This is a genomic window from Methyloceanibacter superfactus (genome assembly GCF_001723305.1).
Classification (GTDB): Bacteria; Pseudomonadota; Alphaproteobacteria; order Rhizobiales; family Methyloligellaceae; genus Methyloceanibacter; species Methyloceanibacter superfactus.
On record NZ_LPWF01000025.1, the window covers coordinates 114,171 to 169,704 of the forward strand.

54 protein-coding genes, 1 tRNA gene, 1 other RNA gene and 5 pseudogenes (1 of these 61 running past the window's edge) are annotated in these 55,534 nt (G+C 64.7%); 30 read left to right on the forward strand and 31 right to left on the reverse strand.

Annotation, left to right across the window (positions count from 1 at the left end; all coding sequences use genetic code 11):
• The first annotated feature begins 510 nt into the window (after positions 1–510).
• From AUC69_RS08455 to AUC69_RS08470, 4 genes are all read left to right on the forward strand, one after another.
• The gene (locus tag AUC69_RS08455) at positions 511–720 is read left to right on the forward strand and encodes a hypothetical protein (RefSeq protein ID WP_141700681.1); all 210 of its coding nucleotides are present in this window, start codon (positions 511–513) and stop codon (positions 718–720) included.
• A gap of 85 nt (positions 721–805) precedes the next feature.
• Positions 806–2,443 carry a patatin-like phospholipase family protein gene (locus tag AUC69_RS08460; RefSeq protein WP_069441767.1) on the forward strand — a complete coding sequence of 546 codons (1,638 nt, stop codon included), beginning with the start codon at positions 806–808 and terminating at the stop codon, positions 2,441–2,443.
• 58 nt (positions 2,444–2,501) lie between these two features.
• A complete protein-coding gene (locus AUC69_RS08465; protein ID WP_069441768.1) occupies positions 2,502–2,963 on the forward strand; it encodes a GNAT family protein in 462 nt (153 codons plus the stop codon).
• 17 nt (positions 2,964–2,980) lie between these two features.
• Positions 2,981–3,190 (forward strand): hypothetical protein, encoded by a 210-nt coding sequence (locus tag AUC69_RS08470; protein WP_141700682.1) that lies wholly within the window; start codon positions 2,981–2,983, stop codon positions 3,188–3,190.
• Positions 3,191–3,201: 11 nt separating this feature from the next.
• Here AUC69_RS08470 and AUC69_RS08475 read toward each other — a convergent pair whose 3' ends face one another.
• A complete protein-coding gene (locus tag AUC69_RS08475) occupies positions 3,202–4,692 on the reverse strand; it encodes a carboxypeptidase M32 (RefSeq protein WP_069441770.1) in 1,491 nt (496 codons plus the stop codon).
• 199 nt (positions 4,693–4,891) lie between these two features.
• Here AUC69_RS08475 and AUC69_RS08480 point away from each other — a divergent pair, with 199 nt between their 5' ends.
• Positions 4,892–6,130, forward strand: a complete 1,239-nt coding sequence (locus AUC69_RS08480) for an adenylate/guanylate cyclase domain-containing protein (RefSeq protein ID WP_069441771.1) — start codon at positions 4,892–4,894, stop codon at positions 6,128–6,130.
• Between the two features lie 127 nt (positions 6,131–6,257).
• Here AUC69_RS08480 and AUC69_RS08485 read toward each other — a convergent pair whose 3' ends face one another.
• The 3 genes from AUC69_RS08485 to AUC69_RS08495 all read right to left on the reverse strand — a co-directional run bounded on the left by AUC69_RS08485 (position 6,258) and on the right by AUC69_RS08495 (position 8,280).
• On the reverse strand, positions 6,258–6,521 hold the full coding sequence (locus AUC69_RS08485) for a hypothetical protein (RefSeq protein ID WP_141700683.1): 264 nt from the start codon (positions 6,519–6,521) through the stop codon (positions 6,258–6,260).
• Positions 6,522–6,716: 195 nt separating this feature from the next.
• On the reverse strand, positions 6,717–7,859 hold the full coding sequence (locus AUC69_RS08490; RefSeq protein ID WP_069441773.1) for an MBL fold metallo-hydrolase: 1,143 nt from the start codon (positions 7,857–7,859) through the stop codon (positions 6,717–6,719).
• A 169-nt stretch (positions 7,860–8,028) separates the two neighbouring features.
• On the reverse strand, positions 8,029–8,280 hold the full coding sequence (locus AUC69_RS08495) for a hypothetical protein (RefSeq protein ID WP_141700684.1): 252 nt from the start codon (positions 8,278–8,280) through the stop codon (positions 8,029–8,031).
• A 214-nt stretch (positions 8,281–8,494) separates the two neighbouring features.
• On the opposite strand from AUC69_RS08495, the gene AUC69_RS17425 reads away from it, so the two are divergent.
• Both AUC69_RS17425 and panD read left to right on the forward strand, forming a co-directional pair.
• Positions 8,495–8,671, forward strand: a complete 177-nt coding sequence (locus tag AUC69_RS17425; RefSeq protein ID WP_158008054.1) for a hypothetical protein — start codon at positions 8,495–8,497, stop codon at positions 8,669–8,671.
• Positions 8,672–8,761: 90 nt separating this feature from the next.
• Positions 8,762–9,118, forward strand: a complete 357-nt coding sequence (gene panD, locus AUC69_RS08500) for an aspartate 1-decarboxylase (protein ID WP_069441842.1) — start codon at positions 8,762–8,764, stop codon at positions 9,116–9,118.
• Between the two features lie 19 nt (positions 9,119–9,137).
• Here the strand turns inward: panD and AUC69_RS08505 are convergent, their stop codons facing one another.
• On the reverse strand, positions 9,138–11,207 hold the full coding sequence (locus AUC69_RS08505) for a protein-L-isoaspartate(D-aspartate) O-methyltransferase (protein WP_069441775.1): 2,070 nt from the start codon (positions 11,205–11,207) through the stop codon (positions 9,138–9,140).
• A 117-nt stretch (positions 11,208–11,324) separates the two neighbouring features.
• On the reverse strand, positions 11,325–12,059 hold the full coding sequence (locus tag AUC69_RS08510; RefSeq protein ID WP_069441776.1) for an SIMPL domain-containing protein: 735 nt from the start codon (positions 12,057–12,059) through the stop codon (positions 11,325–11,327).
• Positions 12,060–12,185: 126 nt separating this feature from the next.
• On the opposite strand from AUC69_RS08510, the gene AUC69_RS08515 reads away from it, so the two are divergent.
• A tRNA-Ile gene (locus AUC69_RS08515) sits at positions 12,186–12,262 on the forward strand.
• 373 nt (positions 12,263–12,635) lie between these two features.
• Here AUC69_RS08515 and AUC69_RS08520 read toward each other — a convergent pair.
• Genes AUC69_RS08520 through AUC69_RS08530 form a run of 3 tightly spaced genes read right to left on the reverse strand, consistent with a single transcriptional unit; the run spans position 12,636 to position 14,436 of the window.
• Positions 12,636–13,334, reverse strand: coding sequence for a sulfotransferase family 2 domain-containing protein (locus tag AUC69_RS08520; RefSeq protein WP_069441777.1), 699 nt, complete (start codon positions 13,332–13,334; stop codon positions 12,636–12,638).
• Positions 13,335–13,342: 8 nt separating this feature from the next.
• A complete protein-coding gene (locus AUC69_RS08525; RefSeq protein WP_069441778.1) occupies positions 13,343–14,035 on the reverse strand; it encodes a sulfotransferase family 2 domain-containing protein in 693 nt (230 codons plus the stop codon).
• 8 nt (positions 14,036–14,043) lie between these two features.
• Positions 14,044–14,436, reverse strand: a complete 393-nt coding sequence (locus AUC69_RS08530; protein ID WP_141700685.1) for a TerB family tellurite resistance protein — start codon at positions 14,434–14,436, stop codon at positions 14,044–14,046.
• Positions 14,437–14,657: 221 nt separating this feature from the next.
• On the opposite strand from AUC69_RS08530, the gene AUC69_RS08535 reads away from it, so the two are divergent.
• The 3 genes from AUC69_RS08535 to ettA all read left to right on the forward strand — a co-directional run bounded on the left by AUC69_RS08535 (position 14,658) and on the right by ettA (position 18,860).
• On the forward strand, positions 14,658–15,695 hold the full coding sequence (locus AUC69_RS08535) for a mitochondrial fission ELM1 family protein (protein ID WP_069441780.1): 1,038 nt from the start codon (positions 14,658–14,660) through the stop codon (positions 15,693–15,695).
• Between the two features lie 178 nt (positions 15,696–15,873).
• A complete protein-coding gene (locus AUC69_RS08540; RefSeq protein ID WP_141700686.1) occupies positions 15,874–17,052 on the forward strand; it encodes a hypothetical protein in 1,179 nt (392 codons plus the stop codon).
• 149 nt (positions 17,053–17,201) lie between these two features.
• A complete protein-coding gene (gene ettA, locus AUC69_RS08545; protein ID WP_069441782.1) occupies positions 17,202–18,860 on the forward strand; it encodes an energy-dependent translational throttle protein EttA in 1,659 nt (552 codons plus the stop codon).
• Here ettA and AUC69_RS08550 read toward each other — a convergent pair.
• Complete coding sequence (locus AUC69_RS08550) at positions 18,857–19,654, reverse strand: class I SAM-dependent methyltransferase (RefSeq protein WP_204377298.1); 798 nt, start codon at positions 19,652–19,654, stop codon at positions 18,857–18,859. The two genes, ettA and AUC69_RS08550, sit on opposite strands and share 4 nt — an antisense overlap.
• A 204-nt stretch (positions 19,655–19,858) precedes the next feature.
• Between AUC69_RS08550 and AUC69_RS08555 the strand changes: the two genes are divergently transcribed.
• The 5 genes and pseudogenes from AUC69_RS08555 to metH all read left to right on the forward strand — a co-directional run.
• Positions 19,859–20,893 (forward strand): ArsR/SmtB family transcription factor, encoded by a 1,035-nt coding sequence (locus AUC69_RS08555; protein ID WP_069441783.1) that lies wholly within the window; start codon positions 19,859–19,861, stop codon positions 20,891–20,893.
• Positions 20,893–21,823, forward strand: a pseudogene (metF, locus tag AUC69_RS16245) (methylenetetrahydrofolate reductase [NAD(P)H]). Before AUC69_RS08555 ends, metF begins: the two are co-directional and overlap by 1 nt.
• A gap of 62 nt (positions 21,824–21,885) precedes the next feature.
• Positions 21,886–22,878: pseudogene (locus AUC69_RS08560) on the forward strand (homocysteine S-methyltransferase family protein); the annotation flags it as partial.
• A 4-nt stretch (positions 22,879–22,882) separates the two neighbouring features.
• Positions 22,883–23,578 (forward strand): class I SAM-dependent methyltransferase, encoded by a 696-nt coding sequence (locus AUC69_RS08565; RefSeq protein ID WP_069441784.1) that lies wholly within the window; start codon positions 22,883–22,885, stop codon positions 23,576–23,578.
• A gap of 75 nt (positions 23,579–23,653) precedes the next feature.
• Positions 23,654–26,311, forward strand: a pseudogene (metH, locus tag AUC69_RS08570) (methionine synthase); the annotation flags it as partial.
• Positions 26,312–26,836: 525 nt separating this feature from the next.
• Here metH and AUC69_RS08575 read toward each other — a convergent pair.
• The 7 genes from AUC69_RS08575 to AUC69_RS08600 form a co-directional block, all read right to left on the reverse strand.
• Positions 26,837–27,370 (reverse strand): GNAT family N-acetyltransferase, encoded by a 534-nt coding sequence (locus tag AUC69_RS08575; protein ID WP_083239242.1) that lies wholly within the window; start codon positions 27,368–27,370, stop codon positions 26,837–26,839.
• A complete protein-coding gene (locus tag AUC69_RS08580) occupies positions 27,339–28,139 on the reverse strand; it encodes a polysaccharide deacetylase family protein (protein WP_069441786.1) in 801 nt (266 codons plus the stop codon). The genes AUC69_RS08575 and AUC69_RS08580 overlap by 32 nt, the downstream gene beginning before the upstream one ends.
• Before the next feature lie 301 nt (positions 28,140–28,440).
• Positions 28,441–28,722 (reverse strand): vWA domain-containing protein, encoded by a 282-nt coding sequence (locus tag AUC69_RS08585; protein WP_069441787.1) that lies wholly within the window; start codon positions 28,720–28,722, stop codon positions 28,441–28,443.
• The gene (locus AUC69_RS17020; RefSeq protein ID WP_141700688.1) at positions 28,713–28,907 is read right to left on the reverse strand and encodes a hypothetical protein; all 195 of its coding nucleotides are present in this window, start codon (positions 28,905–28,907) and stop codon (positions 28,713–28,715) included. Before AUC69_RS17020 ends, AUC69_RS08585 begins: the two co-directional genes overlap by 10 nt.
• The gene (locus AUC69_RS08590; protein ID WP_069441788.1) at positions 28,904–29,125 is read right to left on the reverse strand and encodes a vWA domain-containing protein; all 222 of its coding nucleotides are present in this window, start codon (positions 29,123–29,125) and stop codon (positions 28,904–28,906) included. The genes AUC69_RS17020 and AUC69_RS08590 overlap by 4 nt, the downstream gene beginning before the upstream one ends.
• Positions 29,126–29,271: 146 nt before the next feature.
• Positions 29,272–30,015, reverse strand: coding sequence for a ZIP family metal transporter (locus AUC69_RS08595; protein ID WP_204377299.1), 744 nt, complete (start codon positions 30,013–30,015; stop codon positions 29,272–29,274).
• A 39-nt stretch (positions 30,016–30,054) separates the two neighbouring features.
• A complete protein-coding gene (locus tag AUC69_RS08600; RefSeq protein WP_083239244.1) occupies positions 30,055–31,236 on the reverse strand; it encodes a calcium:cation antiporter in 1,182 nt (393 codons plus the stop codon).
• Positions 31,237–31,387: 151 nt separating this feature from the next.
• On the opposite strand from AUC69_RS08600, the gene AUC69_RS08605 reads away from it, so the two are divergent.
• Entirely contained in the window at positions 31,388–32,026 is a 639-nt protein-coding gene (locus tag AUC69_RS08605; RefSeq protein ID WP_069441790.1) for a TetR/AcrR family transcriptional regulator, read from the forward strand.
• 10 nt (positions 32,027–32,036) lie between these two features.
• Here AUC69_RS08605 and AUC69_RS08610 read toward each other — a convergent pair whose 3' ends face one another.
• Complete coding sequence (locus tag AUC69_RS08610) at positions 32,037–32,810, reverse strand: glycoside hydrolase family 25 protein (RefSeq protein WP_083239245.1); 774 nt, start codon at positions 32,808–32,810, stop codon at positions 32,037–32,039.
• Positions 32,811–33,015: 205 nt separating this feature from the next.
• Between AUC69_RS08610 and AUC69_RS08615 the strand changes: the two genes are divergently transcribed.
• From AUC69_RS08615 to AUC69_RS08625, 3 genes are all read left to right on the forward strand, one after another.
• Positions 33,016–33,402: a DUF2852 domain-containing protein gene (locus AUC69_RS08615; protein WP_069441792.1), complete on the forward strand. Its 387-nt coding sequence runs from the start codon at positions 33,016–33,018 to the stop codon at positions 33,400–33,402.
• A 172-nt stretch (positions 33,403–33,574) separates the two neighbouring features.
• On the forward strand, positions 33,575–33,979 hold the full coding sequence (locus tag AUC69_RS08620) for a hypothetical protein (RefSeq protein WP_141700690.1): 405 nt from the start codon (positions 33,575–33,577) through the stop codon (positions 33,977–33,979).
• 22 nt (positions 33,980–34,001) lie between these two features.
• Positions 34,002–34,388, forward strand: a complete 387-nt coding sequence (locus AUC69_RS08625) for a DUF4431 domain-containing protein (RefSeq protein ID WP_069441794.1) — start codon at positions 34,002–34,004, stop codon at positions 34,386–34,388.
• A 4-nt stretch (positions 34,389–34,392) separates the two neighbouring features.
• On the opposite strand, the gene AUC69_RS08630 is transcribed toward AUC69_RS08625, so the two are convergent.
• The 5 genes and pseudogenes from AUC69_RS08630 to AUC69_RS08650 all read right to left on the reverse strand — a co-directional run bounded on the left by AUC69_RS08630 (position 34,393) and on the right by AUC69_RS08650 (position 41,530).
• The gene (locus AUC69_RS08630) at positions 34,393–35,586 is read right to left on the reverse strand and encodes an FAD-dependent monooxygenase (RefSeq protein ID WP_069441795.1); all 1,194 of its coding nucleotides are present in this window, start codon (positions 35,584–35,586) and stop codon (positions 34,393–34,395) included.
• A gap of 14 nt (positions 35,587–35,600) precedes the next feature.
• A complete protein-coding gene (locus AUC69_RS08635; protein WP_069441796.1) occupies positions 35,601–39,254 on the reverse strand; it encodes a hydantoinase B/oxoprolinase family protein in 3,654 nt (1,217 codons plus the stop codon).
• A gap of 19 nt (positions 39,255–39,273) precedes the next feature.
• Positions 39,274–39,803 (reverse strand): annotated as a pseudogene (locus AUC69_RS08640) (gamma carbonic anhydrase family protein).
• An 82-nt stretch (positions 39,804–39,885) separates the two neighbouring features.
• Complete coding sequence (locus AUC69_RS08645; RefSeq protein ID WP_069441845.1) at positions 39,886–40,353, reverse strand: DUF421 domain-containing protein; 468 nt, start codon at positions 40,351–40,353, stop codon at positions 39,886–39,888.
• Between the two features lie 64 nt (positions 40,354–40,417).
• Positions 40,418–41,530 carry a DUF4142 domain-containing protein gene (locus AUC69_RS08650; RefSeq protein WP_141700691.1) on the reverse strand — a complete coding sequence of 371 codons (1,113 nt, stop codon included), beginning with the start codon at positions 41,528–41,530 and terminating at the stop codon, positions 40,418–40,420.
• Between the two features lie 217 nt (positions 41,531–41,747).
• On the opposite strand from AUC69_RS08650, the gene AUC69_RS08655 reads away from it, so the two are divergent.
• The 4 genes from AUC69_RS08655 (at position 41,748) to AUC69_RS08670 (ending at position 44,305) form a co-directional block, all read left to right on the forward strand.
• Positions 41,748–42,188 carry a hypothetical protein gene (locus tag AUC69_RS08655; protein WP_141700692.1) on the forward strand — a complete coding sequence of 147 codons (441 nt, stop codon included), beginning with the start codon at positions 41,748–41,750 and terminating at the stop codon, positions 42,186–42,188.
• A 91-nt stretch (positions 42,189–42,279) separates the two neighbouring features.
• The gene (locus AUC69_RS08660; RefSeq protein ID WP_069441799.1) at positions 42,280–42,597 is read left to right on the forward strand and encodes a hypothetical protein; all 318 of its coding nucleotides are present in this window, start codon (positions 42,280–42,282) and stop codon (positions 42,595–42,597) included.
• Positions 42,598–42,708: 111 nt separating this feature from the next.
• Complete coding sequence (locus AUC69_RS08665; protein WP_069441800.1) at positions 42,709–43,428, forward strand: TerB family tellurite resistance protein; 720 nt, start codon at positions 42,709–42,711, stop codon at positions 43,426–43,428.
• 106 nt (positions 43,429–43,534) lie between these two features.
• Positions 43,535–44,305, forward strand: coding sequence for an N-acetylmuramoyl-L-alanine amidase (locus AUC69_RS08670; protein ID WP_083239247.1), 771 nt, complete (start codon positions 43,535–43,537; stop codon positions 44,303–44,305).
• Between the two features lie 95 nt (positions 44,306–44,400).
• On the opposite strand, the gene AUC69_RS08675 is transcribed toward AUC69_RS08670, so the two are convergent.
• The 5 genes from AUC69_RS08675 to AUC69_RS08690 form a co-directional block, all read right to left on the reverse strand.
• Positions 44,401–44,667 (reverse strand): hypothetical protein, encoded by a 267-nt coding sequence (locus AUC69_RS08675; protein ID WP_069441802.1) that lies wholly within the window; start codon positions 44,665–44,667, stop codon positions 44,401–44,403.
• A gap of 295 nt (positions 44,668–44,962) precedes the next feature.
• Complete coding sequence (locus AUC69_RS08680; protein ID WP_069441803.1) at positions 44,963–45,226, reverse strand: hypothetical protein; 264 nt, start codon at positions 45,224–45,226, stop codon at positions 44,963–44,965.
• Positions 45,227–45,438: 212 nt separating this feature from the next.
• Complete coding sequence (locus AUC69_RS08685) at positions 45,439–46,518, reverse strand: hypothetical protein (protein ID WP_141700693.1); 1,080 nt, start codon at positions 46,516–46,518, stop codon at positions 45,439–45,441.
• A 99-nt stretch (positions 46,519–46,617) separates the two neighbouring features.
• Positions 46,618–46,767: a hypothetical protein gene (locus AUC69_RS19690; protein WP_425283519.1), complete on the reverse strand. Its 150-nt coding sequence runs from the start codon at positions 46,765–46,767 to the stop codon at positions 46,618–46,620.
• Positions 46,698–47,333, reverse strand: a complete 636-nt coding sequence (locus tag AUC69_RS08690; RefSeq protein WP_141700694.1) for a Crp/Fnr family transcriptional regulator — start codon at positions 47,331–47,333, stop codon at positions 46,698–46,700. Before AUC69_RS08690 ends, AUC69_RS19690 begins: the two co-directional genes overlap by 70 nt.
• Positions 47,334–47,578: 245 nt before the next feature.
• Between AUC69_RS08690 and rnpB the strand changes: the two genes are divergently transcribed.
• An RNA gene (gene rnpB, locus AUC69_RS08695) (RNase P RNA component class A) lies at positions 47,579–47,973 on the forward strand.
• 142 nt (positions 47,974–48,115) lie between these two features.
• Positions 48,116–48,280 carry a DUF1328 domain-containing protein gene (locus tag AUC69_RS08700; protein ID WP_069441804.1) on the forward strand — a complete coding sequence of 55 codons (165 nt, stop codon included), beginning with the start codon at positions 48,116–48,118 and terminating at the stop codon, positions 48,278–48,280.
• 107 nt (positions 48,281–48,387) lie between these two features.
• On the opposite strand, the gene katG is transcribed toward AUC69_RS08700, so the two are convergent.
• The 3 genes from katG to AUC69_RS08715 all read right to left on the reverse strand — a co-directional run bounded on the left by katG (position 48,388) and on the right by AUC69_RS08715 (position 51,683).
• Positions 48,388–50,601, reverse strand: a complete 2,214-nt coding sequence (gene katG, locus AUC69_RS08705; RefSeq protein WP_244500173.1) for a catalase/peroxidase HPI — start codon at positions 50,599–50,601, stop codon at positions 48,388–48,390.
• Between the two features lie 180 nt (positions 50,602–50,781).
• Entirely contained in the window at positions 50,782–51,276 is a 495-nt protein-coding gene (locus AUC69_RS08710; protein WP_141700695.1) for an alpha/beta fold hydrolase, read from the reverse strand.
• The gene (locus AUC69_RS08715; RefSeq protein WP_069441806.1) at positions 51,264–51,683 is read right to left on the reverse strand and encodes an alpha/beta fold hydrolase; all 420 of its coding nucleotides are present in this window, start codon (positions 51,681–51,683) and stop codon (positions 51,264–51,266) included. Before AUC69_RS08715 ends, AUC69_RS08710 begins: the two co-directional genes overlap by 13 nt.
• 444 nt (positions 51,684–52,127) lie before the next feature.
• Between AUC69_RS08715 and mraZ the strand changes: the two genes are divergently transcribed.
• The 4 genes and pseudogenes from mraZ to AUC69_RS08730 form a co-directional block, all read left to right on the forward strand.
• Positions 52,128–52,610, forward strand: coding sequence for a division/cell wall cluster transcriptional repressor MraZ (gene mraZ, locus AUC69_RS08720; protein ID WP_069441847.1), 483 nt, complete (start codon positions 52,128–52,130; stop codon positions 52,608–52,610).
• Positions 52,611–52,665: 55 nt separating this feature from the next.
• Positions 52,666–53,502, forward strand: a pseudogene (gene rsmH, locus AUC69_RS19695) (16S rRNA (cytosine(1402)-N(4))-methyltransferase RsmH); the annotation flags it as partial.
• A 209-nt stretch (positions 53,503–53,711) separates the two neighbouring features.
• The gene (ftsL, locus tag AUC69_RS19700; protein WP_425283517.1) at positions 53,712–54,059 is read left to right on the forward strand and encodes a cell division protein FtsL; all 348 of its coding nucleotides are present in this window, start codon (positions 53,712–53,714) and stop codon (positions 54,057–54,059) included.
• Between the two features lie 13 nt (positions 54,060–54,072).
• On the forward strand, positions 54,073–55,534 hold the 5' portion of the coding sequence (locus tag AUC69_RS08730; RefSeq protein WP_141700696.1) for a peptidoglycan D,D-transpeptidase FtsI family protein. The gene runs 233 nt beyond the window's last position; the window shows 1,462 of its 1,695 coding nt (coding positions 1–1,462); the start codon lies at positions 54,073–54,075; the stop codon falls past the right edge of the window.

The following is a 55,534-nucleotide window of genomic DNA, read 5'->3' on the forward strand; positions in this document are numbered from 1 at the left end:
GCTCTAAAACATCGCCGCGGCGCGGGGCGTGCTTGGGCCGCCCCCTCTTGTTGCGCAAAGCGACGCGGACCTCGTTGCCCCGCGCCGATCCCTCGGGGACTAGTCCCTCGGGGCTTAGCCCCTCATGCCTTCGTGCCCGCTGGGCAGCGAGACGCCTCGGCCTGCCCGCGCGCCGGCGCATTTGTGCGCTACCGGCCTTTGGCCTACTTGAGCGCGCATTTGTGCGCTACCGGCCTTCGGCCACCTTGAGCGCGCATTTGTGCGATACCGGCCTTCGGCCTATTTGAGCGCGCATGTGTCCCGCCCCTTGACGGGGCGGGGGTCGCGCGTCTTCGCTCAAAACGCGCTATCGCTCCGCGACCTGAGCGCCATGCGCGCGGCTTGTGGGGTGCGTTTCGGGCCCCGGCCCGGATTTGATCTCCATCAGAGCGGGCCCTGACACCCCTGATATAGATCAGTAAACTATGCCAAGCCGGCCCATTGGCCTGTGCCAATCTATGGAGGGCGCGCGTGTTAGAGGCCGATGATCGCATGGCGGAGAGCAAGCCGGCGGCGAAGCAGCAAACGGCGATGAAGATCGGTCTCGCGCTGTCGGGGGGCGGGTTCCGCGCAACGCTGTTTCATCTCGGCCTGATCGGCTTCCTGCGCGACGCCGGCCTGCTCGGCCGCATCACCCAGCTGGCGAGCGTGTCCGGCGCAGCGTCATGGCCGCCCATCTGATCTACCGCTGGAGCGAATATATCTCGAGCGACGACGCGGCCTCGAGAAGGCGGCCGCCGAGCTCATCGCCTTCACCCAGCAGGACGTGCGCGGCAAGATCGTGCGGCGGCTGCCCCTGCTGGTGCTCGCCGGCCTGATCCCCAAGGTCAAGCTCGGCCGCACGGATCTGCTGGAGCAGTTTTACGACAAGTTCTACGGCTACACGACCCTGCACGAGCTGCGCGAGCGCAATCCGGGCGCGCCGGCGCTGCATATCCTGACCACCAACCTGTCGAGCGGGCAGCTCTGCTCCTTCACCCCGGACGGGTTCTGCATCGACTCGCCGCAGGGCACCGAGCTTTACGAGACCTACGCCATCAGCACGGCGCTGGCCGTGGCCGCGTCCTCGTCCTACCCGCTGTTCTTTCCGCCCATCGAGCTGACCGCCGAGCGGCTGCAAGTCGACATGGCCGCGTTTCAGTCGCCCTTCTCCTACGTCACCGACGGCGGCATCTTCGACAATCTCGGCGCGCGCAAGCTGGCGCTGCTCGACCGCGACATCGACTTCGATCACGTCATCATCAGCGACGCCGGCGCGACCTTCGATCCGAATTACACCAAGCGGTTCCGCTCGCTGCTGAACGCCGCCTCCCGCTCCGCCGACATCCTCATGAAGCGGGTCGGCGAGCTGGAATATGAGCGCGTGCAAGAGCAGAACATCTTCTCCGAGGACCTGCTCAAGGACGAGCATCGGCTCAGCCGCTTCCGCTTCACCCAGCTCGCCACCGAGGTCCACCCGCACGAGGACCCCCATGCGCTGCATCTGAACGTGCAACGGGCGGCCAAGAGCATCCGCACCGATCTCGACAAATTCTCCGACGTGGAGGTGCGGACCCTGGTGGCGCACGGCTACTGCGTCGGCCGCTATGTGATGAAGGATCTCTGCGCGGAGAAGCCCGAGGTGCTCGACAAGCCGTTATGGATTCCGAAATGCGTCGCGGAGAGTCCCAGGGCGCTCGATAGGAAGATGAGCGCCGACCACAAGGCCGTGATCACGGCGCGGCGGCTCCTGCGGTCCGCGCGCGTCCGCCTTCACTTCTTCTCGCTGCGGGATCCCTGGGGCGTGGTCAATCTCACCCTCGCGCTCGCCACGCTCTATCTTCTCGGCAGCCTGTTCTTGAACACCTTCGACTATTTTCTCGCCTGGCCCGATTCCTACTCGATGCGCGTCACCTATCAGGACTATCTGCCCGAGTGGGAAGAGAACATGCTCGATCCCGAGCAGCGGGCGGCCATCGACCGCTTTCGGCAGACCGGCGAGATGCCGGTCGAGGCCGGCCTCCTCAAGGCGGTGCAGGATTTCAAGCGCCAGGAGAATGTCGTCGGCCGTGTCGGCAGGGGCAAGGCGTCCTTGCGCGTGCGCGACGATTTCGTGCATGGGACCGCGTTCTTCCGCTTCCCCGGCGAATTCCGGCGCGTCGTCTTCCTGTTGAGCGGCGAGGCTAGGTATGTCGCCAACGAGCAAAAGCTCGACGTCACCTTCAAGCAATTCGATCGGGGGGAGAACGGCAATCACAGGCGGCATCCCACCGCCCGCTTCGAGGTCGAGTTTCATCAGACCGAGGATGGCTACGCCGGCGACTTCTTCCACCCTCAATCCAAGAACGTCAAACTCGGCGAGATGACCCTGGAAAAAAGCTGGTCTCCGATCAACTGGCTTCTGAAAATATGGCTGTCACTGTAAATTTTTTCGACGACACCAGCGTGCCGGACTTTCGCGACTACCGCGAATCAAGCATGACGTGTTCGTGCTCGAGCAGGGCTGGCAGTTGCCGTTGGAGCCGGACGCCGCGCGCGTCGCCCCGGATCCGTTCGATCCCCATTCCATGTTCGTCATCGCGCGCGCCGACGGCAAGGCCATCGGCATCGCCCGGGCTACGATGATCTGCGACGCGTTCCCGCACGCGGAGTTTTTCACCGACCTCATGGCGCGGCCCGAGTTGCAGGCCGTGCGGGTGGCGATCGCCACGGTGAACGCCGTCGCCGTACTACCGGAATTCCGGGGCCGCGCCGTGCGGATTGACGGCCGCCCCCACAGCATGACCGCGGCCAAGGCGCTGATGGTCGAGCTGACCAGGCGTCTGCGCGAGGCCGAGGCGGAGGTGGTGCTGCTCACCACGTCACCGGGCCTCGCCGCGGTGTTCTTCGATCATCTCGCTACTACCTCATCGGGCCGCCCTTCGAGAGCGGTGGCCGCACCCTGATCAACATGGGGCTCTGCGTGCACGATGCCGATCACTTCCATGAGATCGGCAGCCCGCTCGCTCATCTCGACGATGGGGAAGGCGCCTCGGACGCCGAGCGCCGCTGCATCGCCTATTTCAGGGCGTGCAGCGAGAAGGCTCTGCAAGGCAAGTCCATGGAGGAGTTCTGCCGCGCGGAGCTCGCCCGCCTGGCCTCGCCGGCCGGCGCTTGCGCTCCCGCCAAATAGGCGCCCGCGCGTCAGCCGCCGAGGTAACGGCGCTCCAGATGCGCCTTGAAATAGCGCGGGTCGAGCGGCGCGCCGGTGACCTCGGTCAGAAGCGCCCGCGCGGTCTTGAGCTGCCCGCGCCCGTGGATCTCCCGCCGCAGCCACCCCACGAGCGGCGCGAAGTCGCCCGCCGCGATCTGCGCCTCGAGCCCCGGCATGGCGGCCGCCGCCGCGGCGTACCATTGCGCCGCCATCAGCGCGCCGAGCGTATAGGTGGGGAAATAGCCGAACAGCCCGGAGAACCAGTGGACGTCCTGCATACAGCCCGTCCTTGAAGTTGCCGGCGGTCGAAAGCCCGAGATAGCGCGTGCGCTCGTCCCAGGCTTGCGGGATGTCCACCACGCGAGCTCGCCCGATATAAGCGCCCGCTCCAGCTCGAAGCGCAGGATGACGTGGAGCGGATAGGTGAGTTCGTCGGCGTCGACGCGGATATAGCCGCGGCGCACCTGGATCGAATGCGCATGGAGATTGTCGGCCGTCCACGCCGCGTCGCCTTGCCGGCCGTCGAGATGCTGGCGGATATGCGGCGCGGCGAAGTCCATGAAGGCGCGCCCGCGCGAGACCTGCATCTCGATGAACAGCGACTGGCTCTCATGCACCGCCGCGCCGAGGCAGTCGCCGACCGGCTGCCACCGCCAGTCCGCCGGCAGGCCTTGCTGATAGAGGGCGTGCCCGGTCTCGTGCAGCACCGCCATCAGCGATTCCAGGAAATCGTCCTCGCTGTAGCGGGTGGTGATGCGGGTATCGTCGGGCACGCCGCCGCAGAACGGATGATGGCTGACGTCGAGGCGCCCATGGGTGAAGTCGAAGCCGAGCGCGCGCATCATCTCCTCGCCGAGCTTGCGTTGGTTCTCGCGGGGGAAGGGGCCTTCGAGCGGCAAGGGCGCGCTCTGCCGGCGGAGAACCTTCTCGGTGAAGTCCGGCAGAAAGTCCTTCAAGTCCTCGAACAGAAGCGCCACGTCGTCCGCGCGCGTGCCTTCCTCATAGGCGTCGAGCAGCGCATCGTAAGGGTCGAGCTTCAGCGTATCGCCGAGGGCGGCGGCTTCCTCGCGCGCCAGCGCCACCACCTCGGCGAGCGGCTTTGCGACCGCATCCCAGTCATTGGCCGCGCGCGCCACGCGCCAGGTCTGCTGGCAAGCGGTGGTGGCGATCTGCATGGCGTGCACCAGGGCCTCGGGCACGGCGCTCGCGCGTATATGCAGGCGCCGCATGGCGCGCAAATTCGCTCGCTGCCAGTCATTCAAACGTTTCGGTGTCGCTCTCCGCGCGTCGAGCAGCGCGCCGGCCTCGGGCGCGGTCAGCGTCCGGTGGGCGAGCGCGGCCAGAGCGGCCAAGGCCTCGCCGCGCGCTTGCCCGCCGCCGGGCGGCATCATCACCGCCTCGTCCCAGTAGAGCATCGCTTGCGCATGCCCGAGCTGGTGAAGCTCCGCGAACCTGGCCTCCAATTGCGCGTAAGGCGTCATCAAGTCCCCTTTTTCGTTTCGATGGGAGGGGTGGCGTCAGTGTCCAGACGGTATCACAGGGCAATGGGGAGGGGCCTGCGGCAAACGAGGCCGCGCTCGGGCGATTATGGAGGCGGATCGCGCAAAGCATGACAACGCTCGCGCATTGTTGATTCCTGCCGTCGTCTCGCCACGCGAGTCTCTGCTATATACTGCGGCCATGGATCAGCACGCGCCAGACACCGTTCAAGACCGGGCCCCGGAGGCTCCGGCCGCAGCCATCGATTTCACCACGGCGATCATCGCCTCGGGGATCGCCGATACGCCCGTGGCCAATCTGATGGAGATCGCCATGGAGCGGCTGGTGGCGGCCGGCGTGCCGCTCCATCGCATGCATGTGGGCTTCCGCATCCTGCATCCGCTGTTCGACGGCATGTCGATCAACTGGACGGAGGAAGAGGGCGTCGGGGTCAAATATTTCGAGCATCTCGACGAGGACAACTCGATCTACCGCCTGAGCCCATTCTATTTCATGCTTTCCAACGGGCGCACCGAGTTCCGCGCGCGGCTCGACCGCGATGCTTGCGTCGACAATTTCCCGCTGCTTGTCGAGCTGCGCGACAAGGGCATGACCGACTATCTGGCGCTGATCGTCTCCTTCGGCGGCGCGGCCTTGCACCCGGAGACCCATGACGGTCTCGGCACCTCCTGGTCGACCAAGGATCCGGACGGCTTCACGCCCGAACATGTCGCCGCCATGCGTCAGGTCTTGGCGCCGCTGTCGCTCGCCCTGCGCGTCGTCATCAAGGACCAGATCACCAAGAATACGCTCAACACCTTTCACGGGCCGCTGGTCGGCGGGCGCATCCTGTCGGGCACCATCAAGCGCGGCGACGGCGAACGGCTGGCCGCGGCCCTGTGGTACAGCGATCTGCGCAACTCCACGGGCCTCGCCGATGCGCTTCCCGTGGAAGCTTTCCTCGACCTGCTCAATGTCTATTTCGATTGCGCCGCCGGCGCGGTGATCGCCGAGGGCGGGCAGGTTCTGGACATCGTGGGCGACGCCATCCTGGCGTTCTTCCCTGCCGAGGAGAACGAGGCGGAAGCCTGCGCCGCGGCGCTCCGCGCGGCCAAGGGCGCGCAGACCCGGCTTGCCGCGATGAAGGCGAAAGGCTGCGTGCGGGCGCTCGAAATCGAATTCGGGGTCGGCGTGCATTTCGGCGACGTGGTGTTCGGCAATGCCGGCACGGCGGAGCGGCTGAAATTCGGGGTCATCGGCCGCGCGGTGAACGAGGTGGCGCGCACGCAAGACATGTCGAAACAGCTCGGGCAGCCGATCGTGGTGTCCGACGCGGTGGTGTCGCGGGCCGAGCCGGGGCAGGGCTTGCGCCTGCATGATCTCGGCGCCCACGATTTGCGCGGCATCCCCACCGCGCGCCGCCTCTGGGCGCTGGGGTAGCGCAACCCGCGCTTGAATAACCCAGGCAGCGAGCACCAAAAAAATCGCCCCCAGGAGGGGGGACACCCCGGGGGCGATCTTCAGATCGGCCGCGCGTGCTGCGCAGCCGGCAATTCATCGAGAAGGACTAGTCGTTCTTCTCTTCTTCGAGCTGGTTGGCCTCGAAGTTGTTGCTGCCACCGGAGTTCGGCTCGGCGCCCATGGCGGCGGACGGCTCGTTGCCACCCGGCAGGGTGTTCTCTTCGAGCTCGATGGCGTCGTTCTCGCTGGTGGCGTCATCGACGATCTTGATCACGACGCTCGTGTCGTGGGCAGGCGTCATCACCGGCGCGGCCTGGGCGGCGCCGGCGAGAAGGACGATGGCGATAGCAGCAGTGGTCGTGCGAAGCATGTTGCTCTCCTTTGCCGCCCGCTTCCGGCCACGATGGCTACGGATCGTCGCGGGACGGTGAAGCGCGTTCATGGCACGCCGCATCTCAAAGTTGGCTTAGGAGAGGCCGCGCAACTTGCCGCGAATTTTCCGGGGTTTGCGGGCACGGAAGTAGCGAAGCGGTAAACCGGGTTAACGCGCGTTCATGCCTCGCTGTCAGAGGAGAGGCTGGGTCTTGATCGCGTCCGAGCCTTTGGGCAGCGTGATGAGCAGCCCGTCGCGGCCGAGGATGGTGTCGCCTTTCCCGCGCTGCGCCTTCACCCCGCGTAAGAACATGCGCCGCATCAGCGCGTTCCTAAGCGGCGGCACCATATGGGTGAACACAAGCAGCTTCACGCCCGCCTCGCCGGCGATGGCCGCCGCGTCGGTGGGGGCGGTGTGGTAGTCCATGATCTTCCGCGCGATCTTCGCCTGGTCCGCCCGGCCGTTCTGTTCGAGCGCCGTGGCCAGAATCTCGTCGAGATTGTGGTTGAGTCCTTCGTGGATCAGCACGTCGGCGCCCTTCGAAAAGCGCACCATATTCGGCACCTTCACCGTATCGCCGCTGATTACGGCGACCCGGCCGCCATAGGAGACGCGGTAGCCGTAGGCCGGCTCGACCGGATCGTGATTAACGAGGAACGCCTCGATGGTGAGCCCGCCGCGGTCGTAGACGGTGACCGCCTCGTCCGGCCCTGGCTTCGCGATGTCGTGGCCGATCAGCCGGCCGCCCTCGGGCGAAACGATGTCCGGGCCTTGGTGGAGGATGCGGAATGCGGCGTCGGCGTTGTAGGCGGCGGCGAAGCCGGCCGTCACGTCCTCGGTGCCGAAAGCGCCGAAGGGCTGGCCCGTGCCCGTCGTCCGCCAGGCCGCTGCGTCCGGCTTGGGCGGGCCGTAGACCTCGAGCGGAACTTTCCGGCCGCCCATCCAGGTCTGGTTCGCAAGCTCGCCGAGATCGCCGATATGGTCGGAATGAAGATGGGTGAGAAGCACGGTGTCGATCTTGGCAGGCGGTACGCCCGTGGCGGCGATCTTCTCCCAGGAGCCGGGCCCGCTATCGATCACCACCACCTGACCGCCGGCGATCACCGCGACGCAGGCGCTCGCCCGCGTGAGATCCGGCATGGGCGAACCGGTGCCGCAGAGGAGAATATGAAGAGCGTCGTCCTCCATGAAGGGGAGGTGGTTCGCCTTGGCGATCCCGCGCGTCGTGGCGGTTTTGATCAGCCAGTCCTGCACCGAAGGCACGAACCACACGACGGCGAAGGCCATCGCGCCCAGCGCGATCAGCACTCCCAGGATTTTGACGACCAGCCGCATGACGCGCCTCGAGGCTTTCGATATCGGTGCGCACCCTGCCACATTCCGATGCGCCGAACATCACAGTCCTGCGGCGGACAAAAAAAGCCCTCCCGTTACGGGGAGGGCTTGTCGCAAAGCCGATTGTGAGATCCGCGCTCAAGCGCCAGAGGCCGGTAGGCGCCAATCGCTAGTCCTGATTGCCGGACCCGTTGGAGCCAGAAGGGTGCTCGTCGAAGGTGCCGGGCGCGGTATCCGGCGGCGCGTAGCGCTTCACATAGGGCAAGGCGTAGCGGTCGTAATAATAGCCGCCTTCGCCTTCGCCGCGGTCGCGGTCGCCCGCCAGGGCGTGACCGAACGTGGCGAGCAGCGCGCCGGTGAGCAATGCCGCGGTGAGCGGAAAGGCGAAATACGCAGGCATGGTGCGTGCCCGGTGGGACATTGTCGGCCTCCTGTTTGGTGCCATCCGGTGGCCCACATGCCCCGGATGCTTGCCCCGAGACATGCCATGGGCGGCTGAAAGAAATGGTCAGCGGCCGGGCGCCAATTTTCCGACAAATCGAGATACCGGATTCAAGACCGGCAAGAGGACAGGGCAAGGCGTGAACCAAACCCCGTCGTCGCGGGTTGTCGATCGAACCCAAGGAGAACGCGAGATGTCGTCGACGTCAGACAGAAAGAAGTCCGGCCCCGCCAAGGGTGCCGCGGGTGCCGTGCGCGAATGGCAGAAGGATGGGGACCGCGAGGACCAGGATTATTACCACGTGCCCGGCAGCGACAAGCGCGACCGCGAGGAGGTCGAATCCGCGACCCGCAAGCGCAAGAAGACCTAATGTTGCATTGCAACAAAGCGTTGCTTGCCTTATATCCCGGAAGACAACAACGCGTCCCGCGCGGGACCCTGGGACCTTAAGGGCAATCAAGTGTTCCTAACCATGTTGAAGGCCAAATTGCACCGGGCCACGGTGACCGGCGCCGATATGCATTACGAGGGATCGATCGGCATCGACCGCGATCTTCTCGACGCCTCCGGCATCCTGCCCCACGAGCAGGTGGACGTGCTGAACATCAACACCGGCGCGCGGTTCACCACTTACGCCATCGAGGCCAAGCGCGGCTCGGCCGATATTGCCGTCAACGGTGCCGCGGCCCGGCTCGTTCAGCCGGGCGATAAGGTCATCATCGTCGCCTATTGCCAGATCCCCGCCGAGGAGGCGCGCAACTACCGGCCGACCGTGGTGGTGCTGGGCGAAGGCAACGAGGTCGTGGCGCTGCCGTAAGCAGCAGACCGGCAATCCGTTACAATCCGAATGGATAGGTCTCGTCGGGCCCATGGGGATGGGCTTGTGGGCGCGCCGCCACGGCTTGCGTCTCCGTGAACCAGATCCACGCATCGAACTGCCGCGACAGCTCCGCCTGGAAGTAGTGCGACAAGAGCTCCGTCTCCGGGCGGTAGATGACGCCGATGGCCCGCTCCAATAGCGGCTCGGCCAGCGCGGCGCGCACGCTGTCCTTTTGCCCGGCGCCTGTCTCGAGGAAGAAGGCGTCGATGCCGGCGTCCCGCGAGCGTCCTTCGTAGGAATCGTCGCGGGCGGTGCGCACGCGTTTGATCTCCATGGGCTCGTCCCAGTTGGAGGCGGCCGCGACCGTACCCCGGTCGGTGCCGAAGCCGATCAAGGCGGTATCGTCGCCGAAGCGGGCGCGCGCCAGCTGGCCGATATTGAACTCACCGCGCACCTGGCCCATCTCGGTGAACGCCGCATCGCCGATATGGGAGTTGTGTGCCCAGACCACCGCTTTTGAGTCCGGGCCGCGATGCTCGAGCACACGCTCCAGCGTGTCGAACATGTGCTGGTCGCGCAAATTCCACGACTGCGCGCTGCCGTAATACATGACGCGGTAATATTGCTCGGCCGCCGCCACGATGCGCGCGTTCTGTTCAGCATCGAAGAAGGCGTCGCCGTCCTTGGCGAGATAGCCGAGCCGGTTGTGCAGGAGATCGAGCAGCGCGTCGGTGACCGGCTTCTCGCACAGTGCGTAGCCGCTCGACAGCGCCATATGACCGTAGCGCGCGGGCTCGGCCCGCCACGGCGCGAGACACCCATAGCGTTGCCGCGCGATGCGGGCCGCTTCCGGATCGACCCGGTCGAGGTAGGTGAGCACCGCCTCGATGGAGGCGCCGAGACTGTAGACGTCGAGGCCGTAGAAGCCGGCGCGTTTGTCGGGATCGGCGATGGTCTCGTTGACCGCCTTCAGCCTCTGAAGCAACGCGGCCACTTGGCCGTTGCGCCACATCCAGGTGGGAAAGCGCGAGAAGGGCGCCTTCGGCACGCCGGGACGCGGCAGGCCGCGGACGAGGGCGTCATAGGTGGCGGCGTCGGGCCAATCGGCCTCCACCGCCACGATATTGAAGCCATGCTTTTTGACCAGCAACTCGGTGATGCGGGCGCGGGCGTCGTAGAATTCCGCCGTGCCATGGGTCGCCTCGCCGAGCAGCACCACGCGCCGGTCCGCGAAGCGCTCGGCCATGGCGGCGAGCTCGTCGAGATCGCCGAAGGGCTCGGCCGCGTCGGCGATCACATGGCTCAGTGTCGTGCGCGTCGTCTTGGCGCGCTGCGAGGGGATCAGCAGGCCGTTGGCGAAGCCGGACGTCTCCGCGTCGATGCTGGTCTCCGCCTTGGCCGTCTCCGGCGCCTCCCAGCCTTCCTCGCCGATCAGCGGCACGAAGGTGACCCCGCCGTGATCCTCCTGCTCGAAGCTGTCCTCGCCGATGCGCCGCACGAGCAGCAAGGTCTGATGCACGTCGCGGCCGACCGGGATGACGAGCCGCCCGCCGATCGCCAATTGGCGCTTCAGCGCTTCCGGCACTTTCGGGCCGCCGGCGGAGACGATGATGGCGTCGAACGGCGCATGCTCGGGTAGCCCCTTGGTGCCGTCGGCGCAGATGATCTCGACATTGTCGTAGCCGAGGGTGCGCTCGCGGCCGCGGGCCTGATCCGCCAGCTCCTTGTGGCGCTCGATGGCGTAGACGCGGGAGGCGATGCGCCCCATCACGGCGGCGGCATAGCCCGAGCCGGCGCCCACCTCGAGCACCGTGTCGCCGGGCTTGAGCTCGGCCAGCTCGACCATGCGGGCGACGATATAGGGCTGCGAGATCGTCTGGCCCGCTTCGATGGGCAGCGCGGAGTCCTCGTAGGCGAACTCGGTCAGCGGGCCCGACACGAACATCTCGCGCGGCACCTGGCCCATGGCAGTGAGCACGCGCGGATCGGCGATGCCGCGGGCTTCGAGATGCCGCGCCACCATGAAAGCGCGGTCGCGGGCGAGGGCGTCGCGCCCGCCGGTCTGCGTCCCATTGAAGGCTGTCATGGCCCCCAAGCTATTCCGTGAAGGCGCTCCTCGCCTTGATTTGAATCAGGCGGCGGTCGGCGAAAAAACAGGGGCTTTCCCTGGGGTTGCCTTGGCGCGGCGACCGCACTGCCCGGACTACCTCAATTCCCAAGTGACCCTGATCCGGGTCTGCACCGTGGCCGTGCGGCCTCGATGGGCGCGGCCTTGCCCATGGCCATGGGGGCCGCCTCCGGCGGCGTAGCGGGGCGTATAGCCGTCGTCCTCCTCGGCGATGGTCGAGCACGGCCCGAGCTCGACGCCCGCCGCTTCCGCATAGAGCTTGGCGTTGGCGATGGCCTCGCGCATGGCCTGCTTGCGCGCCTCGTCCTTCAGCGCTTCCGGCTCGCTCACGCCAAACGAGATGGAGCCGATCTGGTTGGCGCCGAGCGTCACCACCTTGTCGAGGATATCGCCGAGCTTGGCGGTGTCGCGCACGGTGATATGCACCGAGTTGGTCACCCGGTAGCCGGTGATGAAGGCGGGCTCGCCTTGCTTCCGCTGCTCGTAGATCGGCGACACGGAGAAGTTCGTCGTCTGGATGTCCTTGGGGTCGATGCCGGCGGCTTTCAGCCCGTCCACCACCTTGCTCATGGCTTCGGTGTTCTTGTCGAGCGCCGCCCGCGCCGTCTGGCCCTCGGATGTGACTCCGGTGGTGATGTCCACCTTGTCTGGCGTGGTCTTGACCGCGCCGGTGGCGGAAAGCGAGATGGTCCGCTTGTCCGGCTCGTCGGCGCGCGCATCCGCCGCCGCGAAGGGCAGGGTGGCGGCCAGCAGCGCCAGCATGGGCGCGGCGAATTTCAAGGAGGAGGCGAGGGAGGACGTGAGGGGCATGAGGGGTTTCCGCCGTTATAGGAGCTGCTTCGGTGTTGGCCGCATGAGGAATCTGCTATGAGGCGGAATTGTGAGGCAAGAGTATCGTCCCGAAAGACAAGGGATTTTGTCTCCCACTCACGAGTGGGGCCCGTAGCTCAATTGGTTAGAGCCGGCGGCTCATAACCGTCTGGTTGGAGGTTCGAGCCCTCCCGGGCCCACCATCCTTCCCTCGCACCCCGCCCAACTTTGGGTCATTCGGGGGCAGGCTGCCTTAGTTGACCACCCCGCGGAACCAACCTCCCGAGCCGACGTTCTCCGCCGCGTCTGCACCCCGCAGACGTCAAACGGAGGGTACAACCATGAAGTATTTCGTTTCCATGCTCGCCATTGCTTCGGCGCTTGCCGTCACGGCTCCTGCTTTCGCCGGTGAGATGACCCAGGCCGACTGCGAGCCTCCGGCGGTTCGTGGAACGCCGACACCAGCAAGTGCGAGTAGCACTGTCCCGGTGACCCGATTTTCAGACGGTTTCGGCGGCGGGCCATTGAGGCCCGCCGTCTTCTGATCGGCGCGCCGCTTGATCGGCGGTGTGCTGCTCAGAAGTCGTAGCCCAGCAGCTTGATCTCCGGCGCGTACCAGTCCGCGACCAGCGCGCGCAGCTCCGGCGAGAAATAGCTGCGATAGTCGCGGGCGCCGTCCTTGTTGGGCGTGACGTTGACCTTCGGCACGGAGATGCGCTCCTTCACCCCGGCGGCTTCCAGCGCCTTGTTCAGATCCTCTTCCAAATGCTCATAGCGGCCGAGGAAATCGACCGAAAGCTCCCCGCCCGGCATGTAGATCTCGTGATTGTCGACGTAAGCGCGGCGGCGGCTGCTCATGAATTGCTCGAAGCTCGGCCGCGTGCGCTTCGACTTGGTCTTGTAGAGATACCAGGACACCTGCCGGTCCCACGGATTGCGGTCGAAGGCGAATTTGTAATAGTCGCGCCACACATCCTCGCCGACGTAAGCGCGCACCCGTTCCGCCGGCATATGCTCGTAGAAGCCGACCGTCTGATGGTAATAGCGCTCGGGTCGCCGCATCAGCCGGCGCCAGAGCGAGCGCTTCGGCTTTAGCGGGTGCTCGATGCGGTAGTTCTGCGGCGGCAAGCCTTTGCGGTCGCTCTCGCTCTCCTCGCGGTAAGGCGTGATGACGTCCTCCGGCCCGCATAATTCGGACAGCGCCGCCTCGATGGCCGTGCCCGCCGTCTTCTTCGTCTTGAGGAAGATGAATTTGTGCTTGTGGCTGACGATCATCGGTGGCCCTAGAACGCGTAGTCGAGGAGCTTGATCTCGCGCGCATACCAATCGCCCACGATGTCGCGCGTGTCGTCGTCATAGAACTCGCGATAGGGCCGCTTGTCCTTGCGGAAGGTGCCCTTGGCGCGCGGCAGCGGCTCGTCGAGCGTGAGGCCGACTTGCGATAGCGCCTGCTTCAGGTCTGCCTCGAGGCTCTCATAGCGGCCGACGAAATCCACCGCCACGTCGCCGCCCAACGAATAGATCTCGTAATTGTTGATCCGCGCCCGCTTGTCGCCATGGATGAAGTCGGGGAAGGGGGGCGGCGCCGGCTCTTTGCGATAGCGGTGCTGATAGAACGACACCTGCCGGTCCCATGGATTGCGGTCGAAGGCGAATTTGAAATAGCTGCGCCACACGGCGTCGTCGTTGAGCAGGGTCTTGGCCGCTTCCGCCGTCATGTGATTGTAGAAGCCGTAATCCGCCGCGGTGAATTTCAGCAGGCGCCGCTTCCAGAACGGCCGCGGGCTGTTCCACCAGCCATGCAGCTTCCAGTTCTGCGCCCCGCGCCCTTCCACGCGCCGCGCCTCGTCGATCGCGGTGAGCGGGGTGATGATGTCGTCGTCGCCGCACAGCTTGGTCAGCGCCAGCTCGATGCTGGTGCCGGCCGTCTTCTTCGTCTTGAGGAAGATGAATTTGTGCGCGTGACTGACGATCATGCGGCCGGTCAGCCCTTTATCTTGGCGAGCCAGAGGGCGAGGTCCTCGAGGATCGCGCCGAAATGGATCTCCGGGATCTGCAGGGCGCCGGAAATATCCTTTAGCTTCTTGCGCTCCTCACCGGCGATACGGTCGTCGGCCAGGAGCACGAGATAGGCCGCCCGGACCATCTCCTCCTTGGTTTCCATGTCGAGCGTCTTGGATGCGGCGCCGAATTGGGCCAGCACGTCCCCTCGAGCATTGGCATCGACCGCGCGGGCGACCTCGTCGGCCGTGAGCTTGCGCCCCGTGCGGTCCTCGTAGACCTGCTGGATCAGGCCCACCTCGCGGCTGTCGAGATGGCCGTCTGAGGCGGCCACCGCCACCATCGCCTTCAATACCCAATCTGCGTCCGTGCCCATCGATCCTGCCACTTCTTCCTTTGAGGCTTTCACCTGCCGTCAATTGTGCTAAGGCGCAAGCCCTTTGCCAACCGGCCCCAATTCTCTAGGCGCTTCGGTCCGCCGCCCCCGAAAACGAGCCTTTGTCGCGCTCCAAAGACTGGGTATCAAGACGGGGTCTCAAGACGGGTCGCGAGGCGGGAGCCGAACCACCAACGCCAACGGGATTTCAGCCGCGCAAGATGAGCCCGCTCAAAGTCATTTTCCTCGCCGACACCCGGCCTGGTCATTATCACCTGGCGCAAGGCGTGATTGCGGCGCTTGAGCGCCTGCGCCCGGTCGAGGTGACGCGCATCGAGGTGAAGCGCAAATGGATCGTGCCCACGCGGTGGTTGCGGCGCCGCATCGCCGCCAAGAGCTTCTATCCGCCACGCATGCTGCGCATGGCCTACCGCATCGACGCCGACACCATCCCTAAGGCCGATCTCGTCATCTCCGCCGGCGGCGAGACCCATATGCCCAATCTCTGCGTCACGCGGCTGCTCGGCGTGCCCAATATTTTTTGCGGCTCGCTGCTGCGCGGTCTCGGCCCGGAGAATTTCAGCCTGATCATCTCTTCTTACGACCGCGATTCCGGCAGCGACCGCCATCTCGTGGTGCTGAAGCCGTCCTCCATCGACCCCGAAGCCTTGGGCCGGCCGGCCGTCGTGCCGCGCTATGGACTCGAGAACCACCCGAAGGTCGCGGGGCTCCTGGTCGGCGGCAATGCCGGAGCCTTCAAATACAAGCGCCAGGAGTGGGAGCGGTTGGTGAGCTTCCTGACCGAGGTGTCGAAGGCCTGGGGCACGCGCTGGCTGGTCTCCACCTCGCGGCGCACGCCCGACGCGGTCGCCGACCGCTTCGCCGAACTGGCCAAGGACGAGAGCGTGATCGCGCGCTTCATCGACTTCCGCACGGCCGGGCCGGGGACGCTGCCGGAGATTTTCGCCTCGGCGGAAGTCATCGTCTGCACCGAGGATTCCTCGACCATGATCTCCGAAGCGGTATCCGCGCGGTTGCCGGTGGTGGGGGTGGCGCCCGCGGCGCATCGCTTCACCGACGAGGAGGCTGAGTATCGGAGCTTCCTCATGCGGAATGGCTGGTGCCGCGTGCTGCCCATCGCCGAGCTGTCGCCGGACGCTCTTGCGAAGGCCCTGTCCGAGACCGAGCCGCTCCAGGAGAACCCGCTGGATGCGCTCGCCGCCAAGCTGAAACAGCGTCTGCCCGAGCTGTTCTCATAGGCGGACTTCACTGTCGGCCGCCAGCAGGACCTCCCACCGCGATAGAGACCTACGGTTGCAGATCGGCAACACGCTCTTTTGAAACATCGTCAGATTGCATATGCATATCTTTACAACCTAAAGTTATGATCATAAAGTTATAATCGTAGACGTCGGAACAGTATGTAGTAGGTGTATAATGCCTACATACTACAAGTTTTTTAATCGCGCCAAAGTTCTGTGTATTGCGGTAATGTTATTGGGGTGCGCAGGCCGCGTAACCAATATAAATTCTTTGAGTTTTCAAGACGGCCAGGCGCAGTCCAACGAGCAGATCCTCTTAAGGAACATCATCGCGGCGGCCAACGACAGAACCCCGACATTTGTGGCCGCGAGCAATGTGCAATCCCTCGGTGAGGCTGGCGCGAGCCTGGGAGCTCAATTCTCCATTCCCAACACAGGGCATACGATTTCACCGGGGCTGACCGGTCGACGGTCGCAGAATGCGACACTCTTGGACTACGGAGCCACAAAGGCGGCCCAGCACCTTTATCGCGCCGTCGATCACGCTCTTGCGAGGCAACTCCTGATCCAGGGATGGCCAAGCGAGTTGATCGAAACGGTCCTGTGGGGCGCGATCCTTATTCACCCAGAGCTTCACGATCTGATCGCGCGCAAAGCGCGCAGGATATGCGACACCACCACTGACAGAGGGGAAATCGCCGTCTGTCGCTGGACTGAAGAAATGATCGGGAGATGCGGAGATCCCATAGGGGCGCATGGCTTCATCAACCACGCGCAGAGCATTTGTTCGTTCAACCGATTTCAAATCATAATCAATCGGCTAGCAGTAACGGGGACAGAATTCAGAATTCGAGATGTGATGCTTCGAGACGAAAACGGTAAGCCCGTTCTCAACGACGATCATCGGCCTGTTTTTGAGAAAAGGTTCCAGGAGGTCTTCGACGACCCGGAAATCGAACATCGCTTTGAAGCGCTGAATTCCCGGCGCGCCGAGAAAGATCCACTCGTGTTCGCGGTTTTCCTGCGCTCTCCTGCACAGATTATCGAGTTTCTTGGCAGGCTAGCGGCCTTGCAGCTCTATCGCAACCAGCCCGATGTCGCCGCAATCCCGATCCCGGGGCGCGACAATATCGACTGGATCATTCCTTTCCGCATTGTCAGCGGCAGTGATCGGGATGGCCCGTCGGCCGTGTCGGTCCGGTTCGGCGGGAGGAGCTATCATGTTCCGCAACCTCACAATCAGCCCCACATGCGGGACCAATCGGTGAGGGTTATGTCGCTCGTGATCGAGCTCCAAAACCTGGCTCGACAGGAAGCACCGATCCAGGGGAGCAGCATCGCCATCCTGCAATGAGCGCCTGACCGGCGGACTAAGCTGCTGCACAGGCCGCAGAGGGGCATTGCACCGGTCGGACCGCTTCCTACATTGAGTTCAAGCGTCCGATTGGCTAAAAGCGCGGGCGCAATTCTCCTTAGGCAACACGAATCCCCGAAGGGACGCCCATGGCCACCCCGCAATACGTTTATGTCATGACCAAGCTCAACAAGACCTATCCCGGTGGGAAGCAGGTCTTGAAGGACGTGACGCTCGCCTTCCTGCCCGGCGCCAAGATCGGCGTCGTCGGCGTCAACGGCGCCGGCAAGTCGACCCTGCTGCGCATCATGGCGGGCGAGGAGAAGGAGTTCGTCGGCGAGGCCTGGGCGGCCGAGGGCGTCAATGTCGGCTATCTGGCCCAGGAGCCGCGGCTCGACGAGAGCAAGGACGTCATGGGCAACGTCATGGAGGGCGTGGCCGAGAAGAAGGCCAAGCTCGACCGCTACAACGAGCTGGCCGTGAACTATTCCGACGAGACCGCCGACGAGATGGCGCGGCTTCAGGACGAGATCGACGCCGGCGATCTGTGGGACCTCGATGCGCAAGTGGAGCAGGCCATGGATGCCCTGCGCTGCCCGCCGGGCGACGCCGAGGTGGAAGCGCTGTCCGGCGGCGAGAAGCGCCGCGTGGCGCTGTGCCGTCTGCTCCTGTCCAAGCCCGATATCCTGCTGCTCGACGAGCCGACCAACCATCTCGACGCCGAGAGCGTGGCCTGGCTTGAGCATTTCCTGCGCGACTATCCCGGCACCGTGGTCATGGTCACCCATGACCGCTACTTCCTCGACAACATCACCGACTGGACGCTCGAGCTCGATCGGGGGCAGGGCGTGCCCTACAAGGGCAGCTATTCGTCCTGGCTGGAGCAGAAGCAGAAGCGGGCCGAGGTCGAAGGCAAGCAGGACGAGGCCAAACAGCGCACCATCACCCGCGAGCTCGACTGGATCCGGGCGAGCCCCAAGGCGCGCCAGGCGAAGTCCAAGGCCCGTATCCGTGCCTATGAGGAACTGGTCGCCGAGGCCGGCAACGACAAGACCGGCAAGGCGCAGATCACCATTCCGCCGGGCCCCCGGCTCGGCGACGTGGTCATCGAGGCGGATGGTCTCGGCAAGGGCTTCGGCGAGCGGCTCCTGATCGATGGGCTGTCCTTCAAGCTGCCGCCCGGCGGCATTGTCGGCGTCATCGGCCCGAACGGCGCCGGCAAGACCACGCTGTTCCGCATGATCGTCGGCCAGGAGACGCCGGACGACGGCGCCATTCGCGTGGGCGAGACGGTGAAGCTCGGCTATGTGGACCAGTCCCGCGACGCCCTCGACCCGAAGAAGAATGTCTGGGAGGAGATCTCCGACGGCAACGACGTGATCGCGCTCGGCAAGCGCGAGGTGCCGAGCCGCGCCTATGTGGGCTGGTTCAACTTCAAGGGCTCCGACCAGCAGAAGAAGGTCGGCCAACTCTCGGGCGGTGAGCGCAACCGCGTCCACCTCGCCAAGATGCTGAAATCCGGCGCCAACCTCATCTTGCTCGACGAGCCGACCAACGATCTCGACGTGGAGACCCTGTCGTCGCTGGAAGCCGCGCTCGAGGATTTCCCCGGCTGCGCCGTCATCATCAGCCATGATCGCTTCTTCCTCGACCGCATCGCCACCCACATCCTCGCCTTCGAAGGCGACAGCCACGTGGAGTGGTTCGAGGGCAATTTCGAGGACTACGAGGAGGACAAGAAGCGCCGCTTGGGCGAGGACTCGATCCTGCCGAAGCGCATCAAATACAAGAAATTCGCTCGCGCCTAGCTCGTAGGCTTCACGAATTTCAGCGTCATGCGGTCACTCTCGCCGATCGCCAGATATGTCTCGCGATTTTCGTCGCCCGAGGCGAAGCGAGGGTGGCAGCGTCCACACGCCTTTCGGATAGTCCTTCGTGCCTTCGGATTGGCGTTGATCTCGGATGTCTCCGCGAACTCGAACCCCGCCTTCTCGGCCAGCGCGATCACGTAGTCCTGGTTCACGTAGCCTTTGCCGGCTTTGGGGTCCTGCTCCACCTTGGGATCGCCGCGATGCTGCACGACGCCAAGCACGCCGCCCGGCTTGAGCGCCTTGAACATGGCGGCGAAGGCCTCATTCTCGGAGCTCGATCCCATGAAGCTATGCACGTTACGGAACGTGACGACGAGGTCGGCCGAGTCCGGCGGGGCGATGTCGCCGTCTTTGGTCAGTTTCGTCCGTTTCACGTCACCGTAAAGCTCGGGCGCGTCCTTGACTTTCTGATCGAAGGCTTCGAGCGATCTCTGAAGCGCCTCGTAGGATGGGTCGCCCGGATGCTCGGCAGCATAGAGAGTGCCGCTGCCCTTGAGATAGGGCGCGAGAATTTCCGTGTACCAGCCGCGGCCCGGATAGATCTCGACCACCGTCATGTCGGGCCTGATCCCGAAGAAGGTGAGCGTCTCGAACGGGTGGCGATATGCGTCACGCGCCTTGTTGGCTTCCGACCTGTGGTCGCCGGCGATAGTCTCATTTAGGCGATCGTCTTGCGCCGGCGTGTCCTCAGCGCGCGCGGCGAGAGACCCGAGCGCTAAACATCCGAGCATCAAAAGCAGGCAAGTTGGACGTGTGCGGACTGCGATCATGATTTCCCCGTGTGCTGGGTGATGGGAGGTCGATTTGCGGGGAGCGTAGCAGCTTAGGACCGCATGCGAACGCCCGCACCCGTTCAAGATTGCTTGAAATCGGGAGTTTTTGGGCCATCGCTGAGGCCCTTGCACCGCCCGACGGGAAGATATAAACATATCTTTATGTCAGGTGATGCCGAAGTCCGCGCTGCCGTTCCAGGCCTTTCCGGCCCCCATGCCCTCGCGGCCTTGCGGGCGGCGGGCGAAGCCACGCGTTTGCGCATCCTGGCGCTGCTCGCGGGCGCGGAGCTGAACGTCAAGGACCTGACCCAGATCCTGGCCCAGAGCCAGCCGCGCATCAGCCGGCACCTTAAACTCATGGCCGAGGCCGGCCTCATCACCCGTTTCCGCGAAGGCTCGTGGGTCTTCTTCCGCGTTGCCGATACGGGCGCCGAAGGCGCGCTCGCCCGCGCCATCGTCGCGAGCTCGATCCGGCCGGACCTGACGCTCGCCCGCGACCAGGCCCGGGCCGAAGCCGTGCAGAAGGCCCGTGCCGAAGCGGCCCAGAGCTACTTCAAGGCCCATGCCGCGGAGTGGGACCGCATCCGCACGCTCCATGTCGCCGACGCCCAGGTCGAGGCCGCCATGGACGAAGCGCTGGGACAGGGGCCCTTCGATCTTCTGGTCGATCTCGGCACCGGCACCGGACGCATCCTCGAACTCTTCGGACCCCGCGCCGCCAAGGCCCTCGGCTTCGATCTCAACCACGACATGCTGGCCTACGCGCGCATGAAGCTCGAGCGTGCCGGTCTGACCCAAGGCCAGGTCCGCCACGGCGATCTCTATAACGTGCCGTTGCCCGACGGCGCCGCCGACGCCGTCGTGCTGCATCAGGTGCTGCACTTCCTCGACGATCCGGCCGCCGCCGTGGCCGAGGCCGCGCGCGTGCTGGCGCCGGGCGGCAAGCTGCTGGTGGTCGACTTCGCCCCCCATGAGCTCGAGTTCCTTCGTGAGGAGTCCGCTCATCGCCGGCTCGGCTTCTCCCGCGATCAACTCGGCCGGATGCTGCAAGGCACCGGCCTCAAGCTCGAGCGTTTCCGCGAGCTCAGTCCCGGGCCGTCGGAAGGCAAGCTCACCGTTTCGCTGTGGCTCGGCGTGAAGCCGGTCGCGGCCGGCAAAAATAGGGGGCTCAGCCCCAAAGTGGAGGTCATCGCGTGATGCTCGCATCATCCCAAGAACCACCCAAGCGCCGCTTCCTCGGCCGTGGCGACATCGATGTGTCGTTCGAGTTCTTCCCGCCGAAGACCGCGGCCATGGAGGAGACGCTGTGGCGCTCCATCCGCCGGCTCGAACCCTTGCGTCCGAAATATGTGTCGGTCACCTATGGCGCCGGCGGCTCGACCCGCGAGCGCACTCACGCGACCGTGGCCCGCATGCTGCGCGAGACGACGCTGAAGCCCGCCGCCCATCTCACCTGCGTGTCGGCCACCCGCGAGGAGATCGACGAGGTCATCCGCGACTATTGGGATCTCGGCGTGCGCCATATCGTGGCGCTGCGCGGCGATCCGCCTGACGGCGCCGGCAAGCCCTACGAGCCGACCCCCGGCGGCTATGTCAACGCCGCCGACCTTACCGCCGGCATCAAGAAGATCGCCCCGTTCGAGATCTCGGTCGCCTGTTATCCCGAGAAGCATCCTGAGTCGCCCTCGGTCGAGGCCGATATCGACATGCTGAAGCAGAAGATCGACGCCGGCGCCACCGGCGCCATCTCGCAGTTCTTCTTCGATAACGAGGTCTATCTCCGCTATCTCGACCGCGTCCGCGACGCCGGGATCACCATCCGATCGTGCCCGGCATCATTCCGATTCACAATTTTCGCCAGGCGGCGAGCTTCGCCCAGCGGTCCGGCGCCAGCGTGCCCGATTGGCTCGGCCACCGGTTTGAAGGCTCGACGAGGATCAGGAGACGCGCCACCTCGTGGCCGCCGCCGTCGCCGCCGAGCAGGTCATGGGCCTCGTGGACCAAGGCATCACCGAGTTCCACTTCTACACCCTGAACCGCGCGGACCTCGTCTACGCCATCTGTCATCTGCTGGGCCTGCGCCCGGCCAAGGCCTTCGCGGACGTGAAGGTGGAGCCCGCATCATGACCCGTGAAGAGCGTATCGAAGCCCTGAAACGTGAAGCCAAGGAGCGCATCCTCATCCTGGACGGCGCCATGGGCACCATGATTCAGCGTCACAAGCTGGACGAGGCCGGCTATCGCGGCGAGCGCTTCAAGGACCATCTCCGCGATCTCAAGGGCAACAACGATCTGCTCGTGCTGTCCCAGCCGGACATCATCCGCGACATTCACGGCGCCTATCTCGAAGCGGGCGCCGACATGGTCGAGACCAATACGTTCACGGCCCAGGCCATCAGCCAGGCCGACTATGGTCTCGAGGACATCTGCTTGGAGATGAACGTCGCCGCCGCCAAACTGGCGCGTGAGGCGACGGACGCCTGGACGGAGAAGACGCCGGACAAGCCGCGCTTCGTGGCCGGCGCCATCGGCCCGACCAACCGCACCGCCTCCCTGTCGCCGGACGTGAACAATCCGGGCTTCCGCAATGTGAGCTTCGACGACCTGGTCGCGGCCTATTCGGAGCAAACGCGGGGGCTCATCGAAGGCGGCGCCGATACCATCCTCATCGAGACGGTGTTCGACACGCTGAACGCCAGCGGCGGGCTAGCGGTGGAGCAGGTGTTCGACGAGATGGGCGTGCATCTGCCCATCATGATCTCGGGCACCATCACCGATCTCTCGGGGCGCAATCTCTCAGGCCAAACGCCGGAGGCCTTCTGGTACTCGATGAAGCACCTGAGGCCCTTCTCCGTCGGCCTCAACTGCTCCTTCGGCGCCGAGCAGCTGCGGCCGTCCGTCGACGAGATGGCACATGTGGCCGACACCTATGTCAGCGTCTATCCGAACGCGGGGCTGCCCAATGAGATGGGCGAATATGACGAAAGCCCAGAGCACATGGCCAAGCTTCTGGAAGGCTGGGCCAAGGATGGCCTCGTGAATATCGTCGGCGGCTGCTGCGGCACCACGCCCGACCACATCCGGGCGATTGCCGAGGCCATGGCCAAATACCAGCCGCGTCGGGTGCCGGAGGTGGAGCACAAGCTGCGCCTCTCCGGCCTTGAGCCCTTCGTGCACGGGTGACGGTATGACGGCGCTGAAGTTTGAGGACCAGGAGCTTCCCGATCTCGACGCGGACTATGTCAGGCTGGCCGAGCAATTCATTCCCGGCCGGCAGGCGATCTTCGCCATTGTCGAGGCCTCGCTTCTTGAGCTTCTTCCAAAGGAGCCGGCCAGGATCTTGGTGGTCGGCGCCGGCGGCGGTGAAGAGATCTTGCGCCTAGGTTCGGATAATCCCGACTGGTCGTTCGTCGGCGTCGATACCTATCGGCCCATGGTCGAACTGGCGCGGCGCCGTCTTGCCGGCACGCCGGTCGGCGCGCGAGCCAAAGTGGATGAAACGGCTATTGAGAACCTCGATGACAATGAGTTCGATGCCGCCACATGCATCCTCACGGCGCATTTCGTGCCCGACGATGGTTCAAAGCTCGCCTTCTTCAAGGCTATCCACGCGCGTCTGAAGCCGGGTGCGCCGCTCGCCATCGTCGACGGCGTCGGCGTTTCAGGCGACGCCCAGACCGAGCTCTTGCGGCGCATATGGAAGCGGCATGCCGTGATGAAGGGCATTGCGGAAGAGGTGGCCGAGAAGAACGCAGAAAACTTCAAAAATGTCGCGGTGGTGTCGGCTGAACGTGAGGAAGAGCTGCTGACGAGCGCAGCATTTGAACGCCTTACGCCGATCTTCCGTGGACTCGCTATCAAGGGCTGGCTTGCCTTCGCGTGATGCGATCTCGCCCGCTTGTCTCCTGTTAATTCAAAAATGGAATCCGATTGAATGACATCATCCGCGGCACAGAATTTCGTCATGGTGGGCGAGCGGACCAACGTCACCGGCTCCGCGCGCTTCCGTAAGTTGATCGAGGCGGACGACTACGGCGCGGCGCTCGAGGTCGCGCGCCAGCAGGTCGAGAACGGCGCCAACATGATCGACATCAACATGGACGAGGGCATGCTCGACTCCGAGAAGGCCATGGTCACCTTCTTGAACCTCATCGCCGCCGAGCCCGACATCTCGCGCGTGCCGATCATGCTCGACTCGTCGAAATGGTCGGTGATCGAGGCGGGCCTGAAATGCGTGCAAGGCAAGGCCGTGGTCAATTCCATCAGCATGAAGGAAGGCGAGGAGGCGTTTCTCGATCATGCCCGCAAAGTCCAGCGCTACGGCGCTGCCGTGGTGGTCATGGCCTTCGACGAGGAAGGCCAGGCGGACACGGCGACACGGAAATTCGACATCTGCAAGCGCGCCTACGAGCTCCTGACCGAGGAGGTCGGCTTCCCGCCCGAGGACATCATCTTCGATCCCAACATCTTCGCCGTCGCCACCGGCATCGAGGAGCATAACGACTACGGCCGCGCCTTCATCGAGGCGACCCGCCGCATCAAGGAAGAGCTGCCTTACGTACATGTGTCGGGCGGCGTGTCGAACCTCTCCTTCGCTTTCCGCGGCAACGAGCGCGTGCGCGAGGCGATGCATTCGGTGTTCCTCTATCACGCCATCCAGGCGGGCATGGACATGGGCATCGTCAACGCCGGCCAGTTGGCCCTCTACGACGACATCGACCCGGAGCTGCGCGACCTGGTCGAGGACGTCATCCTCAACCGGCGCGACGACGCCACGGACCGTTTGCTGGAAGCGGCGGAGCGCTACAAGGGCGGCGGCGGGCCGAAACGCGAGATCGACATGTCGTGGCGCGAGAAGCCGGTCGAGGAGCGCCTAACCCATTCGCTGGTTCACGGCATCGCCAATTTCATCGAGGAGGACACGGAGGAAGCCAGGCAAAAGGCCGAACGGCCCTTGCATGTCATCGAGGGGCCGCTGATGGCCGGCATGAGCGTCGTCGGCGACCTGTTCGGCGCCGGCAAGATGTTCCTGCCCCAGGTGGTGAAGTCCGCGCGCGTGATGAAGCAGGCCGTGGCCTATCTCATGCCCTTCATGGAGAAAGAGAAGGAAGAGATGGGGCTCGCCCAAGGGGAGCCCGCCGGCCGGGTTCTGCTCGCCACCGTCAAGGGCGACGTCCACGACATCGGCAAGAACATCGTCGGTGTCGTGCTCCAGTGCAATAATTTCGAGGTCACCGATCTCGGCGTCATGGTGCACTCCCAGACGATCCTCGATACCGCGCGCGAGAAGAATATCGACATCATCGGCCTGTCCGGCCTGATCACGCCGTCGCTCGACGAGATGTGTCACGTGGCGGCGGAGATGGAGCGCGAAGGCTTCGACCTGCCGCTGCTGATTGGCGGCGCCACGACGAGTCGCGTCCATACCGCCGTCAAGATCAGCCCCAACTACAAACGCAGCCAGGCCATTTATGTCACCGATGCGAGCCGCGCCGTGGGTGTGGTCTCGGGCCTGATGTCGAAAGAGGAACGGCCCAAGCAGATCGCCAAGGTGCGCGAGGAATACGAGCGCATGGCGGAATCCTATGCCCGCGGCCAGGCGGAGAAGACCCGCGCGCCGCTGGCGCAGGCCCGCGCCAACAAGCTCGCGCTCGATTGGTCGGGCTACGCGCCGCCGAAGCCCAGCTTCCTCGGCACCCGCACCTTCCACGCCTACGATCTCGCCGAGCTCGCCCGCTATATCGACTGGACGCCCTTCTTCCAGGCTTGGGAGCTGAAGGGTCAGTACCCGCGCATTCTCCAGGACGATAAATACGGTGAGGCGGCGCGTCCGCTATTCGACGACGCGAAGGCCATGCTCAAGCAGATCATCGACGAGAAATGGCTCACGGCCAACGCCGTGGTCGGCTTCTGGCCGGCCAACAGTGTCGGCGACGATATCGAGCTTTATGCGGACGAGACGCGCAAGGCGCCGTTGGCGACGCTGCACACGCTCCGCCAGCAGATGGCGCGCGATTCGAGCAAGGCCAATCTCGCGCTTGCCGATTTCGTGGCGCCCAAGGACTCCGGCGTGCCTGACTATATGGGCGCCTTTGCCGTGACCGCGGGCATCGGTGAGGAGGACGTGGCGCGCCGCTTCGAGCTGGCCAATGACGATTACGCGAAGATCTTGGTCAAGGCGCTCGCCGACCGGCTGGCGGAGGCCTTCGCCGAGGCGCTGCACGAGAAGGTGCGCCGCGAGCTCTGGGGCTATGCTCCGGACGAGGCGCTCACCAACGAGGGGCTGATCGCCGAGGACTATGCCGGCATCAGGCCCGCGCCGGGCTATCCGGCGCAGCCCGACCATACCGAGAAACGGACCCTATTCCGGGTGCTCGATGTGGAGAAGGAGATCGGCGTCAAGCTTACCGAGAGCTGCGCCATGTGGCCATCCGCGGCCGTCTCGGGCTTCTATTTCTCCCATCCCGAGAGTCGCTATTTCGGTGTCGGCAAGATCGGCCGCGATCAGGTCCAAGACTACGCCGCGCGCAAAGGCTGGTCGGTCGAGGAGGCCGAGCGCTGGCTGGGCCCCATCCTCAACTACGATCCAAAGCGCGTAGCCGACGCGGCGGCGTAAGCGCGCCCTTGCTGACATGAAAAGAGGAGCCCGGGCTTCCGCGCCGGGCTCCTCGAAACTTTACGCCGCATTCTTTTTGGTCTTAAGACCGAAACCCCCCAAAGGGTTGCCGATAAGGCTAAGGTCTAAATCATCCCCAGGATGACGGCGGCCAGGAAGCCGAACGATACGATGGCCGTGACCATGGTCAATTTGGCTGTGAGTTCCATCGGAAGCTCTCCTTTCCGATTGGAGGGTTGCCCGTTGCCGAACCCACCGAGCTTAAAGGCTGGGCTCGACCGCTGCCAAGTCGTTTCCTTGTTGCGCCGCACAACGGTGACGGGCCCCAAGATGAGTTCAACAACGTTCGGGACGGCTTAGGGTTCACCGATTTTAATAATTATTTTTTCCCTGGATTCAGACCCTTAGTGCGGGTCTCCGGGGAGGGTCCGGGGATACGAGGGCGAGCCAAGGGCCCGGGCTATGGGGACGATTTGTGGACAATTGTCTCCGAAAAATCGTGCCGAGGCTGCCGGATCGTCCGTTTCACCCGCCGGCGGGCACGGAGCCCAATGGGAATTTGCGGAGCAGGATCTCATCGAATCCGTCGGCGACCAGACCGTGCAACACGGCGGTCTCCGCAAAACCATGTCGCGCGTAGAAGCGAAGCGCGGCTTCGTTGAAAGACGAGGCGCAGGCCCAGAGGTTGCGTGCCTCGCGGTGCAAAGCCTCGCGCGCGAGCCAGTCCAGCACCGCCGACCCGATCCCTTGGTTCTGAAACTCAGGCAGCAGCGCCAGCAGCTCGAGATAGACGCCCCGCAGCCACGGATAGCGGACCGCCACGGCGCCGGCCGTCATGCCGTCCACCTCGATGCGGTAGCGGCGCGCGCCGTCCTCCACAGCGACGAGATAGCCTGTTATCGCCTCCGCCGAATAGGGCATCTCAGACCAGGGCGGCACCGCCACGATCGCCCGCCCGAGCGCCGCGCAAGCCGCAGGCGCCATTGGGCGCAGACAGGCGCGGCCCGGATCGCCGTTCAGAATGAGATCAGCGGCTGCGGAGAACGGACCAGATGTCATTTGATTTGCGCTGCCGTTTGGCCCGCGCGACGCGCGACGCGTCGCCCGGCCGGTTGAGGTAGCATGTCGCGGCGATCACCGGCTTGCCGGCCGCGAGCAACTCGCTCAGCGTGACGAATTGATAGCCCTCCTCCTTGAGCTTGGGCAGGGCGATCTTGAGAGCGGCGGCGATGTTGCGGCCGCGCCCGTTCGCATGCGCCACGATAATGGCCCCGGGATGGGCGCGGGTGAGGATGGTGTTGGCGATTCCCTTCGCCGTGATGTGCGGGTCGGGGTCGCCGGTGACCACGTCCCACTGGATCGCCAGTTGTCCGTTAGCGGCCACGGCCGCCAGCGCCTTGGCATTGCACCGCCCATAGGGAAACCGCATCAGCGTGATCCGGGCTTGCGGGACGCTTGCGTCGTCTTGCAGGTCGGTGACGCAGGCGCGCGACATGAGCGTCTTCCGAGCCCGCACGAAAGCCGCCTCGGTCAGCCCGATCTCCTCCGCCATGGTCTTGTCGGTGGCATGGGTCAGGTCGCGGTGGCGCAGGCCATGGGCGCCGATCTCGAAATTGGCGTCGGCGATCAGCTGCTGCGCGCGCTCGGGGTGGCTCTCCAGCCATTTGCCGCCGGCGAAGAAGGTGGCCTTCACGCCCTCGGCCCGCAGGAGATCGACCACCCGGCCGTCATAGCCCGCATGGTCGCCGTCGCTCTCGCAAAGATCGAAGGTGAGCGCGATGAGTTTCTGCCCCGGTGGGAGCTCGACGCTGCGGATCGAGCCGCGCAAGTCCTCGGCGACCGGAACCGGGGCGGGCAGGGGTTCTTGCTTGAGGGCTTCGAGGTCGAGGCGCGGGCCCGAGCCGCGTCGCTTTCAATTCCTTGGGCGTGCCGGCCAAGGCCTCTGGCGTCCAGCACTGGGCGGGCAGGGTCGCCTCGGCGGCCGGTTCTGCCGCCTTCGTCCGGCCGGGGCCGCCGGCGGCGAGTGCGACAACGGCAGCAATGATGAACACACGCTCGAACGTCATCGCCGCCCAACCCTCTTGGCTGCTCTTCTATTGAGCGCCTGGGCCCTGGCCGTCAACTCAAGATCAGCGGATGGGATTTAAGGGGGCTTGCGACACCATGGGGCAGTCCAGCGTCTTCTCCAGCGCCTCGATCAGCTCGCCCTCGCTGTTGGCCTTGATGTAGAGGCCGTTATTCTCGTCGGCGAGACATCTGAGATCCATGACGCTGTTGCCGCCCGTCCAGGAATAGTTGGAATAGCGGAAGCCGATCACGTGAACGGTGAGCTGCTCGGCGGTCTCGTGCAGTTGCTTGGCGAGGTCGCAAGGCGACCGCCCGCAAGTTTCCTCGCCGTCCGTCACCACCACGATGACGCCGGGCTTGCTCTGGAAGTCGAGCGCCTTGGCCGCCTCCTCGCGCCCGAGGTCAGCGGCGTCTTGCCGGCAGGCACGAGCGCGTTCACCACCCGCATGATCGGTTTGGCGGCATCACGCGTCGGCTTGAGATCGAGTTGGACGTTGCACTGGTTGTAGGGGCCCGGACCGTATGTCACGAGCCGACGCGGCGAAATTTCGTGGCGCTCGGCAGCACCTGGGCGAGGGCGGAGCGCACTTCGTCGATGCGGGGGCGGGAATTCGGAATGCCGAGGGTCTGGTTGCCAGACATGGAGCCCGAGGCATCGAAAACGATCATGGCGTCGTCGGTGCAAGGACCGGGCTTGGTATCCTCGGCGACCGCCCCGGGCGCGTGGCACGCGAGCGTGACGGCCAAGGCGCTAGCTGGCAACCGGAGCGCACGAAGACCGGCAAGCAAAATGCCACGACACTGCATTTTTTTACACTCCCTAGGCAATTTTGGGCGAGTGTAACGAAAATCCGCGCACGAAGGGAATAGCAGGATTTCTGCTGGGGTCTCGGCTACGGCATCAGCGCGACGTGGCCGATGATGCCGAGAAGGAAGCCCAACACGGCTCCCAAAGGCGGCGCCCAGTGCCGTTTCAGCACCGCTTGAGGGGCGATGTCCTCGAAGGTCAGATAGATGATGCCGCCCGAGGCGAACAGCATCACCGCCCCCGCCCAAGCCGGACTGGCCGCGAGCCAGACATGTCCGAGATAGGCGGCGAGCGGGCCGAGAAGCACCAGGGCGCTGAATGCCATGAACAATCCGCGCTTCGATGGCTTGTTGTGGGCCATGATCTCCCGATAGGCGTTGAAGCTTTCGGGCAGGTTCTGCAGCGCGATCAGGAAGGCCAGGAGGAGCCCAATCTCCAAGCGTGTCGCAAGGCCGACGCCGATGGCCGCGGCTTCCGGAACGAAATCGAGCAGCATGGCCATGAGCATGGCGCCGGCGCCGCCACAGCGGGCGATGGCCCAGTCGATCAACAGAAAGACGATACCGCCACCGCCGAACGCCAGACAGATCAGCACCCAATTGAGATCGCGGAGTCCCTCGGGCACGAGGACCAAGGCCACCGCCGCAAGCAGCGCACCGCCGCCGAAGGCGAGCACGCTGTGGCGAAATTCGGTCTGAAGCCAGCGCGGACGGATACGCTCGATGGAGGCGAGATAGGCGCCGATGGGGATCGTCAGTCCCGCGACGGTCGCTAGCAGCATCGCCGTCAACAGGGGCGTTGCCGCGTGAAGGTCGTGAAGAGCGCTCACCGTTTTCCCTCGGTTGTTACGTCGTGACCCGCAAGAGTCTTATGGGCTGAAGATCAACATCACATAGACGGCGAACAGGAGCAGGTGGACGACCCCTTGCAGCACGTTGGTGCGGCCGCCGCCGAAGGTGAGCCCGCTGACGAACAGCGTGAGGATTAGCAGCACCGTCTCGACATCGGTCAGCCCGAGATGCACGTCGCGTCCGGTGAGGATCCCGATCGCCAGCACCGCCGGAATAGTCAGGCCGATCGTCGCGAGCGCCGAGCCCAGGCACACATTGACCGCCCGTTGGAGTTGGTTGGCGAGCGCGGCGTTGAAGGCCGTGAGCCCCTCCGGCGCGATCACCAGTACGGCGATCAAGACACCGCCGAGCGGATCGGGCAGTGCGAGATCCTCGATGCCGAAATCGACGATGACGGCGAGGAACTCCGCCAGCAGCACCACGGGCAGGAGAGACGCGAGCAGCATGGTCACATGGAAGGCCAGCGAGCCCGTCGCGGTCTGCTCGTGGTCTGCGGCCACTAAGCCCGCGTCTTCGGGATGCTCCGCGGGCTCAGCGAAGAAGGCCCGGTGCCGGAGGGTCTGGATGGCGATGAATACCGCATAGAACAGGAGGGTGATGGCCATGAACAGGATTGCCTTGGCCGGCGACTGAATGGGGTCCGGCGCGGTCTCGGTGTATTTCGGCAGCACCAGGGCGAACACCGAGAGTGCGGCGATGACCACGAGAAAGGCGCGGGCGCCGGCGAGATTATACTCCTGCTCCCAATAGCGCAGAGCGCCCATGAGCAGGGCCACGCCCACCATGCCGTTCAGCACGATCATCAGCGTGGCGAACATGGCGTCGCGGGCCAGCGTCGGGTTATTGGCGCCGTGCAGCATGATCGAAGCGAGCAGCGCCACCTCGATGACGATGACCGAGCCGGTCAGCACCAGCGTGCCATAAGGTTCACCGAGCTTCTCGGCGACGGCCTCCGCATGGCGCACCACGCCGAACGAGCACCACATGATCGTCGCGAACAGCCAGACGAACAGCACGACGGTCAGAGCGTGGTTCTCGAGATCGGAAAGGATCGTGTCGCCGAACGCGAAGAAGAGGAGCGTGGTGAGGATGCCGGCGATGGCCGGCGCCTCGGCTCTCAACAGCGATGGCGCGGACTGTTTCGCGGCGGAGCGTGGCGTGGCGGCTTTCCGCCGGCCGGTGGTCTTGGCTTTGGCCATGGACCCCGTCTTATACCGCTCCGAACTTGCCGCACAGCCGGTCCGGGAACTTGTCCACGCACCGGCTTTGCTTCACCACGCTCGCAACGGTGGCTGGCGGCGGCCAGGGCTTTGATGTAAAAGCCCTTTACATGAGTCACTCAGGCCGCGGTTGGCGCGCCCCAGCTCCTATCACCACGGCAACCTCAAAGAGGTGCTGCTGGAGGCCGCGCGCAAGCTCATCGAGGAGCACGGCGCCTTCGGCTTCAGCCTCACCGAGGCCGCGCGCCTGGCCGGCGTCAGCCCGGCGGCGCCCTATCGCCATTTCAAGGATCGCGACGCGCTGCTCGCCGAGGTCGCCCGCAACGGCTTCGAGCGCTTTGCCGCCTGCCTCGACACCGCCTGGAACAACGGCGTGCCGACACCACTCTCGGCCTTCGAGAATCTCGGCAAGGCCTATCTCGCCTTCGCCCGGGAAGAGCCGGCCAGCTACACGGTGATGTTCGAGACGGGACTAGCGCCCGGCACCGAGGGCGAGACGCTGCCGGCGGCGGAGCGCGCCTTCGAAGTGCTCCAACAGGCGGCGGAGGCGCTGTGCCGGTCGCTGCCCGAGGATGAGCGGCCGCCATTGAAGCTCGTCAGCCTGCATCTGTGGACCATGGCCCACGGCGTCGCCACGCTATTCTCGAAAGGCGGCCGCGCGGCGCGCAAGGTGCCGATGACGCCCGAGGAAGTGCTCGAAAGTGGGCTGCTGATCTATTTGAAAGGACTCGGCATTCTGCCGGACGCGAAAGAAGACGGGTCGGGCTAACGGCGCGCCGTCAGCGGCTCGCCTCGAGCCATCTCAGCACGCGGTCCCAGTCGCTGGGCGAGCCGTTATAGATGTTGCGGTCCACCTTGCCCTTGATGCCCGGCACCGTGCCGGTGGTGGTGAACTGCCAGAACGCCCAGCTCCGCCCGCGATAGATTTTGTCCGGTTCTGCCGCCACCGAGCGCAGCCAATAATGATAGCTCTTGAACTCGCCCTGGAGCACGTCCTTGTGGAACGCCGGGTCCGTGTAGATGATCGGCCGCTTCCCCGTATGCGCTTCCATGGCGTCGAGAATGATCTTGATCTTCTTCAGCGCCAGCTCGCGGGAGATCTTGCCGGGACAGGTCTTGGAATGAGTATGCCATTCGAGATCGAGCACCGGCGGCAGCGCGTCGGGATCGCGCGGCACGTTGCGCACGAACCACGCCGCCTGCTCGCTGGCGTAGCGGCACCAATAGATGAAGTGATAGGCGCCGCGCGCCAGGCCCGCCCGCTTCGCCGCGTGCCAATTGCGTAGAAACATGGGGTCGAGATGGTCGCCGCCCTCGGTCGCCTTGATGAAGGCGAATTGGACGCCCGCGGCGCGCACTTGCCGCCAGTCGATGTCGCCCTGCCAGTAGGACACGTCGATGCCTTGGATCGGCATGGTGTGGGCGCGCGTCACCGCTTCATGTGGCTTCACGTCTTTGAGTGCGCCGGCCACCGCGGCGCTGCCGCTCGCCACCGCCACAACGGTGGCGGCGGCCAAACCCACACTTGAGAGACGGCGATACGCAAATCTCATGGTTACGCCCTACACGAAGACCAGCACTCAGTGCAATTTTCGATGAATTGCATCCACAGTCTCGACCGCAGAGGGTTAAAATTCCTTGGCCGCTCTGTGCTTTCCGCTCGCCCAACCCCATATTTTTGAGGACCGCCTTGACGCCTTGCCAAGGGGGCACATCTATGTAAATGTAAATCACATTCACACTGAAGGAAGGATCCCGATGCACCTGGTTGCGACCTTGGACGACTACGGGAAGCCGGCTTGGATCGCGGCGATGATCCTCGGCTTCATTGTTTGGTGGCCTGTTGGCCTAGGCGTTTTGGCCTATCTGATCTGGAGTGGACGCATGGGATGTGGACATAAGACGGCATGGCGCGAGTATTTCACCAACGAAGCACGGCGTTTCGGCGGCGGCTTCGGACCGGGCGGCTCGACCGGCAATCACGCATTCGATGACTATCGCGAGGCGACCCTGAAGCGGCTGGAGGAGGAGGCAACCGAGTTCCAGTCCTTCCTCAAGCGCTTGCGCCACGCGAAGGACAAGGCCGAGTTCGACCAGTTCATGGCCGAGCGTGGCCAGGGCGGCAACACGCCGCGAGCCGTCTAGGGCTCTCCATCGGCTCCCTGCGAACGAGCCTTAAGCAAGAGAGGCAACACCCTAGCGAAGGGCGTGGGATTTCGGTCCCGCGCCCTTTTTGGTGTCGAACTAGGGCTTTTCTTGCGCCGCGTCCTGAATAGGATACGGGCTCCAACCTCCAGCAGCATGGAAGAGGAGCCAGATGAACTCGAAGCATCGTGTAACGCGCCACCTCGTCGGTGTCGCACTCTGTGGAGCGGCGTTGTTCTCGCCGCTGGCATTGGCGGCATCAACCAGCCTGCAAGAGCTTGCCAGCAAGCCACAGGACTATCTCGGCCAAGAGGTTGAGATGGAAGCCTACTGCGTGAAGAACGGCCGCTCGGGCGATGTGATTGGCTACGAGTGCACGTCGCAGGACGGCGTCTATGTCGATGCGGACGACATCGAGCCCGAGGCTGCCAAGGAGAAGCTCGCGGGGGACTGTGCCGGCGGAGGCTGCATGGCGACCATCCAATTCGTCCCGCACTCCTACTCAACCTCGTCGGCCATCGAGCCCGGCAAGACTGTCACCGTGTTCAATGCCGAAAAGGCTAAGGTGAGCTTCTGACTCTGAAGCGACCGGTATCCCGATGAAACACGCCACCTGGCTCCTGTCCCTGATCCTGATGCTCGCGGCGTCGAGCGCGCAGGCCGCGTCTTGCCTTCAGGCGAATGCGCCAGGCGAGATCGCCGAAGGGCGGCTGTCGCTTGGGCAGTTCGAGGACGCGGCCGGACGTCCTGAGCAGGCGTTCATCCTCACGCTGCCGGCTCCGGCCTGCCTCGAAGGCAGCGAGGAGACGGACAATATCGGGGATGTCGCGACGATCCACGTCTATGCCTTAGACGAGACGCTCTCCGCGGCGCTTCGGAAGTTCGTCGGCAAGGAAGTGCAGGTTCGCGGTACGCCCTTCGGCGCGCACACGGCCCACCATCATGCGCCGATCATGATGGATATTAGCGAGATCGACGAGATCTAGCGGCTCAAGGATAGCCCTCGAGCACGCTCTTCGCGCCGAACCAGCGGAACATAAGCGGCAAGAGGAGCGGGCTGAACATCGCCTTGACGACGAGGCGCCGGAGCCAGGGACGCGATCGCCTCGAGGGGATGAAGACGCGTGCGAAACCGGCCGCATCCGCCTGGCGTTTGGCGACCGCGGGCTTGAGCTTCGTTTCATAGGCGGCGAAGGCGCTTGCGAAATTGCCGTCATGGCGTGCGAGCTCTTGCGCGATCACGTAGGCGCCCGCCATCGCCATGTGCGAGCCTTGGCCGGCCAGCAAGGTGAGACAGCCGCAGGCATCGCCGAGAAGCGCGACGCGGCCTTTCGACCAGCGCGGCATCACGATCTGGGTCAGGCTGTCGAAATAGATCGGCTCATGACCCCGATACGCCTTCAGCATGTCCTCGGCGATCCAGCCCGCGCCGTCATAGGCGTGGCGCACGAAGGCGAGGCGCTCATCGCGCGGCACATGAGTTTCACCGTGCCGGAACACGTAGGTGGCATCCATGCGCGTGTCGTCGAGCGGATAATAGGCGGCGACACGATCGGTCTCCTCGTAGAGATTGAGCGCGTGCCCGAGATGGAATTTGTGATCAGCGAGGTGGTAGGCGGCCACATAGGCCCCGAGGAAGCGCGCGAACTGCGCCTCGTCGCCGAACACGAGCCGGCGAATTTGCGAGTGCACGCCGTCGGCGCCGAACACCAGGGCGAAATCGCCCGCACTGCCGTCATCGAACGTGACGTGCACACTGTCCTCCCGCGCGTCGAGCGCCGTCACCTCGCGGCCGAAGTCGACGGCGACGCCTGCTTGCGCCGCCCGGTCGTATAGGATGCGTTCGAGGTCCGAGCGGCGCAGATAGACATATTTGCCGCCGAGCGCCTGGCCGACCCGGGTGAGCGGCATCGACGCATAGACGTGGCCCGCGGCATCGACAAAGTTGAATCGTTCGATGGGGTAGCGGATGGCGCGGAGCTTGTCGGTCAGGCCGAGACGCTCGGCCACGTCCCAACCCGAGCCGAAGAAGTCCATCATATAGCCTTCGGCGCGTAACCCTTTGTCGCGCTCGACCACGGTGAGGTCGTGGCCTTGCTCTTTCAGCAGGGTGGCGAGCGTCAGCCCGGCGATGCCGGCGCCTGAGATCAGGATTTTGCCTAGGATCTTGCCATTGATGGCCATTGCCGCGCCTTTCCTTAGCCGCCGCTCTTCGAGCCTCGCTTCGCTCGCGCCTCAGGATGACGGGCTTTTGCTTTGCCGTACCCGCCGCCGGTCGGTGTTTTGATGACGATCGCCTCGCCCGCCTGGATGACCGTCTGATCGGCGCCTTTCAGCCGCTCCAACCGGCCGGTCTTGCGCTTCACCCAGTTCTCGCCCGTCTGGCCGGGATCGCCGCCCTTGGTCCCGAAAGGACGGATCTTCCGGAAGCCCGACAGGATGGCGCAGTTCATCTCCTCGAGGAAGCGGATGACGCGCAGCGTCCCGTCGCCGGCGCGCCATTCGCCCTTGCCGCCGGAGCCGCGCGCGATCTCGAACCGCTCCAGCAGAACCGGATAGCGCAGCTCAAGCACCTCGGGGTCCGTGAGCCGCGAGTTGGTCATATGGGTCTGCACCGCCGCCACGCCGTCGAAGCCGGAGCCGGCCGGCGCGCCCGAGCAGATCGTCTCGTAATATTGGAACTGCGCGTTGCCGAAGGTGAGATTGTTCATGGTGCCTTGCGCCGAACCCAGCACGCCGAGCGCGCCATAGAGACAATTCACGATGGTCTGGCTCGTCTCCACATTGCCGCCGGCGACCGGCGCCGGATAGTTCGGCTTTAACAACGAGCCCTTCGGCACCACGATCTTGATATGCCGCAGGGAGCCGGCGTTGAGCGGGATGTCGTCGTCCACCAGCGTGCGGAACACGTAGAGCACGCATGCCCGGGTGATCGGCTCCGGCGCATTGAACGTGGTCGCGGTCTGCGCGCTGGTGCCGGTGAAATCGACGACAGCCTTCTTGGCCTGCTTGTCGATGGTGATGGCGACCTTGATGCGGCTTCCCTGATCGGTCTCCACCTCGAAGCGCGAATTCTTGAGCTTGGCGATGACCGCGCGCACAGCCTCCGCCGCGTTGTCCTGCACATGGCCCATATAGGCGGTCACCGTGGCGAGCCCGTAATGGCGGACCATCTTGCGGAGCTCGATGACACCCTTCTCGTTGGCCGCCACCTGCGCCTTGAGGTCGGCGATATTCTGCTCGACGTTCCGCACCGGATAGGGGGCTTCCGTGAGCAGCGTCCGCACGTCCTTCTCCTGGAAGCGGCCGCGTCCCACCAGCTTGAACGGATCGATGTAGACGCCTTCCTCCTCGATCGACGTGGCCTTGGGGCTCATGGAGCCCGGCGCGATGCCGCCGATATCGGCGTGGTGGCCGCGCGCGGCGACGAAGAACAAGAGGTCGGAACTGTTCTCGGCGAAGACCGGCGTCACCACGGTGATGTCGGGGAGATGCGTGCCGCCGTTGTAAGGCGCGTTCAACATCCACACATCGCCCGGCCTCAAATCGTCGCCCACCTCGCGCAGGATCGTCTCCACGCTGCGGTCCATGGAGCCGAGATGTACGGGGATATGCGGCGCGTTGGCGATCAGGCGGCCGCGTGCATCGAAGATGGCGCAGGAGAAGTCGAGCCGCTCCTTGATGTTCACCGATCGGGCCGTGTTCTGCAGCGCATAGCCCATCTGCTCGGCGACCGACACGAACAGATTGTTGAACACTTCGAGCATGACCGGATCGGCACGCTTGCTGACCTTGGCTTCCGTCTTCTTCTTGGTGCGCGTGAGCAGCAGATGATTCTTGGCGGTCACCTCCGCCTGCCAGTCGGGCTCGACCATCACGGTCTGATGGTCCTCGATGAGAAGCGCCGGTCCGTCGAGGCGCATGCCGGGCGCGAGGCCGGCGCGCAGATAGACCGGCGCGTCATGCCAGGCGCCATGGGTGAACACGTCCGCGCGGGTATGCGGCTCCGGGGACGGCGCCATGTTCGCCGTCGCGGCATCCTGCTCGGCGATGAGCGCGCCGCCGCCGACGCCTTCGACCTCGACCGCCTCGATCTCGATATCCTTCTCCGGGCTGATGAAGCCGAAGCGTTGCTGGTGGGCGATCTCGAACAGGGCGCGCATGCCGCGCAATGAGCCGACCGGTACCGGCAGCGCGCTATCGGTGCCCGCATAGCGGAGATGGGCTTGCGCCGTGACCTTGACCCCATCCGCGGCGATGCCCTGGCGCACCAGCTCCTCCCGGACCTGGACCGCGAGCGGCGCGGTGATCCCGGCGAGCGCGGCGAGGCCGTTGTCGTCGAAGCGCTCCAGCACCGCTTGCGTGCGCGTGGCGCGCAAGCTCGCGAGCCCCATGCCGTAGGCCGACAGCACGCCGGACAGCGGATGCAGCAACACGGACTTGATGCCGAGCGCGTCGGCCACGAGACAGGCATGCTGCCCGCCGGCGCCGCCGAACGAGTTCATCACATACTCGCCGACGTCGTAGCCGCGTTGCACGGAGATCGTCTTGATCGCGTTCGCCATATTCTCCACGGCGATCCGGATGAAGCCGTCGGCGATCTCTTCCGGATCGCGTCCGTCGCCGACCTTTCGCGCCAGCGCCTTGAACGCCTTCGCCACCGCGCCGCGATCGAGGGGCCGATCCTGCGCGGGGCCGAAAATATGCGGGAAGAAGTCCGGCTGAAGCTTGCCCGTCATCACATTGGCGTCGGTGACGGTGAGCGGGCCGCCACGGCGATAGGCGAGGGGCCCCGGATCGGCGCCGGCCGAGTCGGGGCCCACGCGGAATCGCGCGCCGTCGAAATGCAGGATCGAGCCGCCGCCTGCGGCCACCGTATGGATGAGCATCATCGGCGCGCGCACCCGCGCCCCCGCCACCACGCTCTCCGAGGTCCGCTCGTAGGTGCCGTCGTAATGGCAGACATCGGTCGAGGTGCCGCCCATGTCGAAGCCGATCACCTTGGCGAAGCCGGCCGCTTGCGCCGTCTCCACCGCCCCGACCACACCGCCTGCGGGCCCCGACAGGATCGCGTCCTTGCCACGGAACAGATTGGCCGACGTCAGCCCGCCAGAGGACTGCATGAACAGGAGCCGTGGGCTCTTCGCCGTTTGACCGGCCGACAGGGCCGACGCCACCTGATCCACGTAGCGGCGCAGGAGCGGCGAGAGATACGCATCGACCACGGCGGTATCGCCACGGCCGACGAACTTGACCAGCGGGCTCACCTCATGGCTCGCCGAGATTTGCGTGAAGCCGAGCGTGCGGGCGAGTTCCGCCGCCGCGTGCTCATGCTCCGGATAGGCGTAAGCGTGCATGAAGACGATGGCGACCGCCTCGATGCCGGCCTCCCGCGCGGCCGCCAACGCCGCGCCCGTGGCGTCGAGATCGAGCGGCACCTCCACGCTGCCGTCGGCGCGCACCCGCTCCGGCACCTCCGCCACCTGGGCATAGAGCATCGAAGGCTTCTCGATCTGCCGGGCGAAGATTTTGGGCCGAGCCTGGTAGCCGATCTCGAGCGCGTCCTTGAAGCCTTGGCTGACCACGAGCAGCACGGGATCGCCCTTGCGCTCGAGCAGCGCGTTGGTGGCGACGGTGGTGCCCATGCGCACGCTGCCGATCGTCTCGGGCGGCAGGCGCTTGGCGCGCGGCGTGCCGATCAGGTCGGCGATGCCGGCGATGGCGGCGTCCGGATAGGCTTCCGGGTTCTCGGAGAGGAGCTTGGCGGTAACGAGCCTGCCGTCAGGCGCCCGCGCCACGATATCGGTGAAGGTGCCGCCGCGATCGATAAAGAATTGCCAGTTGCCGCTCATGATTGCGGAGTTACCCGCATCAGGCGATGCGCTTCAAGCCCGCCGCGTATTGTTTCCAACGCCGCACATAGACATCGGCCCCCCGGGCGATCATGGCCCGGGCCTTGTCGTCGGTCTCGCGCACGGCTTTGGCGGGCGAACCGAGGATCACGGAATTTGTCGGGAAATTCCTTGCCCTCGGTGATGAGGCGTTGGCGCCGACCAGGCAATTGGCGCCGATCTTCGCGCCGTTCAGGATCGTCGTGCCCATGCCGATCAGGCTGTTATCGCCGATGATGCAGCCATGCAGCACCACGTTATGGCCGATGACGCAGTCCTTGCCGATGGTGAGCGGGAAGCCGGGATCGGTGTGCAGCGTGGCGTTGTCCTGGATTTGCGAGCGGGCGCCGATATCGATCCACTCATTGTCGCCGCGCAGGACCGCGCCCCACCAGATGCTGACATCGGAATGGAGCCGCACCCGGCCGACCACCGAGGCCGTCTCCGCCACCCAATAAAGACCGTCGGCCGGAAATTCGGGCTCTCGCCGTCAAGCTCGTAGATCGCCATGGCCGCTCCTCATGCCCTCGTTTATGCCTCGCCCGGCCTTGAATACGCGTCTGGGGCCGTCTTGTCATGCCCGTGGACCCTGTCAGCCTTTCCGGATCACGGTGAGCGAGCCGTCGGTTTCGAGAACGACGCATTCAATCTCCGCCAGCGTCGTGCTTCCGCTGTCGCGCAACGCCGCCTGGATCTCGTCACGGGTTACCCGCTGCGCCCCCATGGCATCGTCCAAATAGGTGCCGTCGCGGACGAGAAGTGTGGGCTCGCTTTTGATCAGTTTCTCCACGGCCCGGAACCGCACCGAGAGCCAAGTGATGACGAACTGTAGGCCGATGAGGAGCGCCAAGGCGAGAACGCCCTCGGCGAGGGGAATCGAATTGTTGAGGATGACGGCCGCGAAGGTTGAGCCGAGCGCCACCGTCACCACGAGATCGAACGCGTTCATCTTGCTCAAGGAGCGTTTGCCGGACACGCGCAGCAGGACGATCAGCGCCCCATAGGCCAGGGTGCCGACCACGAGCACGCGGAGAAGTCCGAACCAGCTGTCGAAGAACATGGTGATCTCCAAAACGAGATGGGCGGCCGAAGCCGCCCATCCAGAATCTGCCAAAGTCCAGCGGTTACTCGACGGTCGTCTCGCTGTCCGTCGCGGCCCGCTTCTCGCGCTTCTCGCCAAGCCACACAAAGGTCGGCGCCGCCTCGAGCTGCTCCTTGGTGGCGTCGACGACGACGACAATGTCGCTATGCAACGGATCGTCGGCATCCACGGCTTCGGTCGTCTTGTCCTCGGTCTTGGCGTCCTTGTCGGTCTCGGTCTCGGCGTTCTTCTCCATGGCGTCCTCCGAGCGGAATTTCAGCGCGTCGAACGGCACGCCGACATCCTTCTCGCCGAGGCCAAGGAAACCGCCGACGCCGATGGTCACGGCGACGACCTTGCCTTTCTCGTTGAGGATCACGTTGTTGATCTCACCGAGGGTCTGGCCGCCTTCATTCTGCACGGTGCGGCCGAGCAGGGCTTGCGCCGTCCAGTCGGTCGGCTCCTGGCGCGTCACGTAGTTGAAAGCGGGCGGCGTGGGCTTTTCGTCCTTCGCCTGCTCTTCGGTGCCCTTGACGTCGGTCTCCTCGGTCACCTTCTCGGCCATGGCCTTGTCATCCATGGCCTTGTCGGTCTTCGGCTCGGCCATCGGCGTGGCGTCGTCCGCCTCGGCCGTCTTGGCCGGCTTGGCGATCTCGGTGTTGAGCGCCTTGGCTTCCTTCAGATGCTCCTTCAAGGCGGGCAGCGTATCGCCGGCCCAGTTTTTGAGCGCCTCGTTGTCGCCGGATTCGGCGTAAGCCGCGAACAGGCTCACGGCCTTCTCATGGGCCGCGACTTGCATCGGCACATAGGCCTTGTCGAACGCTTCACCCGAAGCGCTGTTCAACTCGTCGAGTTTGGCCTTGTGCGCCTCGTCGAGCTCCGCCGGCAAGGTCGCCTTGATGTCCTCGTCCTTCACCAGCGCCTTCAGGTCCTTGCTCGTCGCGGTGTGGTCCTCGACCATCTCCTCGCCGAAGTCCTGAACGTCCTCGTGCTTGGCCTTCTTGGCCGCGAGGTCGCCCGACTGGATCTCGAACATGTCGCTGATGGCGACCTTGTTCACGAAGTCTTGGGTGGAAACGGTTTCGGCGAAGGCGGGCGCGCTCGCCAGTAGCGGCAAGGTAAGCGCTAGCGCTGCCGCAAAAGCGGTTCGTGTCATCATATTGCTCCTATTTGTCTTTGGCCGCGGTGGGCGCGGCGCGGGGGCGTTTCTGTGCACGATCAACGGTGGACGGCCGCGCTCGGTTCCATCGTTCCGCCGCATTGCCAGGGGCACAACCTTGAGCCGGCTCCGGCCGCGCCCTAGTGTGGCGCGTGACGATGGGTGCCACGCGACGGGTGGGTGGTACGCGACGATCGCCTGAACAGGGGGAACGATGGGACGACAGCTTGTCCGTCTGGCCGCGAGTTTGATGGTGACGTTCGGCGCCGGCGTGCTCGACGCCGCGGCCGAGCCGCTGCCTGTCGCGCCGCCGAGCCAAAGCCTCGTGCAACCCGTCTGGGGTTTCAACGGCTCCTGCGATCCGATCGACTTCGACAGCGTGAAGATCGAATACCGCCGCGACCGCGGCTATCAGCTCACCATCACTGGCATCAAGCCCTACACAAACATGGAAGTATCGCTGAACAGCGAGCCCTATGACCGCAAGCCGGCTTACTTGCGGACCGTGGTCGTCGGTTGCGTCAAGAACTTCATCGTGGTGCCGCTGGAAACGCCCTATTACCTCACCGTGCCCCTGGCCCCGCTCATGGGCACCAAAGGGGTCGAGATCGTCGGCGCCTCGGGCAGCGTCCGCCGCAACGCCCCCCGGCGATAGAGGGCGGGGCCGAAGCCCCTTGTACGCCTGGCCCCCCCGGCTATGAGGGGGCGCCCCTTAAGGCCAATCTCGAAGGTGAAGTGAGCCTCACATGAGTTCCGAAGCGTCCCATCGCCCGGCGTCGCACGGCGGCGGCAACCCGCTGGTTATCCTCATTATTTCGCTGTGCGCGGCCATCGTCATGGCCGGCGGCTGCGGCATCGTGCTGGAGGCGTTCGTCATCGCCGCCGCCAATCTTTTCGAGCTCGGCAGCACCTTTGTCTGGGTCGCGAGCGCGGCCAACGCTGCTCTGGTTCTCTGGCTTGGGCTGTGGACCTTCGCCCGCTCTTGGCATGTCGAGCGACGCTTGCGGGCCGGCCTCGAGGTCGACGAGCCCAGCTGGTCGATCCTCGCCAATTTTCGGGCTTAACCGCCGGTTTCCGGTAGAAACGCGCATTCATGCCGCGCGATTATGCAATGCGGCTCGGACGAAAAGTCCATATGCTCTGACCAAAGCAACAACCCGTGGGGGAGTTCGGCAATGTCGGTTTGGGGAAAGCTCGCAGGCGCGGCCGCCGGGCTCGCGGTTGGAGGTCCGATTGGGGCGCTGCTGGGCGGCGTAGCAGGCCATTACGCCATCGATCGTGATCAGGAGCAGGACGGGCCGGCCGAGAACCAGGTCGCCTTCACCGTGGGCGTGATTGCGCTCGGCGCCAAGATGGCCAAGGCCGACGGCGTCGTCACCATGGACGAGGTCAACGCCTTCAAGGAGGTGTTCAAGGTTCCCGAGGGCGAGATGAAGAACGTCGCGCGCGTCTTCAATTTGGCCAAGCAGGACGTGGCCGGCTACGAGGCCTATGCCGAGCAGCTCGCCACCATGTTCAAGGGGAACCGCAAGCTGCTCGAGGACGTGCTCGAGGGCCTGTTCCATATCGCCAAGGCGGACGAAGCCTTGCATCCGGGCGAGGAGGAGTTCCTGTCCCAGGTGGCCAAGCGCTTTGGCCTCACCGCCACCGAGTTCAGCTACATCAAGGCGCGCCATGTGGTCGCCGCCAAGCGCAATCCGTATGACGTGCTCGGCATCGAGCCGTCGATCAGCATGGAAGATCTCAAGAGCCAGTACCGCAAGCTGGTCGCCGACAACCATCCCGACAAGCTGATGGCCCGCGGTGTGCCCAAGGAGTTCATCGCCATCGCCACCGAGAAGGTAGCGACCATCAACGAGGCCTATGACGTGATCGCCAGAGAGCGCGGTCTATAGGTGACGGCCAGCGACGTCAGTCCCGCGACGGCGGTCGTCCGGTAGTCACCGCCTCCGTTCGTTACGATTGCCCGGTCAATGCCGGGCAATGATACAAGCAGACACCATGACCGCCGCCCCCGACAGCAAGCTCGCCACTTCGTGGTGCCCGTCGCCGAACTACGAGCCACGGCGCGAAGGCCGCGTGCCCGACATGCTGATCCTGCATTACACCGGCATGGAAACCTCGGACGCGGCGCTCGATTGGCTGACGCGCGAGGAGGCAAAAGTCTCCGCCCATTATCTCGTCGACGAGGCGGGCCGCATTGACCAGATCGTGGCGGAGGAGATGCGCGCTTGGCATGCAGGGCAGAGCTATTGGGCCGGCGAGACCGACCTCAATTCCTGTTCTATCGGCATCGAGATCCACAACCCGGGCCACGAGTTCGGCTATCCGGACTTTCCCGATGTGCAGATGCAAGCGGTCGAAGCGCTCTGCCGTGACATCTTGAGCCGTCAGGACATCCCGGCCGCGCGCGTCCTCGCCCATTCCGACATCGCCCCGGGGCGCAAGCGCGACCCCGGCGAGCGCTTCGACTGGGCGCGCCTTGCCCGCGCCGGTGTCGGCCTGTGGGTCGAGCCGGCGCGCTCGGGACCGACGAGGGCTTCGGCCCCGGCGACGAGAATGAAGAGGTCCGCCGAGCTGCAGCGCGGGCTGCAGGCGTTCGGTTACGGGGTGGAGGTCACCTCGACCTTCGGCAAGGGCTTGGAGCAGGTGGTCGAAGCGTTTCAGCGCCACTACCGCCCCCTCCGGGTAGACGGCCGAGCCGACGCCTCCACCCGCGAGACGCTGGCCCGGCTGCTCGCCGCCGCGCGCCGCGCCGCGGCCACCTCCTAGCAGCCAGTCCTGGCCGCAAAGAATGGGCCCGCCCCGAAGCACGGAGCGAGCCCAAAGAGAACAACGAGAACACTGCTTCGTCTAAGATCGCGCTGCTAGTGCATGCTCTGATAGGCGGTATGCGCCTTGCGGGCATTCCGCTTCGGATGCTGCATGAATTCAGACATCGCCGACTGGCTACCGAAGCAATAGGTCTTGCCGTCGAGCTGTGAGTTGATGCTGCAATCCGTCTTGATGGCCTGGCCATGCGCTAGGGCCATTGCATCCATATTCTCATATTCGCCTGTCGCGGCGAGCGCGGCCGAGGCAAGCCCGAGCATGAGGACGCTGACGACGGATGTGGTCGAGAAGATCCGAAACATAACTGCCCTCCCAGATTCGATTTCTTAGGATGCGCCGCCATGCGGTCCCTAGAGGGCACGCCGCTCGCGGACGCGGGGCCGACTCTACGCGCGCGCCGGCCGGCAGGAGAGCGTTGGTGGCGGCAAGCGTTAAGGAGGGCTTGGCGGGGTCGGGCGATCTTTAGTCAGATCAGCCGCGCAGTTTCGTAAATCCGTTCCGGCGTGCGGCGGACTCAAGGAAGGCGCAAGGAAAAGGCCCGCCCCAGGAGGCGGGGCGGGCCTTTGGCGACTAGGAGGGTACGGGGGAGTCTAGGTCCTAGTGCTTGCTCTTGTAGTAGGTGTCGGCCTTGGCGAGATTGCCGGCCGGGTCCTTCATAAACAGCGTTTTGGCCGTCTCGTTCCCGAAGCAATACGTTTTGCCGTCGACCTCGGCATTGATCGAGCAATCTGTCTCCACGTCCTGGCCGAGCGCCAGACCCATGGTGCACATATTGTCGTACTCGCCGGTCGTCGCCGCGGTGGCCGCGGTGGCGAACAGCACGGCGCCGGCCATCGCGGAAGCGAGAAGAAGTTTTTTCATGTGGTTTCCTCCAAGTGGGATAGCGCGGCGGGGGAGAGACCCCGTCGTCGCCCGTGACAAGACTCTATGGGAATCTAACGCAAAGCTATGTGACTCGGGTCACCGACCGCCGGTCACAACTTCGCGAGCGGCCGCAAAACCGGTAAGGAAAAAGGCCCGCCGTTGAGGCGGACCTTTTCTGAGATCGTTGGCAAAAATCGCTGACGGCTTGCTTACAGCGTTTCGTCGAAGTCCATGCCTTCGAACGTATAGCGGTCGACCTGGGTCCAGACGCCGTCCTCCTGCACCGGGACCTTGTGGACCTTGACGTTGTTGACCTTGAGCTTGCCGGTCTTCTCGTCCACCCAGAAGTCGATGTCGTAATATTCGTCTTTGCTGCCCGGCTTGCGGAAGTCGGTGCAAGCGAAGTAATCGCCGTCATTCTTCAGATGGCGCACGGGCCGGTGCATCTCGACGAATTGCAGCTTGAGATCCTCACCCGTCTTGTCGTCCTTGATGGTGATGTTGCCGTCATCGTCCTTGTTCTCGACGATGTAGTCGTTGATCGCGGCCATCACCTGCCAAGCGCGCGCCCCTTCGATGCTGCCGGGATGCTCCTGCACTGGCAGCCACCACCAGGCCACCGGAAGACGCGTGATCATGAAGTAGCCGTCGCCGTCGCGCTTCGGGCCCTTCTGCACGCGGATGTCCATCAGGGTCAGGTCTTGGCCCTCAGGCTTGAACCAGAAGTCGATGGCGTATTGCTTCTTGGGTTCGTCCTTGTCGTGGAAGATGACATTGGCGAACCAGCCATAGCCCTCCATGCCGCGCACGATCTTGATCTCCTCGTAGACGAGGTTGAGATCGGTATCGAGCTTGGGATCGTGGAACACGAAGGCGCCATCCTTGGAGCGGTCGGCCAGGACCTCCTGGACGCGCGCGTTCACGTCCTTGTCGGTGAAGATCTTGGCGCCGGAGGCGGCCTTGGCTTCCTGCTCCTCGAGGAATTTCTTCGCCTTGGCGATATTGCCGGCGGGGTCTTTGAGGAAGGCCGACTTTGAATTCTCGCTCGAGAAACAGTAGACCTTGCCGTCCTCGTCGGTCCAATTCACCGAGCAATCGGTGTTGACCATCTGGCCGTCGGCCAATCCCATGGCGCAGCTGTCGTCGAACTCGCCGTGACCGGGAGCGGGGGACATCGCCATATCGTCGGCGGCGTGGGCGAAAGACAGGGTGCCGAGGCACAGGATTGCGGCCAGCGCCGTTGAGCGCACCAGCGAGACAAGGAGCCGATCGGCGAACATATCAGTCATTGTCTTGATTTCCTTGGGTGTTTCTTGTTGGAGTCCGAGTGATCGCTGTTGTAGTCCGGCAGACGCCATCCGGTATGTGACTTAGGTCACCATACGGAGTCACTGCCGCGACGCCCGCAGGCGAGGGGGCGTCTCTTCCTCGTCGGCCGCGGCGTAGCGCGCCAGCGCCGGCCGATCGATCACCTCGATCGATCCACGCGACGAGCGTACCCACCCCATCCGCTCCCACTCGGACAGATAGCGGCTGATGACCTCGCGCACGCTGCCGAGATCGAGCGCCAGTTGCTGATGGGTTTTGGATACGACGCCGCGCGCGCCGTCTCCGCCAGCAGCCGCCGCGCCAGTCTCAGATCGAGGCTGGCGAAGGCCACCTCGTCCACGAGCATGATGAGGCTTGACAGCAGATCCCCGTAATTGCCGAGAACGTAGTGCCGGAATTTCGGCGAGGAGATCATCAGCCGGTGAAAGACGCTCGACGGCAGCGCGGCGAGAAGAACGTCGGCCTGCGCGGTGCTTTCGGCGGGGAAGGGGTTGCCGGCGATCAGGCAAGAGGTGGTGAGCACGCAGGTCTCGCCCGGGCCCACCTGATACAGCAGGATCTCGCGCCCGGCCTCCGACGTCTTGAAGATCCGGGTCTGTCCCTCGATGCACATGACGTAGTTGTGGCAGATCTGCCCCTGGTGGTAGGCGATGTCGCCTTCGCGCAGCCGGTTGAACTGCGTTGCACCCATCAGCTCCGCCTTCGCCTCCGGCTCGAGTTCGGCGAGTTCGGGGAAGGCGTTGAACCAGCGGGTGATCAGGACTTGGTTTTGCATCGTGCGATTGGGGTGTTGTAAAAGCTCGCGGCCGAAGCGCGTGGCCCAAGGGTTTCAGCGGTTTCACCGGCCAAAAGGCGCGAAAGAAAGCGCCGGCGCGGCGGATCGTCGCTAGAATATGGGAACAAGCGGCAATTGGCCGATCAAAATGCCGTTACGAGGGCGGGCAATAGGGGAGGTGGCGTTAAACATGCTGCCGCCTCAGCGACTTGACGCGAGCCCCGCCGAGCCCCTTATTTATGGGGTCAGCAAGCCGGATGGCCGCTCCGCCAGTATTGCGTATCAGGCGGGGAGGAAAGTCCGGGCTCCACGGAAACACGGTGCCGGATAACGTCCGGCGGGGGCGACCCCAGGGAAAGTGCCACAGAAAGCAAACCGCCCGCCCTCGCTTCGGCCAGGCGGGTAAGGGTGAAAGGGTGCGGTAAGAGCGCACCGCGTCCTTGGCAACAGGGATGGCAGGGCAAACCCCACCGGGAGCAAGACCAAATAGGGGTCGCGCGGACGAGCAATCGTCCAAGTCTGTTTCCAGACAAGCGACCCGGGTTGGTTGCACGAGGCGCTTCGCAAGATGCGCCCCAGATGAATGGCCATCGTCTCGCATTGCGAGACACAGAACCCGGCTTACAGGCTTGGTGACATGCTTATGACCGGCGCGTAGGGCAACCCCCTCGCGCCGGTCTCCAGTTTTAAACGCCTTTTTTCCCAACTGTGGCGAAACCGAAGCGGCGCTCGAGCGTTCAGTCTACACATTGATACTGGCGGCTAACGAAAGGAGACCTGCCATGCTCGGTTGGGCTTTGACATTTCTGGTAATCGCACTCATCGCCGGCCTGTTCGGCTTCGGCGGGATTGCCGGCGCTTCGGCGAGTATTGCGCAGATCCTATTCTTCATCTTCCTGGTTCTGCTGGTGATCTCGCTCGTCATGCACTTTGTGCGTCGCGCATAGCGCCCACACGGTCTGAATACGACAACGGCCGGTCCGGATGATCTCCGGGCCGGCCGTCTCGTCGAGAAGCGCGGGAGGAAGTGCGCCTCTGGGGCTAGGGTGCCGCGCTAGGCGGCGAGCTCGAAGCGATCCGCGTTCATCACCTTGTTCCAGGCCGCCACGAAGTCGGTCACGAACTTCTCCTTTGCGTCCACCTGGCCATAGACCTCGGCGAGCGCCCGGAGCTGAGAGTTCGAGCCGAAGACGAGGTCGACACGGGTTCCGGTCCACTTCACCTCGCCGCTCTTGCGGTCGCGTCCCTCGAACACCTCCGCGTCGTCCTCGGACGGCTTCCATTCCGTGCTCATGTCGAGCAGGTTCACGAAGAAGTCGTTGGTGAGGGCACCAGGCTGCCCGGTGAGGACACCGTGCTTGGACTGCCCGTAATTGGCGTTCAACGCACGCATGCCGCCAAGAAGAACCGTCATCTCAGGCGCGGTCAGCGTCAGGAGCTGCGCCTTGTCGACGAGCAGTTCCTCCGCCGAGATGGTGTATTTGGTCTTCTCGTAGTTGCGGAAGCCATCCGCCATCGGCTCGAGGACGTCGAACGACTCCACATCGGTCTGGTCCTGCGAGGCGTCCGTGCGGCCCGGCGCGAAGGGCACCGTGACGTCGTTGCCGCCGGCCTTGGCGGCCTGCTCGACGCCCCGCGCACCGGCGAGAACGATCAGGTCGGCCAGCGAGACTTTCTTGCCGCCGGCCGCGCCGTCGTTGAACGCCTGTTGGATGCCTTCGAGAACGCCGAGCACCTTGGCGAGCTTTTCGGGCTCGTTGACCTCCCAGTCTTTCTGGGGGCTGAGACGGATCCGTGCGCCATTGGCGCCGCCGCGCTTGTCGGAGCCGCGGAACGTCGAAGCCGACGACCAGGCGGTCGAGACCAGATCCTGGATCGAAAGCCCTGACCGAAGGATCTTCGCCTTGAGGTCGGCGATGTCCCTGCGCGTCGACCAGGGGATGATCCACCGCGGGGATCGGGTCCTGCCAGAGATCCTCGGCTGGGACTTCGGCGCGAGATAGCGCGACTTCGGCCCCATGTCGCGATGGGTCAGCTTGAACCACGCACGGGCGAACGCGTCGGCGAACTCGTCCGGGTTGGCATGGAAGTGACGCGAGATCTTCTCGTAGTCCGGGTCCATGCGCATCGCCATGTCGGCGGTCGACATCATGAGCGGCAAACGGACGGAAGGATTCTCCGGATCCGGCGCCATGTCCTCTTCCCTGAGATTCTTCGCGTGCCACTGGCCAGCGCCCGCGGGGCTCTGACCCAGCTCCCACTCGTAGCGGAACAGGACGTCGAAATAGCCGTTGTCCCATTTCGTCGGGTTCGGCGTCCAGGCGCCTTCGAGGCCGCTGGTGATGGTGTCGCGGCCCTTGCCGCTCTTCCACGTCGACAGCCAACCGAAACCTTGAGCCTCCATGGGAGCGGCTTCGGGCTCGGGGCCGACTTGGTCGACCGGACCGGCGCCGTGCGTCTTGCCGAAGGTGTGGCCGCCGGCCGTTAGCGCGACGGTCTCATAGTCGTTCATCGCCATGCGGGCGAAGGTCTCGCGAATATCGTGGGCCGAGGCGAGGGGGTCGGGTTTCCCGTCGGGGCCTTCGGGGTTCACGTAGATGAGGCCCATCTGGACGGCGGCGAGCGGGTTTTCGAGTTCGCGGTCGCCGGAATAGCGTGCGAGCTCGTGATCGCTCGTGGCGAGCCACTCGGTCTCCGCGCCCCAGTAGACGTCCTCCTCGGGCTCCCAGATGTCCTCACGTCCGCCGGCGAACCCGAAGGTCTTGCCGCCCATCGACTCGATGGCGCAGTTGCCGGCGAGGATGAAGAGATCGGCCCAGGAAATCTTGTTCCCGTATTTCTGCTTGATCGGCCACAGCAGCCGGCGCGCCTTGTCGAGGTTGCCGTTATCCGGCCAGCTGTTGAGCGGCGCGAAACGCTGCGAGCCCGATCCGCCGCCACCGCGGCCATCGGCGGTGCGGTAGGTACCGGCGCTGTGCCACGCCATTCGAATGAACAGACCGCCATAGTGCCCGTAGTCGGCCGGCCACCAATGCTGCGAGTCCGTCATCAGCGCATACAGGTCCTCTTTCAGCGCCTTGAGGTCGAGCTTCTTGAACTCTTCCGCGTAGTTAAAGTCCTTGCCCATGGGGTCGGACTTGGCGGAGTTCTGGCTTAGAATTCTGAGGTTGAGCTGGTTCGGCCACCAGTCGCGATTGGTCAGCATGCTCAAGCTGGTGACGCCGTGCGCCACGGGGCAACCGCCCGCTTTATTGACTTTTTGATCCATGGTCGTCTCCGATCGGAACTCTGTTGGGTGAATTGCAGTGCGCGCCGGGAGGCGGAGCATGCGTCTACCTTAGAATAAGTGCAAATCGAATTTGCCTATGTAGTCGATCAGAAAATCTTATGGGCAAGGGCGGATGCGGGAGAGGCCGGGACGCCTGCTAGCCGCCGAGAAAATCCCGGATCAGATCGAGCGTCGCCGCCGGCTGCTCCTCTTGCGGCATGTGTCCGCAGCCTCGACCAATTTGAGGGTGGAGTTGGGGAGCGTGCGCCGCAGCTTGAGCCCGACGTCGAACGGCACGATGCGGTCGTGGTCGCACCACACGATGAGGGTCGGCATCTCGATCGACTTGTAGCGCTCGGAGATCTCGTCCAGGCCCTCGGGCATGATCTGGCGCGCGCTATGGATGATGGCGTGCTTGCCGGCCGCGGTCCTGAGCGGCGCGGCATAGGTTTCGACCTCTTCGTCGTCGATCTTGCTGTTGTCGAGATAGGCGATGCGCAGCGCGATGCGCGTCTGCATCGCCGGCGGCACCATGCGCACGCCCACATGCGAGAACAGGGGCATGTCCAGCATGCGGAAGAAGACCGGGATGTCTTGCGGGTAGGCGATCGTGTCGAGCAGCACAAGCTTGGTGATGCGGCCCTTGAGCCGCTCGTCGTCGCTCAACGAAAGCACCAGGCGACACCGCCGCCGAAAGAATGGCCGACAAGGGTCAAGTCGTGCAGGTCACGGTCGACGATCAGTTGCGCCAGCAGCTCGGCCTGGTCGAACACCGAGTAGCGGGTGTCGAACGGCTTGTCGGACTGGCCGAAGCCTTTGAGGTCGACGGCGATGACCCGGTGGTCTTGCGCGAGCTCGGGCGCGATGCCCCGCCATGTATATGTGCTGGCGCCGAAGCCGTGAATGAGGAGCACCGGCGGCCCGCTGCCCTCTTCTTCATAGAAGAGCTTCACCGGCGCGTCGGGCGGTCCGAGCCGGGCGAACCACGGCCCGTCGCCGGCGCTGTGGGCCCCGGGCGCGCAGGCGACAAGCCCAAGCAGGGCCAGCGCGGCTAAGCCGCACGCCGCGTTCAGCTTTCTCATTGCCATTGCCGCAAAGGTCCGTCGCCCTCGTTCCGGCTGCCAGTGGGCGCCTCGAATACGCAAACTCTAAGGCCAGCCCCGACGGCGAATCATTTGGCCGGGCGGCGTTAACCTTCCCGTCTTTGTACCGTGCTTCGTGCGCAAGCGGCAATTGGCCTCGCAACCCAAATGCGGCCGGGACGTTCGTCTCTGGCGCGCCGTTTTCCCTCGAAAAACCCCCGCCTGCCCGGCAGTTTCCATTGACGCCCATGTAATCCCATGCTATCCCATTAATGCCCGTTCGGTGAGTGGGGTGGGGGAAGCAGGCAGCTGCTTCCTTAGAGGCCACGGGGGGATTCAGCGCCGCTTCCTCCACCCATTTTTCTCGAAGATCGGGCGCCTGCGCCGAAGCGCCGTTTGTTCATCCAGTCCAATCCAGTCGGCTTCGATGCGCGTGAGGGGGAGATGGACCAGTTTGTCTCGACATTCACCAACAAGATCGACACCAAAGGTCGCGTCTCGGTTCCCGCTTCTTTCCGCACCGTCCTCGCCAAGGACGGCCTCGACGGCATCTACTGCTATCCTTCGCTCGATGCGCCGGCGCTCGACGCCGGCGGTCAGCGCCTCATCGACAAGATCAATCATTTGGTCGAAGACCTCGCGCCCTATTCCGATGAGCGCGATCAGCTTGCTACGGCGCTCTTCGGCACCAGCGAAATCCTCACCATCGATCAGGACGGCCGTACGATTCTGTCGGAGCGTCTGCGCGAGCACGCGGGGATTACCAGCCACATCACTTTTGTCGGGCTGGGCGAAAAATTTCAGCTCTGGGAGCCGGAGCGCTTTGACAAGCATTTGGCGGAGTCGCGCAACAAAGTGCGTGACCTTCGCAAGTTACTCGGCGCGGGGCGTCGCGGAAGCGGCGGGCCAGAGGGAGCACGGGAATGATGGCGGGTCGTGGCAGCATGGCTGCCGCTGGCGGACCGGCTCGCCACATTCCGTGATGCTCTCCGAGGTCCTGGCGGCGCTTCAGCCTAAGGACGGCGACATCATCGTCGACGGCACGTTCGGCGCCGGCGGCTATGCCAAGGCCATCCTCGACGCGGCCGACTGCAAACTCATCGCCATCGATCGCGACGAACAGGCCTTCGCCTTGGGCGGCGAATTGGCCGAAGCCTATCCCGGACGCCTCATGGCGGTGCTCGGCCGTTATTCCGAGATGGAGGCGCTGGCCGAGAGCGAAGGCTTCGCATCCGTCGACGGCGTGACGCTCGATCTTGGCGTCTCCTCCATGCAGCTCGACCAGGCGGAGCGCGGCTTCTCCTTCGCCAAGGACGGCCCCCTCGACATGCGCATGGGCGGCGACGGGCCGACGGCCGCCGACATCGTCAACACCCTGTCCGAAGCGGAACTGGCTCAAATCATTTACGTTTTCGGCGAGGAGCGGCGCTCGCGCGCCATCGCCAAGGCCATCGTCGCCAGCCGCGCCGAAGCGCCCATCACGCGCACGGGCGAGCTGGCCGACATCGTCGCCCGCGTGCTCGGCCGCCGCCACGACGACCCCAAGCACCCCGCCACGCGGACCTTCCAGGCCTTTCGTCTCTATCTCAATGCGGAGCTCGACGAGCTCGCCGACGGGCTCGCCGCCGCCGAAAGGCTGCTGAAAGCCGGTGGCCGGCTGGCCGTGGTCACCTTCCATTCGCTCGAGGACCGCATCGCCAAGCGCTTCTTCGCCAGCCGGTCCATGGCCGGTCCGCGCGGTTCCCGGCACCTTCCCGAGACCGGGCGCGAAGAATTTGCACCAAGCTTCCAGCTTCTTAACCGTCGGCCTTTAGAACCCAGTAACGATGAGATTCGGCGGAACCCGCGGGCCCGCTCGGCACGGCTCAGGGCCGGGAAACGCACCGCGGCGCCGGCTCATCCGCTGGATCTTGCGCGCTCGGGGTACCGAGGCTTCACGGCTGAGGGGCGCGCAAGGTCGGCGCGTAAGGGTCGGCGTGTAAGGGTAATTGTAGGGGGACGCGGGCGTATTTCCGCGCGAGTTGTACCATGTTGCGTTTCGTCAATATCTGCCTCGTCCTCGGGCTCGTGGCGCTCGCCTATGTCATCTATCAGGCGAAATACGAGGCCCACGCCCTCGATGAGCGCATCATCGTCCTCAACAAGGAGATCGAGACCGAGCGCGACGCGCTCGCCGTGCTGCGCGCCGAGTGGAGTCTGCTCAACCGGCCCGAGCGCATTCAGCGGCTGGCCAAGAAATATCTCAAGCTCAGCCCTGCCCATCCCCAGCAGCTTCTGATTCTCGACGAGGTCACCGACCGCGACTTCGAGCGCGCGCGTGTCCAGGAGACCGCGAGCACCGCGGGGCCGGGCACGGCCAAGGCAGCAACCAATTAAGCAGAGTAGCCCGTTGCGCGAGACCGACAGATCCGATCCCGCCGAGGCGCGCGCCGCGCGCGCCTACCACGCCCGTTGCCGGTACCGCTTCCGCTTGGCGTGCCTCGGCTTTGCCGTGGCCTTCGTCATGATCGGCGGACGGCTGGTGACGCTGGGCTTCGCCGGTACCGAGAAAAGCAGCGGCGGCGGCTACGACATCTCCACCACGGTGCACCGTCCCGACATCTTCGACCGGAACGGCCGGCTGTTGGCGACCGACATTCGCGGCGCCACGCTCTACGCCGATCCGAAGCGGGTCATCGACTGGGACGAGCTCGCCGAGCAGGTCGCCAGCGTGCTGCCAAGCGTCAACGCCAAGAGCTTGCGCAAGCGGCTTGCCGGCGGCAGCCGTTTCGTCCGCATCAAGCGTGAGCTGACCCCGAAGCAGCAGGCCGAGATCCACGAGCTGGGCCTGCCCGGCTTGGGCTTCATCGAAGAATATCGCCGCGTCTATCCCGTCGGCGCCACCGCCAGCCATGTGGTCGGCCTCGTGGACGTGGACAATCGCGGCCTCGCCGGCATCGAGAAATTCGTCGACGACAACCCGCAGCTCACCATGATGAGCCCGCAGACGGATTCCGGCGACGAGTCCGTCACCATCTCCCTCGACGTCGGCGTGCAGCATGTGTTGCGCGAGGAGCTCAAGACGGCGATGGACACCTATAAGTCCAAGGCCGCCGCCGGCATCGTCATGGATGTCCGTTCCGGCGAGGTACTGGCGCTCGCCTCGCTGCCCGACTACGACCCGAACCATCGCGAGCAGGCGCTCGACAAGGACCGGCTAAACCGCATCGGCTTCGGCGTCTATGAGATGGGCTCGGTGTTCAAGGTGTTCACCACGGCCGGCGTGCTCGACTATGGGCTCGCCAATCTGAACACCAAATACGATGCCTCGAGCCCGATCCACTCCGGTCGCTTCACCATCAGCGATTATCACGGCAAAGGGCGCCCGCTCACCGTACCCGAGGTCTTCATCTATTCGTCGAATGTCGGCTCGGCCAAGGAGGCGCTTCATATGGGGGTCACGCGCCATCGCGCCTTCCTCGAGAAGCTCGGCCTGCTGGCGCCGGTCACCACGGAGCTTGGACCGAGCGCCTCGCCGATCGTCCCCACGCATTGGCAAAAGCTGAACACCATGACCATCGCCTTCGGCCACGGCCTGTCGGTGACGCCGCTCCAGCTCGTCACCGCCACGGCGCCGCTGGTCAATGGCGGTTTCGCCGTTCAGCCGACCTTCCTGCCGCGCTCGGCGGAAGATGCCATGAGCGCCTCGCCGCGCGTGCTGAAAGAGCAGACCAGCCTTGCCATGCGCAAGCTGATGCGCATGAACGTGGAGAAGGGCACCGGCAAGAACGCCGACGCGGAAGGTTATCGTGTCGGCGGCAAGACCGGCACGGCGGAGAAAGTGGTCAAGGGACGCTACAGCTCCTCGGCCT

Coding starts and splice junctions, on each gene's coding strand:
- AUC69_RS08475 (WP_069441770.1), bottom strand. CDS start 4,692: ATGACGCCTTACGCGCAATTGGAGGCCAGGTTCGCGGAGCTTCACCAG.
- AUC69_RS08480 (WP_069441771.1), top strand. CDS start 4,892: ATGGATCAGCACGCGCCAGACACCGTTCAAGACCGGGCCCCGGAGGCT.
- AUC69_RS08485 (WP_141700683.1), bottom strand. CDS start 6,521: ATGCTTCGCACGACCACTGCTGCTATCGCCATCGTCCTTCTCGCCGGC.
- AUC69_RS08490 (WP_069441773.1), bottom strand. CDS start 7,859: ATGCGGCTGGTCGTCAAAATCCTGGGAGTGCTGATCGCGCTGGGCGCG.
- AUC69_RS08495 (WP_141700684.1), bottom strand. CDS start 8,280: ATGTCCCACCGGGCACGCACCATGCCTGCGTATTTCGCCTTTCCGCTC.
- AUC69_RS17425 (WP_158008054.1), top strand. CDS start 8,495: ATGTCGTCGACGTCAGACAGAAAGAAGTCCGGCCCCGCCAAGGGTGCC.
- AUC69_RS08505 (WP_069441775.1), bottom strand. CDS start 11,207: ATGACAGCCTTCAATGGGACGCAGACCGGCGGGCGCGACGCCCTCGCC.
- AUC69_RS08510 (WP_069441776.1), bottom strand. CDS start 12,059: ATGCCCCTCACGTCCTCCCTCGCCTCCTCCTTGAAATTCGCCGCGCCC.
- AUC69_RS08520 (WP_069441777.1), bottom strand. CDS start 13,334: ATGATCGTCAGCCACAAGCACAAATTCATCTTCCTCAAGACGAAGAAG.
- AUC69_RS08525 (WP_069441778.1), bottom strand. CDS start 14,035: ATGATCGTCAGTCACGCGCACAAATTCATCTTCCTCAAGACGAAGAAG.
- AUC69_RS08530 (WP_141700685.1), bottom strand. CDS start 14,436: ATGGGCACGGACGCAGATTGGGTATTGAAGGCGATGGTGGCGGTGGCC.
- AUC69_RS08535 (WP_069441780.1), top strand. CDS start 14,658: ATGAGCCCGCTCAAAGTCATTTTCCTCGCCGACACCCGGCCTGGTCAT.
- AUC69_RS08540 (WP_141700686.1), top strand. CDS start 15,874: ATGCCTACATACTACAAGTTTTTTAATCGCGCCAAAGTTCTGTGTATT.
- ettA (WP_069441782.1), top strand. CDS start 17,202: ATGGCCACCCCGCAATACGTTTATGTCATGACCAAGCTCAACAAGACC.
- AUC69_RS08550 (WP_204377298.1), bottom strand. CDS start 19,654: ATGCTCGGATGTTTAGCGCTCGGGTCTCTCGCCGCGCGCGCTGAGGAC.
- AUC69_RS08555 (WP_069441783.1), top strand. CDS start 19,859: ATGTCAGGTGATGCCGAAGTCCGCGCTGCCGTTCCAGGCCTTTCCGGC.
- AUC69_RS08565 (WP_069441784.1), top strand. CDS start 22,883: ATGACGGCGCTGAAGTTTGAGGACCAGGAGCTTCCCGATCTCGACGCG.
- AUC69_RS08575 (WP_083239242.1), bottom strand. CDS start 27,370: ATGACATCTGGTCCGTTCTCCGCAGCCGCTGATCTCATTCTGAACGGC.
- AUC69_RS08600 (WP_083239244.1), bottom strand. CDS start 31,236: ATGGCCAAAGCCAAGACCACCGGCCGGCGGAAAGCCGCCACGCCACGC.
- AUC69_RS08610 (WP_083239245.1), bottom strand. CDS start 32,810: ATGAGATTTGCGTATCGCCGTCTCTCAAGTGTGGGTTTGGCCGCCGCC.
- AUC69_RS08615 (WP_069441792.1), top strand. CDS start 33,016: ATGCACCTGGTTGCGACCTTGGACGACTACGGGAAGCCGGCTTGGATC.
- AUC69_RS08620 (WP_141700690.1), top strand. CDS start 33,575: ATGAACTCGAAGCATCGTGTAACGCGCCACCTCGTCGGTGTCGCACTC.
- AUC69_RS08625 (WP_069441794.1), top strand. CDS start 34,002: ATGAAACACGCCACCTGGCTCCTGTCCCTGATCCTGATGCTCGCGGCG.
- AUC69_RS08630 (WP_069441795.1), bottom strand. CDS start 35,586: ATGGCCATCAATGGCAAGATCCTAGGCAAAATCCTGATCTCAGGCGCC.
- AUC69_RS08635 (WP_069441796.1), bottom strand. CDS start 39,254: ATGAGCGGCAACTGGCAATTCTTTATCGATCGCGGCGGCACCTTCACC.
- AUC69_RS08645 (WP_069441845.1), bottom strand. CDS start 40,353: ATGTTCTTCGACAGCTGGTTCGGACTTCTCCGCGTGCTCGTGGTCGGC.
- AUC69_RS08650 (WP_141700691.1), bottom strand. CDS start 41,530: ATGACACGAACCGCTTTTGCGGCAGCGCTAGCGCTTACCTTGCCGCTA.
- AUC69_RS08655 (WP_141700692.1), top strand. CDS start 41,748: ATGGGACGACAGCTTGTCCGTCTGGCCGCGAGTTTGATGGTGACGTTC.
- AUC69_RS08660 (WP_069441799.1), top strand. CDS start 42,280: ATGAGTTCCGAAGCGTCCCATCGCCCGGCGTCGCACGGCGGCGGCAAC.
- AUC69_RS08665 (WP_069441800.1), top strand. CDS start 42,709: ATGTCGGTTTGGGGAAAGCTCGCAGGCGCGGCCGCCGGGCTCGCGGTT.
- AUC69_RS08670 (WP_083239247.1), top strand. CDS start 43,535: ATGACCGCCGCCCCCGACAGCAAGCTCGCCACTTCGTGGTGCCCGTCG.
- AUC69_RS08675 (WP_069441802.1), bottom strand. CDS start 44,667: ATGTTTCGGATCTTCTCGACCACATCCGTCGTCAGCGTCCTCATGCTC.
- AUC69_RS08680 (WP_069441803.1), bottom strand. CDS start 45,226: ATGAAAAAACTTCTTCTCGCTTCCGCGATGGCCGGCGCCGTGCTGTTC.
- AUC69_RS08685 (WP_141700693.1), bottom strand. CDS start 46,518: ATGACTGATATGTTCGCCGATCGGCTCCTTGTCTCGCTGGTGCGCTCA.
- AUC69_RS08690 (WP_141700694.1), bottom strand. CDS start 47,333: ATGCAAAACCAAGTCCTGATCACCCGCTGGTTCAACGCCTTCCCCGAA.
- AUC69_RS08700 (WP_069441804.1), top strand. CDS start 48,116: ATGCTCGGTTGGGCTTTGACATTTCTGGTAATCGCACTCATCGCCGGC.
- katG (WP_244500173.1), bottom strand. CDS start 50,601: ATGGATCAAAAAGTCAATAAAGCGGGCGGTTGCCCCGTGGCGCACGGC.
- AUC69_RS08715 (WP_069441806.1), bottom strand. CDS start 51,683: ATGAGAAAGCTGAACGCGGCGTGCGGCTTAGCCGCGCTGGCCCTGCTT.
- mraZ (WP_069441847.1), top strand. CDS start 52,128: ATGGACCAGTTTGTCTCGACATTCACCAACAAGATCGACACCAAAGGT.
- ftsL (WP_425283517.1), top strand. CDS start 53,712: ATGTTGCGTTTCGTCAATATCTGCCTCGTCCTCGGGCTCGTGGCGCTC.